This window comes from Streptomyces sp. GbtcB6, from assembly GCF_019091475.1.
GTDB classification, from domain to species: domain Bacteria; phylum Actinomycetota; class Actinomycetes; order Streptomycetales; family Streptomycetaceae; genus Streptomyces; species Streptomyces hyaluromycini.
The window spans coordinates 1-57,671 of record NZ_JAGXJL010000007.1; the positions used below are offsets into that span (position 1 = coordinate 1).

The 57,671-nt window shown below is 70.5% G+C and carries 47 protein-coding genes, 2 pseudogenes and 1 riboswitch (1 of these 50 running past the window's edge); of the genes and pseudogenes, 17 read left to right on the forward strand and 32 right to left on the reverse strand.

Annotation, left to right across the window (positions count from 1 at the left end; genetic code table 11):
* Nucleotides 1-187 precede the first annotated feature (187 nt).
* Entirely contained in the window at nt 188-721 is a 534-nt protein-coding gene (locus KVT45_RS13875) for a DUF3291 domain-containing protein (RefSeq protein ID WP_217547383.1), read from the reverse strand.
* A 31-nt stretch (nt 722-752) separates the two neighbouring features.
* Nucleotides 753-1,451 (reverse strand): metalloregulator ArsR/SmtB family transcription factor, encoded by a 699-nt coding sequence (locus KVT45_RS13880; protein WP_217547385.1) that lies wholly within the window; start codon nt 1,449-1,451, stop codon nt 753-755.
* A 513-nt stretch (nt 1,452-1,964) separates the two neighbouring features.
* On the opposite strand from KVT45_RS13880, the gene KVT45_RS13885 reads away from it, so the two are divergent.
* The gene (locus KVT45_RS13885; RefSeq protein WP_217547387.1) at nt 1,965-2,852 is read left to right on the forward strand and encodes a sugar phosphate isomerase/epimerase; all 888 of its coding nucleotides are present in this window, start codon (nt 1,965-1,967) and stop codon (nt 2,850-2,852) included.
* A gap of 110 nt (nt 2,853-2,962) precedes the next feature.
* Here the strand turns inward: KVT45_RS13885 and KVT45_RS56260 are convergent.
* Nucleotides 2,963-3,136, reverse strand: a pseudogene (locus tag KVT45_RS56260) (SDR family oxidoreductase); the annotation flags it as partial.
* Between KVT45_RS56260 and KVT45_RS56265 the strand changes: the two are divergent.
* From KVT45_RS56265 to KVT45_RS13915, 6 genes and pseudogenes are all read left to right on the forward strand, one after another.
* Nucleotides 3,136-3,364 (forward strand): annotated as a pseudogene (locus KVT45_RS56265) (hypothetical protein); the annotation flags it as partial. The pseudogenes KVT45_RS56260 and KVT45_RS56265 overlap by 1 nt on opposite strands.
* Nucleotides 3,365-3,472: 108 nt before the next feature.
* The gene (gene iolC, locus KVT45_RS13895; protein WP_217547388.1) at nt 3,473-4,438 is read left to right on the forward strand and encodes a 5-dehydro-2-deoxygluconokinase; all 966 of its coding nucleotides are present in this window, start codon (nt 3,473-3,475) and stop codon (nt 4,436-4,438) included.
* 4 nt (nt 4,439-4,442) lie between these two features.
* Entirely contained in the window at nt 4,443-5,315 is an 873-nt protein-coding gene (locus KVT45_RS13900; protein ID WP_217547390.1) for an aldolase, read from the forward strand.
* Nucleotides 5,312-6,181, forward strand: coding sequence for a 5-deoxy-glucuronate isomerase (gene iolB, locus KVT45_RS13905; RefSeq protein WP_217547392.1), 870 nt, complete (start codon nt 5,312-5,314; stop codon nt 6,179-6,181). The genes KVT45_RS13900 and iolB overlap by 4 nt, the downstream gene beginning before the upstream one ends.
* A complete protein-coding gene (gene iolD, locus KVT45_RS13910) occupies nt 6,178-8,055 on the forward strand; it encodes a 3D-(3,5/4)-trihydroxycyclohexane-1,2-dione acylhydrolase (decyclizing) (protein ID WP_217547394.1) in 1,878 nt (625 codons plus the stop codon). The genes iolB and iolD overlap by 4 nt, the downstream gene beginning before the upstream one ends.
* A gap of 13 nt (nt 8,056-8,068) precedes the next feature.
* Nucleotides 8,069-9,565: a CoA-acylating methylmalonate-semialdehyde dehydrogenase gene (locus KVT45_RS13915; RefSeq protein ID WP_217547395.1), complete on the forward strand. Its 1,497-nt coding sequence runs from the start codon at nt 8,069-8,071 to the stop codon at nt 9,563-9,565.
* A gap of 39 nt (nt 9,566-9,604) precedes the next feature.
* Here the strand turns inward: KVT45_RS13915 and KVT45_RS13920 are convergent, their stop codons facing one another.
* The 5 genes from KVT45_RS13920 to KVT45_RS13940 form a co-directional block, all read right to left on the reverse strand.
* The gene (locus KVT45_RS13920) at nt 9,605-10,168 is read right to left on the reverse strand and encodes a hypothetical protein (protein ID WP_217547397.1); all 564 of its coding nucleotides are present in this window, start codon (nt 10,166-10,168) and stop codon (nt 9,605-9,607) included.
* A gap of 33 nt (nt 10,169-10,201) precedes the next feature.
* Nucleotides 10,202-10,648 carry a hypothetical protein gene (locus KVT45_RS13925; protein ID WP_217547399.1) on the reverse strand — a complete coding sequence of 149 codons (447 nt, stop codon included), beginning with the start codon at nt 10,646-10,648 and terminating at the stop codon, nt 10,202-10,204.
* A gap of 576 nt (nt 10,649-11,224) precedes the next feature.
* Entirely contained in the window at nt 11,225-12,142 is a 918-nt protein-coding gene (locus KVT45_RS13930) for an endo-beta-N-acetylglucosaminidase H (protein WP_302832505.1), read from the reverse strand.
* Between the two features lie 428 nt (nt 12,143-12,570).
* On the reverse strand, nt 12,571-13,764 hold the full coding sequence (locus tag KVT45_RS13935) for a spermidine/putrescine ABC transporter substrate-binding protein (protein ID WP_217547402.1): 1,194 nt from the start codon (nt 13,762-13,764) through the stop codon (nt 12,571-12,573).
* A 278-nt stretch (nt 13,765-14,042) separates the two neighbouring features.
* Entirely contained in the window at nt 14,043-15,482 is a 1,440-nt protein-coding gene (locus tag KVT45_RS13940; RefSeq protein ID WP_217547404.1) for a gamma-aminobutyraldehyde dehydrogenase, read from the reverse strand.
* A 165-nt stretch (nt 15,483-15,647) separates the two neighbouring features.
* On the opposite strand from KVT45_RS13940, the gene KVT45_RS13945 reads away from it, so the two are divergent.
* The 5 genes from KVT45_RS13945 (at nt 15,648) to KVT45_RS13965 (ending at nt 20,475) form a co-directional block, all read left to right on the forward strand.
* A complete protein-coding gene (locus tag KVT45_RS13945; protein ID WP_089098474.1) occupies nt 15,648-16,166 on the forward strand; it encodes an Lrp/AsnC family transcriptional regulator in 519 nt (172 codons plus the stop codon).
* The gene (locus tag KVT45_RS13950; RefSeq protein ID WP_217547406.1) at nt 16,151-17,533 is read left to right on the forward strand and encodes an aspartate aminotransferase family protein; all 1,383 of its coding nucleotides are present in this window, start codon (nt 16,151-16,153) and stop codon (nt 17,531-17,533) included. Before KVT45_RS13945 ends, KVT45_RS13950 begins: the two co-directional genes overlap by 16 nt.
* Before the next feature lie 189 nt (nt 17,534-17,722).
* A complete protein-coding gene (locus KVT45_RS13955; protein ID WP_217547407.1) occupies nt 17,723-18,463 on the forward strand; it encodes an ABC transporter ATP-binding protein in 741 nt (246 codons plus the stop codon).
* Nucleotides 18,445-19,971 carry a hypothetical protein gene (locus KVT45_RS13960; protein WP_217547409.1) on the forward strand — a complete coding sequence of 509 codons (1,527 nt, stop codon included), beginning with the start codon at nt 18,445-18,447 and terminating at the stop codon, nt 19,969-19,971. The genes KVT45_RS13955 and KVT45_RS13960 overlap by 19 nt, the downstream gene beginning before the upstream one ends.
* Nucleotides 19,972-20,067: 96 nt before the next feature.
* Nucleotides 20,068-20,475, forward strand: coding sequence for a VOC family protein (locus KVT45_RS13965; RefSeq protein ID WP_217547411.1), 408 nt, complete (start codon nt 20,068-20,070; stop codon nt 20,473-20,475).
* Between the two features lie 73 nt (nt 20,476-20,548).
* Here KVT45_RS13965 and KVT45_RS13970 read toward each other — a convergent pair whose 3' ends face one another.
* Nucleotides 20,549-20,818, reverse strand: a complete 270-nt coding sequence (locus KVT45_RS13970) for a hypothetical protein (RefSeq protein WP_217547413.1) — start codon at nt 20,816-20,818, stop codon at nt 20,549-20,551.
* Nucleotides 20,818-27,396 carry an RHS repeat-associated core domain-containing protein gene (locus tag KVT45_RS58075; RefSeq protein WP_217547415.1) on the reverse strand — a complete coding sequence of 2,193 codons (6,579 nt, stop codon included), beginning with the start codon at nt 27,394-27,396 and terminating at the stop codon, nt 20,818-20,820. The genes KVT45_RS13970 and KVT45_RS58075 overlap by 1 nt, the downstream gene beginning before the upstream one ends.
* Before the next feature lie 337 nt (nt 27,397-27,733).
* Here KVT45_RS58075 and KVT45_RS13980 point away from each other — a divergent pair, with 337 nt between their 5' ends.
* The 3 genes from KVT45_RS13980 (at nt 27,734) to KVT45_RS13990 (ending at nt 34,858) form a co-directional block, all read left to right on the forward strand.
* A complete protein-coding gene (locus KVT45_RS13980) occupies nt 27,734-32,617 on the forward strand; it encodes a LamG-like jellyroll fold domain-containing protein (protein WP_308310726.1) in 4,884 nt (1,627 codons plus the stop codon).
* A gap of 215 nt (nt 32,618-32,832) precedes the next feature.
* Complete coding sequence (locus tag KVT45_RS13985) at nt 32,833-33,987, forward strand: LOG family protein (RefSeq protein ID WP_217547417.1); 1,155 nt, start codon at nt 32,833-32,835, stop codon at nt 33,985-33,987.
* A gap of 160 nt (nt 33,988-34,147) precedes the next feature.
* Nucleotides 34,148-34,858: an LAETG motif-containing sortase-dependent surface protein gene (locus KVT45_RS13990; protein WP_308310727.1), complete on the forward strand. Its 711-nt coding sequence runs from the start codon at nt 34,148-34,150 to the stop codon at nt 34,856-34,858.
* Between the two features lie 79 nt (nt 34,859-34,937).
* Here KVT45_RS13990 and KVT45_RS13995 read toward each other — a convergent pair whose 3' ends face one another.
* The 7 genes from KVT45_RS13995 to KVT45_RS14025 form a co-directional block, all read right to left on the reverse strand.
* Nucleotides 34,938-35,960 (reverse strand): ABC transporter ATP-binding protein, encoded by a 1,023-nt coding sequence (locus tag KVT45_RS13995; protein WP_217547420.1) that lies wholly within the window; start codon nt 35,958-35,960, stop codon nt 34,938-34,940.
* Nucleotides 35,960-37,558 carry an iron ABC transporter permease gene (locus KVT45_RS14000; protein ID WP_217547767.1) on the reverse strand — a complete coding sequence of 533 codons (1,599 nt, stop codon included), beginning with the start codon at nt 37,556-37,558 and terminating at the stop codon, nt 35,960-35,962. The genes KVT45_RS13995 and KVT45_RS14000 overlap by 1 nt, the downstream gene beginning before the upstream one ends.
* Nucleotides 37,559-37,602: 44 nt before the next feature.
* Entirely contained in the window at nt 37,603-38,679 is a 1,077-nt protein-coding gene (locus KVT45_RS14005; protein ID WP_217547421.1) for a thiamine ABC transporter substrate binding subunit, read from the reverse strand.
* 73 nt (nt 38,680-38,752) lie between these two features.
* A riboswitch (TPP riboswitch) is annotated at nt 38,753-38,860 on the reverse strand.
* A 43-nt stretch (nt 38,861-38,903) separates the two neighbouring features.
* Nucleotides 38,904-40,010, reverse strand: coding sequence for a 23S rRNA (adenine(2503)-C(2))-methyltransferase RlmN (gene rlmN / locus KVT45_RS14010; protein ID WP_217547423.1), 1,107 nt, complete (start codon nt 40,008-40,010; stop codon nt 38,904-38,906).
* Between the two features lie 68 nt (nt 40,011-40,078).
* The gene (locus tag KVT45_RS14015) at nt 40,079-40,867 is read right to left on the reverse strand and encodes a VOC family protein (protein ID WP_217547425.1); all 789 of its coding nucleotides are present in this window, start codon (nt 40,865-40,867) and stop codon (nt 40,079-40,081) included.
* A gap of 38 nt (nt 40,868-40,905) precedes the next feature.
* Complete coding sequence (locus tag KVT45_RS14020) at nt 40,906-42,150, reverse strand: cytochrome P450 (RefSeq protein WP_217547426.1); 1,245 nt, start codon at nt 42,148-42,150, stop codon at nt 40,906-40,908.
* 306 nt (nt 42,151-42,456) lie between these two features.
* Entirely contained in the window at nt 42,457-43,476 is a 1,020-nt protein-coding gene (locus KVT45_RS14025) for a phosphatidate cytidylyltransferase (protein ID WP_217547428.1), read from the reverse strand.
* Nucleotides 43,477-43,485: 9 nt separating this feature from the next.
* Between KVT45_RS14025 and KVT45_RS14030 the strand changes: the two genes are divergently transcribed.
* Complete coding sequence (locus tag KVT45_RS14030) at nt 43,486-43,752, forward strand: hypothetical protein (protein WP_217547430.1); 267 nt, start codon at nt 43,486-43,488, stop codon at nt 43,750-43,752.
* A 59-nt stretch (nt 43,753-43,811) separates the two neighbouring features.
* On the opposite strand, the gene frr is transcribed toward KVT45_RS14030, so the two are convergent.
* The 4 genes from frr to rpsB all read right to left on the reverse strand — a co-directional run bounded on the left by frr (nt 43,812) and on the right by rpsB (nt 47,448).
* A complete protein-coding gene (frr, locus tag KVT45_RS14035; protein ID WP_089098486.1) occupies nt 43,812-44,369 on the reverse strand; it encodes a ribosome recycling factor in 558 nt (185 codons plus the stop codon).
* A gap of 146 nt (nt 44,370-44,515) precedes the next feature.
* Nucleotides 44,516-45,274, reverse strand: coding sequence for a UMP kinase (pyrH, locus tag KVT45_RS14040; RefSeq protein ID WP_089098487.1), 759 nt, complete (start codon nt 45,272-45,274; stop codon nt 44,516-44,518).
* A gap of 214 nt (nt 45,275-45,488) precedes the next feature.
* Nucleotides 45,489-46,325: a translation elongation factor Ts gene (gene tsf / locus KVT45_RS14045; protein ID WP_217547432.1), complete on the reverse strand. Its 837-nt coding sequence runs from the start codon at nt 46,323-46,325 to the stop codon at nt 45,489-45,491.
* Between the two features lie 190 nt (nt 46,326-46,515).
* The gene (gene rpsB / locus KVT45_RS14050; protein ID WP_217547433.1) at nt 46,516-47,448 is read right to left on the reverse strand and encodes a 30S ribosomal protein S2; all 933 of its coding nucleotides are present in this window, start codon (nt 47,446-47,448) and stop codon (nt 46,516-46,518) included.
* 279 nt (nt 47,449-47,727) lie between these two features.
* Between rpsB and KVT45_RS14055 the strand changes: the two genes are divergently transcribed.
* On the forward strand, nt 47,728-48,294 hold the full coding sequence (locus tag KVT45_RS14055) for a murein hydrolase activator EnvC (protein ID WP_254646766.1): 567 nt from the start codon (nt 47,728-47,730) through the stop codon (nt 48,292-48,294).
* A 199-nt stretch (nt 48,295-48,493) separates the two neighbouring features.
* Here the strand turns inward: KVT45_RS14055 and KVT45_RS14060 are convergent, their stop codons facing one another.
* From KVT45_RS14060 to lepB (KVT45_RS14110), 11 genes are all read right to left on the reverse strand, one after another.
* Entirely contained in the window at nt 48,494-49,051 is a 558-nt protein-coding gene (locus KVT45_RS14060; RefSeq protein ID WP_217547771.1) for a TetR/AcrR family transcriptional regulator, read from the reverse strand.
* A gap of 127 nt (nt 49,052-49,178) precedes the next feature.
* Entirely contained in the window at nt 49,179-50,021 is an 843-nt protein-coding gene (whiG, locus tag KVT45_RS14065) for an RNA polymerase sigma factor WhiG (RefSeq protein ID WP_217547435.1), read from the reverse strand.
* Nucleotides 50,022-50,343: 322 nt separating this feature from the next.
* Nucleotides 50,344-51,489, reverse strand: coding sequence for a DNA-processing protein DprA (gene dprA, locus KVT45_RS14070; RefSeq protein ID WP_217547437.1), 1,146 nt, complete (start codon nt 51,487-51,489; stop codon nt 50,344-50,346).
* Nucleotides 51,486-53,096 (reverse strand): YifB family Mg chelatase-like AAA ATPase, encoded by a 1,611-nt coding sequence (locus tag KVT45_RS14075; protein WP_217547439.1) that lies wholly within the window; start codon nt 53,094-53,096, stop codon nt 51,486-51,488. Before KVT45_RS14075 ends, dprA begins: the two co-directional genes overlap by 4 nt.
* 1 nt (nt 53,097) lies before the next feature.
* A complete protein-coding gene (locus KVT45_RS14080; RefSeq protein ID WP_217547441.1) occupies nt 53,098-53,469 on the reverse strand; it encodes a YraN family protein in 372 nt (123 codons plus the stop codon).
* Between the two features lie 129 nt (nt 53,470-53,598).
* On the reverse strand, nt 53,599-53,907 hold the full coding sequence (locus KVT45_RS14085; RefSeq protein ID WP_008745401.1) for a DUF2469 domain-containing protein: 309 nt from the start codon (nt 53,905-53,907) through the stop codon (nt 53,599-53,601).
* A gap of 56 nt (nt 53,908-53,963) precedes the next feature.
* Nucleotides 53,964-54,470, reverse strand: a complete 507-nt coding sequence (locus KVT45_RS14090) for an NUDIX hydrolase (protein ID WP_217547442.1) — start codon at nt 54,468-54,470, stop codon at nt 53,964-53,966.
* Nucleotides 54,460-55,245 carry a signal peptidase I gene (gene lepB, locus KVT45_RS14095; RefSeq protein ID WP_217547444.1) on the reverse strand — a complete coding sequence of 262 codons (786 nt, stop codon included), beginning with the start codon at nt 55,243-55,245 and terminating at the stop codon, nt 54,460-54,462. The genes KVT45_RS14090 and lepB (KVT45_RS14095) overlap by 11 nt, the downstream gene beginning before the upstream one ends.
* Nucleotides 55,246-55,395: 150 nt before the next feature.
* On the reverse strand, nt 55,396-56,283 hold the full coding sequence (lepB, locus tag KVT45_RS14100; protein ID WP_308310728.1) for a signal peptidase I: 888 nt from the start codon (nt 56,281-56,283) through the stop codon (nt 55,396-55,398).
* Nucleotides 56,258-57,400 (reverse strand): signal peptidase I, encoded by a 1,143-nt coding sequence (lepB, locus tag KVT45_RS14105; protein ID WP_254646767.1) that lies wholly within the window; start codon nt 57,398-57,400, stop codon nt 56,258-56,260. Before lepB (KVT45_RS14105) ends, lepB (KVT45_RS14100) begins: the two co-directional genes overlap by 26 nt.
* A protein-coding gene (gene lepB, locus KVT45_RS14110) for a signal peptidase I (RefSeq protein WP_217547448.1) crosses the window boundary here: on the reverse strand, nt 57,393-57,671 show its 3' end. Its footprint extends 417 nt past the window's final position; only the last 279 of its 696 coding nucleotides appear in the window; its start codon lies beyond the right edge, outside the window — the gene reads right to left on this strand; it ends in the stop codon at nt 57,393-57,395. Before lepB (KVT45_RS14110) ends, lepB (KVT45_RS14105) begins: the two co-directional genes overlap by 8 nt.

A 57,671-nucleotide genomic window follows, 5' to 3' on the forward strand; every position in this document is an offset into this window, starting at 1 on the left:
ATCATCGCCGGGTTCTGCCTGCTGACGGTGGTGTGCCTGGCCCTGCTCGGCGAGACCAGCCGCACCGATCTCACCGGCACGGGCGCGGACGCCCCGGCACACCTGCCCGTCGACGGCCGGCCGGAGACCGCCCAGGCGTCATGACCCGTGGCGGGCGGCGTCCGGCCGCCCGCCCGGCGCGCGAACCTCACCCGCGCACGGCAGGAGCGGTACGGACGTCCGCGACGGGGTGCGCTCCGAGGGCGGCCCCGCCGGCGGATGCCTCGTCGGCGGAGTAGGAGGAGGCGAAGGTGAACGCGCGTGCCGAAGGTCCGTGCGCGCGCAGGTCCGCGAGCCGTTCCAGGGCCTCGCCGGTGGTCGGGAGATGACCGGCGGGGACCCACCAGAGCACCAGATGCGCCTCGATGTGCCGCTCGAACCATTCGCGCCGGCGTCGCATCACGTCCAGGTGCTCACTGCGGTAGGTGAATCCCCACAGCGCCTCCTGGGTCTCCCACACCGTCAGGTTGACGATGACGTCCTCGCCCGCCGGGCGCAGGGCGGTGGCGTCGTCCGTCCCCTCCTCCACGAGCCGCCACACGAAGCCGGGCGCTTCGTCGGCAGCGGCGTTGACCGTGTCGAGCATCTCGACGAACGGCGCCATGCGCGGGTCGTCGAGGGGGAAGCGGAGTGAGGCGACGTTCAGCTGGGCGAGGTGGGCGTCGTACCCGGATGCGGTCATGGCCTCATACCAGCACGCCCCCTCTTCTATGTCAATCACCGTTGTTTTTAGAAGACTCCAGCACCACGCAGCACTCACCCGGCCGGGCGTCCATACGGGCCCGGACGGGGCCGTCGGTGCCGAGCAGCCCCTCCAGCAGCGCGAGGTTCATGCCGCAGACGAGCGGCGGGAAGCGTTCGGCGACGGCATGGAAGGGGCAGTTGCGCATACGGACGACGGGCGCGGCGGCACCGCTCGCCCCCTCGGCGGCTTCGGCGTCCCCGGCGTCTTCCAGGTGCGGTTCGTAACCGCGGGCCGCGAGCATCTCCATGGCCTCGTCGAGACCGCCGCAGGGCGCAGCCGAGCCGCGCAGGGCCTCGCCCCGGCGGCGCGCGGCCGCACAGAGCCCGGCGTCCAGCCCGGCATGTTCGGCGGCTTCGGCGAGCAGTTCGGCGGCAGTGCGGTAGTCGCGGGCGGGCAGTGACACGATCCGCTCGTCCCGCGACCGCGTGTACACCTTGGCGGGCCGCCCCGCCCCCGGCCCCGAGCGCCCGGTCAGGCGGCGGCTGCCGGTGTCGAGCAGTCCGGCCTCGGCCAGCCTGTCCAGGTGGTGCGCGGCGAGCGTGCGCGCCACCCCGGTCGCCTCGGCGGCCTCGTTGCGGCCGACCTCGCGGCCCTGTGCCACCACGTACTCGTACAGCCGGCGGCGCACCGGATCCTGCAACGCCGCGATCGCGTCGATGTCGTTCACCCGACCATTCTAGGAACAACGCAGGTTGGAGTTAGAAGGCCCGGGCCGCCACCATGGCGGCCGTGGCGGCCGGCGCTGCCGGGACCCGTACGGCGCACGGGAAAATGATGGCCCGGATGACGGGAAATTGATGGTTTCGAGGGGTTCACCAAATCCCCTCGCGAACCTAGCGTTGCGAGCACGCGAACGGCCTGGCCGTTGGCCGTGCGAGACCGATCGACGCGTTCGCCACGGCCGCGTTCTGACGGTTTCCCGAACGGAGAGGGCGATGACGCCCGTGGAGTTGCTGATCGGCGGTCGGTGGCAGCCGGCCCGGGAGCCGGGCGGTCCCGCGAGGTCACGTCCCCGTTCGGCGGTCCCGCGGTTCGACGGCGGACACGGTGACGCTCGCCGGAGCCGTGATGTGGCGCCGTACCGCGGCCGGGGCGGTCCGTGCCACCCGGATGCCGTTCTCACCCGCCGCCTGACGGCCGCGGTCGCCCACCCCCACTGGAACCATCGAAAGGCCACGGCATGACCACCCCACAGCTGAACCGGATCGCCGGCGCGCCCATCTCCTGGGGCGTGTGCGAAGTGCCCGGCTGGGGCCACCAGCTGACGCCCGAGCGGGTACTGAAGGAGATGCGCGAGGTCGGCCTGGCCGCCACCGAGTTCGGCCCCGACGGCTTCCTGCCCGCCGCCCCGGACGCGATGGCCCGCGTCCTCGCCGACCACGACCTGCACGCCGTCGGCGGCTTCACCCCGCTGCTGCTGCACGTCCCCGGCCACGACCCGCTGCCCGAGGCGGAACAGCTCCTGGAGGGCTACGCCGCCTCGAACGCCGAGGTCCTCGTCCTCTCCGCCATCACCGGCCAGGACGGCTACGACTCCCGCCCCGAACTCGACGCCGACGGCTGGAAACTGCTCCTCTCCAACCTCGACCGGCTCACCGCACTGGCCGCCGAACGCGGAGTGCGCGCCGTCCTGCACCCGCACGTCGGCACGATGATCGAGAACGGCGACGAGGTCCGCCGCGTCCTGGAGCACTCGTCGATCTCCCTCTGCCTCGACACCGGCCACCTCCTCATCGGCGGCACCGACCCCGCCGAGCTGACCCGCCAGGCCCCCGAGCGGATCGCCCACACCCACATGAAGGACGTGGACGCCTCCCTCGCCGCCAAGGTCCAGTCCGGCCGCCTCACCTACACCGACGCCGTCCGCGCCGGCATGTACCGCCCGCTGGGCGCCGGCGACGTCGACGTCCAGGCGATCGTCACCCACCTCACCACCCGCGGCTACGACGGCTGGTACGTCCTGGAACAGGACACCATCCTCACCGAAGAACCCAAGGAGAAGGGCCCAGTCGAGGACGTCTGGGCCAGCGCCGAGCATCTGCGTTCGGCACTGCGGAACGCCGCGTAGCCGACTGCCGCGAACAGGCCGCCGTCCGGCCAGGGCCGGGGCGATCCGCCCCGGCCCTTTTCCTGCCCGCCTTGCGCCACAGGGCAGTTGGCGGCGGAAGGGGCGGCCCGGTCCAGGGCGCCGAAGACGGTCTGGACCCAGTCGATGACCGAGCCGGTCACCACCCCGTTGCGATCGGACAGCAGAAAGAGAACGAAGTCGGCGATCTCGTCGACCTGGCCGAGCCCGCCCATGGGGCGGGCCGCGGCAGCCTGCAGCAGCCGGCCGTCACCCGCGCCGTGAAAGACGGTGCGCGGTCTTCGCCGCCCACGGCCTCGCCCACGACAACACCCGCCTGCTGCGCGAACGCCGCCTGTCCGACCGTGATGCGTGCCCACCAGGCCCGGCCGGACGAAGGCCCGGCGCTCCCCTCGGCGACGGGGACCGGCGACCGTGCCGACCCTGCGACACGGCCGGAGTCCTCCCCGTTCATGCGGGAGCGGATCGGCGAGTACACGGCCGCCCGGACGTGACCCGCACGTCGGGAACGTCATAACGACATCCTATTGACATGACATTTGACGCGCGGCATCGTACTGGCTCGAAGGGCCGGGGTGTCCGGAGCGAAGGGAACCAGCGTGATGCCGTACGACGTGCTGACCATGGGCCGGGTCGGAGTGGACGTGTATCCGCTCCAGACGGGCGTGGGGCTGGCGGAGGTCACCTCGTTCGGCAAGTACCTGGGCGGCAGCCCGACCAACGTCGCGGTCGCGGCGGCCCGGTACGGCCGCAGCGCGGCGGTGATCACGAAGACCGGCCGGGACCCCTTCGGCGACTTCGTCCGCACGGCGCTGTCCGGCTACCACGTCGACCCCCGCTTCGTCGGTACGTCGGAGATCGCGCCGACACCGGTGACGTTCTGCGAGATCTTCCCCCCGGACGACTTCCCGCTGTACTTCTACCGCCTCCCCAAGGCCCCCGACCTGGACATCCGGCCCGAGGAGCTGGACCTGGGCGCGGTGCGCGAGGCGGCCGTGTTCTGGATGACCGGGACCGGGCTGAGCGAGGAGCCGAGCCGCTCGGCGACCCTGGCCGCCCTTCAGCACCGGGCCAAGGCCGGGACCACCGTCTTCGACCTGGACTGGCGGCCGATGTTCTGGAGCGACCCGGCCACGGCCCGGCCGTACTACACGGAGGCCCTGCGGCACACCACCGTCGCGGTCGGCAACCTCGACGAGTGCGAGGTCGCCACCGGCGAACGCGACCCGCACGCCGCGGCCGAGGCGCTGCTCGCGGCCGGGGTGGAACTGGCCGTCGTCAAGCAGGGCCCCAAGGGGGTCCTGGCCATGGACCGGGACGGCTCGGTCACCGAGATCCCGCCCGTGCCCGTGGACGTGGTCAACGGGCTCGGTGCCGGTGACGCCTTCGGCGGGGCCCTGTGCCACGGCCTGCTGTCCGGCTGGGACACCCCGCGCACGGTGGCCTTCGCCAACGCGGCCGGCGCCCTGGTGGCGGGCCGCCTGTCCTGCTCCGACGCCATGCCGACCCAGGCCGAGGTCGAGGCGAAGCTGCGCGGGACGACCGACGACTCCGAGCGAGAGGTGTGACGACGTGCTGTCCGACAACGTGAGCCGGATCGTGACCGCCCGGGTGCACGACCCCGGGGCCGTCGCCGCCGCGGCGGCACGCCGGGTGAAGGCGACCTCGCTGCTCGGCGAGCACGGCAAGGCGATGATCATCGCCGCCGACCACCCCGCCCGCGGTGCCAACGGCGTCGGCGCGGACCCCCATGCCATGGCGGACCGCTTCGAACTCCTCGACCGCCTCTGCACCGCCCTGGAACGCCCCGGCGTGACGGGTGTCCTCGCCACCGCCGACATCCTCGAGGACCTGCTCCTGCTCGGCGTCCTCGACGGCAAGAGCGTCTTCGGCTCCATGAACCGGGCCGGACTCGCCGGATCGGTCTTCGAGATCGACGACCGGTTCACCGGCTACGACGCCGAGACCATCGCCGCGATGGGCTTCGACGGCGGCAAGATGCTCACCCGTATCGCCCTCTCCGACCCCGCCACCCCGTCGGTTCTGCAGGACACCGCCCGCGCGGTCAACGAACTCAGCGACCGGCAGCTCATCGCCATGGTCGAGCCGTTCGTCTCCGAGTGGCGGGACGGCAGGATCCGCAACGACCTCGCCACCGACGCCGTGATCAAGTCGGTCACCATCGCGTCGGGTCTCGGCCGGCGCAGCGCCTACACCTGGCTGAAGCTGCCGGTGGTCCAGGACATGGAGCGCGTGCTCGCCTCCTCCACCCTGCCCGCGCTGCTGCTGGGCGGCGAGGTCACCGACCCGGCGGCCGCCTTCGCCTCCTGGGGCCGGGCCCTCAAGCAGCCCACCGCGCAGGGTCTGGTCGTCGGCCGCTCCCTGCTCTACCCGGCGGGCGGCGACGTCGCCGGCGCCGTCGACAAGGCGGTGAGCCTGCTGTGAGCGGCAAGTACCATCTCCCGGCCGGTACTTCGGCCGACGGCCCCTACGACCTCCTGGTCACGCCCGAGTCGGCGGGCTGGGGATACTCCGGCCTCAGGATCCTGACCCTGCGGCCGGGCGAGACGCACGCCCTGTCCACCGGGGACTCCGAGTTCCTGGTGCTGCCGCTGACGGGCTCGTGCACCGTCACCACGGACGGCAGTACCTTCGAACTCGCCGGCCGGACGGGCGTGTTCGCTTCGGCCACCGACTTCGCCTACCTTCCCCGCGAAGCGGAGGTTGTGATCGGCAGCGCGGACGGCGGGAGGTTCGCGCTGCCCTGCGCCCGTACCGAGCGAGGTGGCCTCCCCGCCCGGTACGGGCGCAGGGAGGACGTCCCGGTCGAGCTGCGGGGCGCCGGCGCCTGCTCCCGCCAGGTCAACAACTACTGCCTGCCGGGCACCTTCGACGCCGAGCAGCTGCTGGTGTGCGAGGTCCTCACCCCCGGCGGCAACTGGTCCTCCTACCCGCCGCACAAGCACGACGAGGCCCGGCCCGGCGAGGAGTCGGAGCTGGAGGAGATCTACTACTTCCAGGTCTCGGGCGGCGAGTCCGGCTTCGGCGTTCAGCGGGTGTACGGCACCGCGGACCGCCCGATCGACGTGCTCGCCGAGGTCCGCTCCGGCGACACCGTGCTGGTCCCGCACGGCTGGCACGGCCCCTCGATCGCCGCGCCCGGCCACGACCTCTACTACCTCAACGTCATGGCCGGTCCCGGTCAGGACCGCGCCTGGCTGATCTGCGACGACCCCGCCCACGGCTGGGTCCGCGCCACCTGGGACGCCCAGGACGTGGACGACCGGCTGCCCTTCGGAGAGAACCGATGAAGACCGTACGACTGACCACCGCGCAGGCCCTGGTCCGTTTCCTCGCCCACCAGTACAGCGAGCGCGACGGCCAGGAACAACGCCTGATCCCCGGTGTGTGGGGCATCTTCGGCCACGGCAACGTCGCCGGCATCGGACAGGCACTGCTCCAGGCCACCGTGACCCAGGAGGCCGACCTCCCCTACTACCTGGCCCGCAACGAACAGGGCATGGTCCACGCGTCGGTGGCCTACGCCAAGATGCGCGACCGGCTGGCCACCTTCGCCTGCACCGCCTCCACCGGCCCCGGCTCCACGAACATGATCACCGGCGCGGCCCTGGCCACCACCAACCGCCTGCCCGTCCTCCTGCTGCCCTCCGACATGTTCGCCACCCGCGCCGCCGACCCCGTCCTCCAGCAGCTGGAGGACACCCGCGGCGGCGACGTCACCGTCAACGACGCCTTCCGCGCCGTGTCGAAGTACTTCGACCGCGTCTCCCGCCCCGAACAGCTGATCCCGGCCGCCCTCGCGGCGATGCGGGTGCTGACCGACCCGGTCGAGACCGGCGCGGTGACGCTGGCCCTGCCGCAGGACGTGCAGGCCGAGGCGTACGACTGGCCGGTCGAGTTCTTCCGGCGGCGGGTGTGGCACGTGGGCCGCCCGGTGCCGGAACCCGCCGCCGTCGAGCGTGCCGCACGCCTGCTGCGGAGCGCGAAGAGGCCGCTGATCGTCGCCGGTGGCGGTGCCGTCTACTCCGGTGCCGAGACCGCGCTGCGCGCCTTCGCCGAGGCCACCGGCATCCCGGTCGCCGACACCCACGCCGGCAAGGGCGCGGTGGCGTGGGACCACCCGTACGCGGTGGGCGGGATCGGCTCGACGGGCTCGTACGCGGCCAACGAGCTGGCGAGGGACGCCGATGTGGTCCTCGGCATCGGCACCCGCTACTCCGACTTCACCACCGCCAGCCACACCGTCTTCGGCAACCCGGACGTCGCCTTCGTCAACCTCAACGTGGCCCGCCTCGACGCCGTCAAGCACTCGGCGGAGCCGCTGGTGGCCGACGCCCGGCTGGGCATCCAGGCCCTCGCCGGAGCCCTCGACGGCTGGGAGGTCTCCCCCGGATACCGCCGCCGCACCCGTGAACTCGTCGCCCGCACCCGGGAGATCGAGGACGAGGCCTTCCATCTCGGTCACGGCCCGCTGCCCGCCCAGACCGAGATCCTCGGCGCGCTCAACGAGGTCCTGGACGACCGTGCCGTGGTCATCAACGCGGCCGGCTCCATGCCGGGCGACCTCCAGCAGCTGTGGCGGGCCCGCGACCCGAAGGCCTACCACGTGGAGTACGCCTACTCCTGCATGGGCTACGAGGTGGCCGCGGGCGTCGGCGTCAAGATGGCCGACCCGTCGCGCGAGGTGGTCGTACTCGTCGGTGACGGCTCGTATCTGATGATGGCTCAGGAGATCGTCACCATGGTCTCCGAGGGCCTGAAGGTCGTCATCGTGCTCGTGCAGAACCACGGCTTCGCCTCGATCGGTTCGCTGTCGGAGGCGCTCGGCTCGCAGCGCTTCGGCACCAAGTACCGCTACCGGAACGGTGATTCGGGTCGGCTCGACGGCGATGTGCTCCCCGTCGACCTGGCGGCGAACGCGTCGAGTCTCGGCGCGGACGTCCTGCACGCCGCCTCCGTCGAGGAGTTCCGCTCCGCCATGGAGAAGGCGAAGGCCGCCACCCGCACCACCGTCGTCCATGTCGAGACCGACCTGTACGGCCCCAACCCGCCCGGCCACGGCTGGTGGGACGTCCCCGTCAGCCAGACCTCCGCCCTCGACTCCACCCGGGCCGCCCACGAGACGTACGCGGCCGGCAAGCGCGCCCAGCGTCACTACCTGTAAGGACACACATCCCGTGAACACCATCCCGCACTGGATCAACGGCTCACCGCTCCCGGGCAACAGCACCGCACCGGTGTTCAACCCGGCCACCGGCGCGGAGCAGGCCCGGGTCGTCCTCGGCGGCGCCGCAGAGGTGGACGCCGCCGTGCAGGCCGCGACCGCCGCCTTCGAGACCTGGTCCGAGTCCTCCCTCACCCAGCGCGTCCAGGTCATGTTCGCCTTCCGCCAGCTGCTCGTCGAGCACGAGGAGGAGCTCGGCCGGATCATCTCCGCCGAGCACGGCAAGACCGTCGACGACGCCCGCGGCGAGATCACCCGCGGCCGCGAGGTCGTCGAGTACGTCTGCGGCCTCGGCGACGTCCTGAAGGGTTCCTTCTCCGACCAGGTCTCCCGCGGCATCGACGTCCACAACTTCCGCCAGCCGCTGGGTGTCGTCGCCGGCATCACCCCCTTCAACTTCCCGGCGATGGTCCCCCTGTGGATGCACCCGGTCGCGATCGCCACCGGCAACACGTTCATCCTCAAGCCGTCCGAGCGCGACCCCTCCGCAGCCAACTTCGTCGCCGAGCTCTACAAGAAGGCCGGTCTGCCGGACGGCGTGTTCAACGTCGTGCACGGCGGCAAGGACGCCGTCGACGCCCTTCTCACCCACCCGGGCATCGAGGCCGTCTCCTTCGTCGGCTCCACGCCGATCGCCAAGTACGTGCACGAGCAGGCGACTTCGCACGGCAAGCGGGTCCAGGCCCTCGGCGGCGCCAAGAACCACGCCGTCGTCCTGCCCGACGCCGACCTGGAGTTCGCCGCCGACCACATCACCGCCGGCGCCTACGGCTCCGCGGGCGAACGCTGCATGGCCGTGTCGGTGGCCGTCGCCGTGGGTGACGCGGCGGACGCGCTGGTCGCGATCCTGGAGCGCAAGGCGAACGAGGTGCAGGTCGGCCCCGGCGACGCCCCCGGCACCGACATGGGCCCGCTCGTCACCAGGGCCGCGCAGGAGCGGGTCGAGAACGCCGTCGGCACGGCCGCCGACCAGGGCGCCACCGTCGTCGTCGACGGCCGCGGACTGAAGCTCGACGACCCCGCGTACGCGGACGGCTTCTTCACCGGCCCCTCCCTGCTGGACCACGTCACCACCGAGATGGCGGCCTACCAGGAGGAACTCTTCGGCCCGGTCCTCGCCGTCGTCCGCGTCGACACCCTCGACCAGGCCATCGACGTGATCAACGCCAACCCCTACGGCAACGGCACCGCCCTCTTCACCGGCTCCGGCGAAGCCGCCCGCCGCTTCCAGCGCCGGATCAAGGTCGGCATGATCGGCATCAACGTGCCGGTGCCGGTCCCCATGTCGTACTACTCCTTCGGCGGCTGGAAGGACTCCCTCATCGGCGACTCCCCCATCCACGGCCCCGAGGGCGTCCGCTTCTACACCCGCCCGAAGGTCGTCACCACCCGCTGGCCCCAGCCCGCCCAGCAGGTCACCGCCGGTTTCACCTTCCCCACCTCCAGCTGAAAGGTCTTCCGACGAGAGCGGCCACCGGCGCCCGAACGCTCAGGGCCGCTTCTCGACGTCCTTCACCGAACTCGGCCCCAACTGCTTGGCGCTGGCGTACTCCGGCATCGTCATGGGCTGGTCGAACAGGAAGAACGACTGGTTCGTGCCGACCGTGAACTCCATGTACGCGCCCGTCGTGGCGTCGAAACCGTAGTAGGCGTTGCAGGTGGAACCCGACGTGTACGTGCCGTCCATGCCGGGCTGCGCGAGGACCGCGACGCCTTCCGAGGAGGACTCCACCTTCTCCGTCGGAGTGAGCATCTTGCATCGCGGCACCGGCAGGCCCTTCATGATGAAGTACCCGTACTCGCCCTTGGCGTTCTGGATGTAGACGTACGAGAGTTTGCCCCGCTTCCCCCACGTCTTGATCCACTGGTTGATCGCCTCACGGGTCGGCGAGTAATCCATGCGGCCCGCCGGCTGCTCGGCCACGAGGTGGTCGTAGTTGTCCTGCTTGACCTTGTTCTCCTTGTCCTGGCTGGATTCGGTACAGGACGTCAGGGCCAGGCCCACGACGAGCGCCACGAAGGCGGCCAGGGCCATGCGTGCGAACTTCTTCATGCGGTGCTGCCCTCTTCCCGGGTGAGATGGGGATCAGTTGGTGCACGTCGTACGCTTGGCGCCGGCATCCAGCCGGTACGGCAGATCCTTGTCGCGGAAGGGCGCGCGGTGCTCCTGGGCGGCCTTCGAGTTGTAGTCGTTGACCGACTCGATCCGGGTGGCCTTCAGCGCGGTGATCGACTGGTCGATCTGCGCCGTGCGGGTCTCCGAAGCGGTCTTCCGCTCCTCCTGCAGCGCCTGGATCGTCCCTTCGGCGTTCTGCACGGCCTCGCACAGATCGAAGAACTCCTCGTAGGTGGTCTGCCGGAACTCGCCCGAGCCGACGGTGTTCTCACGCTGGTCGGCCGCACCGCGGAACGGGGCGGTGATCCACGCCGCGCCGCCGAAGGCGAACGCCCCGATCAGGTACAACACCGCCAGGCCGACGACCCCCACGACGGCCCAAGCCGCTAACCGTGCCCCCTCGCGTATCTCTCCCATGGCCTCCCCCTTCACAGGCGGCTCCGCGGTGTGGAACCACCTCCCGCGAAGGAGGACACGGGCACCCGGCGAAACGGTTCCGCCGGCGCGGTCCACGCGAGGCCGCCCACGCCCGCGGTGCGAACGCCGACGGCACCGGCGCCGGCGCCGGGAAGCCGCCGTACCCGAGCGCCCGGCCGTGCAGTTGGCCGCCTGCCCGGCCCCGGCTGGGGGCTGGTGACCGTCGGCACTTCGACATCCGCCGAACCCCGGCACCGGGTATCCGCGAGATCGATCAGATGCCGACGGTCCCTCCTCTGCGGCAACCAGAAATCCTGGTCACAGCACCACGCGGCGTGACGAGGATTGCCAGTTGACACCGGGCGACGTTCGCGACCTGCACTGATGCCAACCAACCTCCGCGGCCGGAACCACAGAATCAGGGGGATGGTTGGCACTTTGGTACAGCGCAGGTCACGGTACCTGTGGCGACCGCGCCTCCGACATCGTTGTCGAAAGCGCGGCCTGCCCGAGGCGCGGCCCTACCGGATGCAGCACGCCCCGAGGGGACACCGGACGCCGGGGAGTGTGGTCGGCCTACGGCGTGTAGTGGGCGTCACTGCCGTACAGCTCCCTGGTGAACGCGGAGACATCGGCGCTGCGATCGGCGCCGTCGAGGTTGTACGTCAGATAGACGCCGTACCCCTCGCTGACCGTGCGGCGGGCGAGGGCGGCGGCTGTGCTTTGCGAGGTTCCGCCGATCTGGACGGCCGCCGGCGACAGCTTCGACTTGGGCAGTGCGATGCCGGGGACCTGCCAGGTGCCGTAGTACGGGTTCCAGGCGTAGTCGAACTTGGACGAGACGTCGACGCCGCCGTAGGACAGGCGCGACGCGGCCGGACCGATGTTGTAGAGGCTGATGATCTTGTCCGGCATGTTGGCACGCAGTGCCGACACCAGGTACACGAACGAGCTGGCGTTGGGCTGGCCGGTGCCGTTGTTGCCGTAATCGGCGTACTCGTCGTCGAAGTCGATGCCGTCGAGGCCGTATTTGGCCACGGTGTCCGACAGTTGTTTCGCGAACGTCGAAGCCGCCTGCTGGGACGGGAAGTTGGCGAAGCCCGCGCCCTGGTGGTTGCCGAGCACCGAGAGGACGACCTTGATGCCCTTCTGCTGCAACGGCCGTATCTGCGTGGCGGCGTTGTCGAGGACGCGTTGCACGTTCTCGTTGAAGTACAGGGTCGCCGCCTTCGTGCCCGTGTTGTAGTTGATGTTCGCCGCGAAGATCACTGCGACGTCGAAGACGTTGCCGCCGCCGTTGGCGAGGGTGTACTTGCCGACGTTCAGCATGCTGTTGTTGTTCACCTCGACGTACGCCACCGAGGTTGGTCCCTGTTTCGCGGGAGCGGGGGCCGCTGCCGCGCCGGTCGTGGCGGTCGCGCCTAAGGCGAGGACTGTAATGGCCGAGAGCGCGAGCGCGGCCGTCCGTATTCTGCTCCGCACCGGAGTGAACATCGTTGATCGGTCTCCCATCGCATGGAGCGGCGCCCGACCTGTTCGCGAGCGCCGAGAAAGCCCCCCGGATCTTTCCGTTCCCGTGACCGATTCCCCAGAACCATGCGGCAACTCTTCACGACTCCCACGCGCGCACGTCGCACCGTAACCCTGGGCCCCGGCAAGGGAGTTACCAGAACGCCGCGCTGCCGCGCCAGCCCAGGCCGGCGACCCACAGAACCCATGGAGACCGGCATCGACGCGATCACCGCCGGCGCGGACGGACCAGGCATGCACGCCGCGGATCCGCAGCACTGGAGCAAGCGGCCAGCCGCTCCTCTCCAGCAGACCTCAGGTTCCGCTCCTCGCGGATCGAACGTCTGACCGGTGTCAACCATCCCTCTTTTGCGCCAACCAAGAATCCTCGTCACACGCGGGAGGAAGGAGTCCTACAGCCCCACGATCTGGTTCCACCGCTTGGCGAACTCGACCCGTTCCGTCGACGTGATGTCGCGGGCGATGGCGAGGCGCTTGCGCATGGCCGTGTTCGGGAAGATCAGGGGGTTGTCGGCGAGGGCCGCGGTGTCCTTGTCCTTGGAGTCGGCGAGGACCTGCTGGGCGGCCGGGACGGGGCAGACGTAGTTGACCCAGGCGGCCAGTTCGGCGGCGACCTCCGGCTCGTAGTAGTAGTCGACGAGGCGTTCCGCGTTGGTCTTGTGGGCGGCGCGGTCCGGGATCATCAGGGAGTCCGACCAGAGTTCCGCGCCCTCCTCGGGGACGAGGAAGCGGATGTCGGGGTTGTCGGCCTGGAGTTGGATGACATCGCCGGAGTAGGCCTGGCAGGCCAGGACATCGCCGCTGACCAGGTCCTTGGTGTAGTCGTTGCCGGTGAAGCGGCGGATCTGGCCCCGGTCGACCTGCTTCTGCACCTCGTCGCAGACGTTGTGGAAGTCGCCGGCCGTCCACTTGGTGATGTCCACGCCGTTGCCCTGCATGAGCAGTGCGAACGCCTCGTCGAGGCCGGAGAGCAGGGTCACCCGGCCCTTGAGGTCGCTCGCCCACAGGTCCTTGACGTGCCGGATCTCGCGTCCGAGCTTCCTGCGGTTGTACGCGATGCCGGTGATGCCCGACTGCCACGGCACGGTGTAGAGACGGCCCGGGTCGAAGGCGGGCGAGCGGAGCAGCGGGTCCAGGTACTTCGCCACGTTCGGCTGGTGGGCGCGGTCCATCTTCTGGACCCAGCCCAGGCGGACGAACCGCGCGCACATCCAGTCGCTGATGACGATCAGGTCCCGGCCGGTGGACTGGTGGTTCATCAGCGCGGGGCTGATCTTGCCGAAGAACTCGTCGTTGTCGTTGATCTCCTCGATGTAGTCGACGGAGATCCCGGTGCGCTTCTCGAAGGCGTCGAGGGTGGGCCGCTTGTTCGGGTTGTCGTCGTCCACGTCGATGTAGAGCGGCCAGTTCGCGAAGACCAGCCTGTGGTCCGTGGCGGACACGTCGGTCACGGCGCGGTCGCCGGCCTTGACGTAGGCGGCGGGCACCCCGCAGCCCGCCAGCGTGCCGAGCGCGGCGGTGCCGCCGAGCGCGCGCAACAGGGAGCGACGGGAGAGCGCGGGCGTCTGAGAAGAGGTCTGGGGCACACCTGAAGGATGTCGCGCCCGCCTGTCGCCGGGCAATCGACGCTGCGTCGAGCCGCCTGACGCGGACCGGACACCTTGTCGATGACCTAGGTCAACACGGCGTTACACACCCGGTCACCGACACACGAAAGCGCTGCCCGGGGACTTCCCAACCCCGGGCAGCGCCACATACCTAAGGGGCGCGGGGAACTGCGCGACCAGCCCCCACGCACCCGCACCCGCACCCGCACCCGCACCCGCACCCGCACCCGCACCCGCACCCGCACCCGCAATACGACCTACGCGTCCAGCGACGTCATCACGTGCTTGATCCGCGTGTAGTCGTCGAATCCGTACGCCGACAGGTCCTTGCCGTACCCCGACTTCTTGAACCCGCCGTGCGGCATCTCCGCGACCAGCGGGATGTGCGTGTTGATCCACACGCAGCCGAAGTCCAGCTTCTTGGACATCCGCATCGCGCGCCCGTGGTCCTTGGTCCACACCGAGGACGCGAGGGCGTACTCGACGCCGTTGGCCCACTCCACGGCCTGGTCCTCGTCCGTGAAGGACTGGACGGTGATGACCGGTCCGAAGACCTCGTTCTGGATGATCTCGTCGTCCTGCTTGAGCCCGGAGACGACGGTCGGCGCGTAGAAGTACCCCTTGTCACCGACCCGCTGTCCGCCGGTCTCGACCTTGGCGTGGGCGGGAAGCCGCTCGATGAAGCCGGAGACCTGCTTCAGCTGGTTCGGGTTGTTCAACGGCCCGTACAGCACGTCCTCGTCGTCCGGCTGGCCCGTCTTCGTCTCGGCCGCGGCCTTCGCGAGCGCCGCGACGAACTCGTCGTGGATCGACTCCTGCACCAGCACCCGGGTCGCCGCCGTACAGTCCTGGCCGGCGTTGAAGAAGCCCGCGACGGAGATGTCCTCGACGGCCTTGGCGATGTCCGTGTCCTCGAAGACGACGACCGGCGCCTTGCCGCCCAGCTCCAGGTGGACCCGCTTGACGTCCTTGGCCGCGGACTCGGCGACCGACATGCCGGCCCGCACGGAACCGGTGATGGAGGCCATCGCCGGGGTCGGGTGCTCGACCATCAGCCGGCCGGTGTCACGGTCGCCGGTGACGACGTTGAAGACACCCTTCGGCAGGATCCCGCCGATGATGTCCGCGATCAGGACGGTCGACGCCGGCGTGGTGTCCGACGGCTTCAGCACGACCGTGTTGCCCGCGGCGATCGCCGGGGCGAACTTCCACACGGCCATCATCATCGGGTAGTTCCACGGCGCGACCTGCGCGCAGACGCCGACCGGCTCGCGGCGGATGATGGAGGTCATCCCCTCCATGTACTCGCCCGCCGACCGGCCCTCCAGCATCCGGGCCGCACCGGCGAAGAACCGGATCTGGTCGACCATCGGCGGGATCTCCTCGGAGCGGGTCAGCCCGGTCGGCTTGCCCGTGTTCTCCACCTCCGCCGCGATGAGTTCCTCGGCCCGCTCCTCGAACGCGTCCGCGATCTTCAGCAGGGCCTTCTGCCGCTCGGCGGGCGTGCTGTCACGCCAGCCCGGGAAGGCCGCGGCCGCGGCCGCCATCGCGGCGTCGACGTCGGCCGCCCCGGACAGCGGGGCCGTCGCGTACGCCTCGCCGGTCGCGGGGTTGACCACCTCGGTGGTCCGTCCGTCGGCGGCGTCCCGGAACTCACCGTCGATGTAGTTGCGCAGACGACGCAGCTCGGTGCTCACTGCCGGCCCTCCAAGTTCGGGTGTCCATTGACTGAGACACCCACAGTAATCCGAGATCCCACGTTTTCAACACCCCCACGGCCGTCACGTCTGCGAAATCCGCAATCCACGACACCTAAAACAACGAATTTCATCGATGCGGCCTTGCGGAACCGTCGAGACGTCGTGCACAGTGAGGTCGTGGCCAGTCGAAGCGCAGACCAGAGGGACTCGTCCCGCGAGTCCAGGAACGGCACCCCCCAGTTGGACGCCGTTTCCCTCGCCATCATCCAGCAGCTCCAGGAGGACGGCCGCCGTCCGTACGCCGCGATCGGCAAGGCCGTGGGCCTGTCGGAGGCGGCCGTGCGCCAGCGCGTCCAGAAGCTGCTGGACCAGGGCGTGATGCAGATCGTCGCCGTCACGGACCCGCTCACCGTGGGCTTCCGCCGGCAGGCGATGGTCGGCGTCAACGTCGAGGGCGATGTCGAGTCGATAGCCGACGCGCTGACGGCCATGTCGGAAGTCGAGTACGTGGTGATGACCGCGGGCTCGTTCGACATCCTCGCCGAGATCGTCTGCGAGGACGACGACCACCTGCTGGACGTCATCAACAAACGCATCCGGGCGCTGCCCGGCGTGCGCTCCACCGAGAGCTTCGTCTACCTGAAGCTGAAGAAGCAGACCTACATGTGGGGAACCCGATAACCGTGACCCAGAAGGACCTCAGCCGCACCGCGTACGACCACCTGTGGATGCACTTCACCCGCATGTCCTCGTACGAGAACTCGCCCGTCCCGACCATCGTCCGGGGCGAGGGCACCTACATCTACGACGACAAGGGCAAGCGCTACCTCGACGGTCTCGCGGGGCTGTTCGTGGTCCAGGCCGGTCACGGCCGCGTGGAGCTCGCCGAGGCGGCGTTCAAGCAGGCCCAGGAGCTGGCGTTCTTCCCGGTGTGGTCGTACGCCCACCCGAAGGCCGTCGAACTGGCCGAGCGCCTCGCCGACCACGCCCCGGGCGACCTGAACAAGGTCTTCTTCACCACCGGCGGCGGCGAGGCGGTCGAGACCGCCTGGAAGCTCGCCAAGCAGTACTTCAAGCTCCAGGGCAAGCCGACCAAGTACAAGGTCATCTCCCGCGCGGTCGCCTACCACGGCACCCCGCAGGGCGCCCTGTCGATCACCGGCCTGCCGGCGCTCAAGGCCCCCTTCGAGCCGCTGGTCCCCGGCGCGCACAAGGTGCCGAACACCAACATCTACCGCGCCCCGCTCTTCGGCGACGACCCGGAGGCCTTCGGCCGCTGGGCCGCCGACCAGATCGAGCAGCAGATCCTCTTCGAGGGCCCCGACACCGTCGCCGCGGTCTTCCTGGAGCCCGTCCAGAACGCCGGCGGCTGCTTCCCGCCGCCGCCCGGCTACTTCCAGCGGGTCCGCGAGATCTGCGACCAGTACGACGTGCTGCTCGTGTCGGACGAGGTCATCTGCGCCTTCGGCCGCCTGGGCACGATGTTCGCCTGTGACAAGTTCGGCTACGTCCCGGACATGATCACCTGCGCCAAGGGCATGACCTCGGGTTACTCCCCGATCGGCGCGTGCATCATCTCCGACCGCCTGGCCGAGCCGTTCTACAAGGGCGACAACACCTTCCTGCACGGCTACACCTTCGGCGGCCACCCGGTCTCCGCGGCGGTCGGCCTCGCCAACCTCGATCTGTTCGAGCGCGAGAACCTCAACCAGCACGTCCTGGACAACGAGGGCGCCTTCCTCTCCACCCTCCAGAAGCTGCACGACCTGCCGATCGTCGGCGACGTCCGCGGCAACGGCTTCTTCTACGGCATCGAGCTCGTCAAGGACAAGGCCACGAAGGAGTCCTTCAACGACGAGGAGACGGAGCGCGTCCTGTACGGCTACCTCTCCAAGGCCCTGTTCGAGAACGGCCTGTACTGCCGTGCCGACGACCGCGGCGACCCGGTCGTCCAGCTCGCCCCGCCGCTGATCTCCAACCAGGAGACCTTCGACGAGATCGAGCAGATCCTGCGCGCCACCCTCTCGGAGGCGTGGACGAAACTCTGATCATCAGATCAGCGGTCTGATCCGGCCCCGGCGCCGTCCGTTCGAGTGAGAACGGCGGCCCGGGGCCGTGTGCTGTCCGGGCTCCGCCCCCGACCTGCCTAGCGTGCACGTGACCGATCGGCCCAGCCTTTCGTTCCCCCGGACGTGGGAAGGCACGGCAAAACGGATCAGAACCGAGGTGTTACGCCCATGGAGGCCCCGCCGGACAACGACGTGCTGTGGGCACGCGCCCTGCACTTCCGCCACCAGGACGGCTCACCCGGTATCACCGGCATCTCGCTCGGCGTGCGGGAGGGCGAGATCCTCGCCGTCAGCGGCCCGCGCGGGAGCGGCAAGACGACGCTGCTGCGATGCCTGGCCGGCCTGGTCCCGGCGCAGGGCGGCGAGGTCTGGTTCAACAGCACGGCCGTACACCGGATGGGCCCGTTCGCCCGCGAACGGCTGCGCCGCGACCGCTTCGGCTGGATCGACCCGGCCCCGACGCTCGTCCCCGAGCTGAACGTCTGGGAGAACACCGCTCTGCCCCTGATGCTGCGCGGCACCAGCAGGCGCCGGGCCAAGGTGGCCGCGCTGGAGTGGCTGGAGCGCCTCGACGTCGGCGACAAGGCGCGCAAGTACCCGGCCGAACTCCAGCAGGCCGAACGCCAGCGGGTCTCCATCGCCCGTGCGCTCGCCCCGGCGCCCACGGTCCTCTTCGCGGACGAGCCGACGGCACCGCTGCACCGCGCCGACCGCGCCCACGTGCTGCGCACGCTCACCACGGCGGCCCGCTCGCACGGCATCACCGTGGTCCTCGCCACGCACGACGCGGAGACGGCGGCCCTCGCCGACCGCAAGGTCGCGCTCCTCGACGGCCGCCGGGTGCACACCGTCCACCTCCCGCCGGTCCCCGAAGCGGAAGGCCGGGCCGAGTGCTCGCTCTCCGTCTGACCCGCGCCGCCCGCCCGGCCGTCCACCTGCGCCGCCTCCTGGTGGCCACGGCGGCGGCGGGCACGGGCTTCCTCCTCCTCTCCGCCCTCGGCTACGCACTGACCCACCCGACCCATTCCACGGCGGCGCTCCTGCGCCTCTCCTGGTGCGCGATCCCGCTCGCCACCACGGTGTACCTCGCGGTCGCGGTGGCCCGCACCGACCCCGGCGCCAAGCCGCGCACCGGTCTCTCGGCCTTCGGCCTGGGCCCGGCCCGCCTGATGGCGATCGCCGCCCTCAACACGGCCCTCGCCTGCACCCTGGGCTCCCTGCTGGCCCTCCTGGTCTTCCTCCACCTGCGTGGCGACCTCACGGGCATGCCCTTCGACGGCGCGGCGAAGGACTTCCTGGCGGCGAACAGGTCACTGCCCGTCCCGGCGGCCCTGACCCTCCTGGCGGTCCCCCCGCTACTGGCGTCCACGACGGTCGCGGTGACCCTCCGCCCCCGCGACCTGCCCCACCACGGCGCCTCGCGCATGTACGGCCGCTTCGGCGCCTACGACAGAACGGCGAAGCGCGAGACCTTCGGCACCTACGGCCGCTTCGGCGCCCGCATCTTCCGCGCCCCCAAACCCACCACCCAGCCACCGCTTCAGCCCACGGACGGCACCCACCCGCTCCAGTCCACGGACGGCACCGAACCGCTCCAGCCCGCGAACGCCACCCAACCGCTTCAGCCCGCGAACGGCACCCACCCGCTTCAGCCCGCGGGCAGTCGTGCCGCTGGGGCGGCACGGGTGGGCGCGGACGGCACCGTGCGAGCGCCGGTGAGCGACACCCACCCCCCGGCCCCCGCCGACCGCACCACCGAGGACACCCCGAACCAGGTCCCCGACCTCCCCGCCGCCTCCCCCGCCGCCTCCCCCGTCGGCCTCCCCTGGGGCATCGCCGTCCTCGCCGCAGGCCTCGCCGTGGAGTCCTACGCCGGCGTCACCGAGACCACCCCCCGCACCGCCCTCCCCGGCGGCCTGGCCGTAGGCCCCGTCGGCGTCCTCGCCGGCTGGTCCCTCACCGCCCTCGGCCTGATCCTCGCCGCCCCCGGCCTCACCCACCTGTGCGGCCGCCTCCTCCAGGCCGTCCGCCCCGGCGCCCGCCGCCTCCTCGCGGGCCGTGTCCTGATGGCGGAGGCCACCCGCCTGGGCCGCCCCCTCGGCGTCGTCTGCGCGGTGGCGTCGGCGGCCTTCGCGGCCACCACCCTCCCCGGCCACGACGGCGGCACGCCCGCCTTCGGCCCCCTCACCACCCTCGGCGGCCTGCTGGTGGCCGGCTGCACGGTCGCCACCCTCCTGACCGCCGCCGTGGAGGCCCGTCAGTCCCGCGCCGACACCACCGCGGCCCTGCTCCGCCTGGGCGCCCCGGCGACCGTGCTGCGCAACGCGGCGGCCCTGCGCACCGGCGCCCTGCTGACCTTCTTCGGCCCCCTCACCCTGCTGATCGCCGAACTCGCCGCACTCCCGCTCGCACGCTGAGAGGCCGTACGAAGAAAATCCGGACCCGGCGATGACTTTCGCCGGGTCCCCCGGTCTATCCCCGCGAACGGCACGACACCCGAGGGAGAGACCCCCATGTACCAGCAGATGATCTTCGTGAACCTGGCCACCGACGACGTCGCCGCGTCCCGGAAGTTCTTCACGGAGCTGGGCTACTCGATCAACCCGCAGTTCAGCACCGACGACTGCTCCTGTGTCGTGATCAGCGACACCATCATCGCGATGCTGCTCAGCAAGCAGCGCTACGCCGACTTCACGAAGAAGGAGATCGCCGACTCCACGAAGACCAGCGAGGTGCTGATCTGTCTGAGCGCGGAGAGCCGCGAGAAGGTCGACGAACTGGTGGAGAAGGCGGTCGCGGCCGGCGGCACGGCGAACGACGACGTCCAGGACCAGGGCTTCATGTACGGCCGTTCCTTCGAGGACCTCGACGGCCACAGCTGGGAGGTCGTGTGGATGGACCCGGCGGCGGTGCAGGGCTGAGCCCGCGAAGCGGAATCCCCGTGCCTGGCATGGGCCGAGCGGACGAGCCCGGCCCATGCGGCTCACGGCGCCTTCACGACAGGTCGGTCGGCGCCGGATTCCACTTGTACCGCGCGTCGTCCTCGTCCTTGAGAAGAACTCCGGCTTCTGACATCCGGTCAAGAATGTCCACGAGCATATCGCCCAGCGGATATCCGGCCATCCAGAACATCCGCTTCACCTTGGAGAACTTCTGGTCGCGCGGAAAGACGCCCAGGAACACCCCGAGCCGGAACGCCGCGTCGTCGTAGTCCCGCCAGTCGGCCAGGATCTCCTTGAGCTCCATGCCGTCTTCCACTTTCATCAGGGCTCCTCACCCTCGGCTTCCGCAAGGAACGCCTGGACGTCCTCCATGGACTCGGCCTGTGTGTTGATCCAGTCGTTCTGGGACGACTGGATCCGCGCGTTGTACTCGTCGGGTGAGACGCCGTTCTCGTCCGGCCCGAGCATGATATGGAACTCGTCGTCGGGATCTGGCCGCGCCTTGAGACCACGCGCGGCGAGTGCGTCGTCCTTGATGGCCCACAGCGGATCCTTGGACTGCCCGCCCGGGAGCCAGTTCGGCCGTGCCACCTTGAACATCTTCGGCAGATTGGTGCCGGTCGAGAGGCCCGGGGGTGTCGCGCCCTGCTCGTCGACGACGATGTTCCCGTCTTCGTCGAGGTTTTCCTCGTAATCCCTCTCCCGGCCACCGAGAGTACGGGCGGAGTTGCCCAGCATCGGCTTTCCGTCCGCCCCGGCACGCATCGTGCGGAAGTAGATGGCACCGGCCGCCGTCACCTTCCACCAGTGGCACTCGCCGAAGAACATGCACATGGTGCCGCGTTCATTCGCCTTGGCCTGCTTGTCGAGTGCCGCGTGCAGCCCGCTCACCTCATCGGCGAACGACTTGGAGCACAGGCCCGGTTTCCCCTTGCACACGTCGTCCCAGGTGCCGACCTCGGTGCCGTACGTGAGCAGCTTTTCGGGCATTTTGTACGTCGCCGCACGGGGGTCGAACATCTTGTCGTAGTGCGTCTTCAGTTCCTTCGCGAACGCCGCGGCCAGCTGCTTGATGTTCGGGGTGTTCGCGCTGAAGCCGAAGTGGGGCGAGATGAAGACGGGATGCGGGTGGTAGTTCGAGCAGTTGTGCGCGTTGCACAGGCTGCCGAAGCCCTGCTCGTCGGCGAGGCTCTGGGAGATCGGCGGGGCGTCCGGCGTGACCGGCACATTCATCGTGGGGTCGGCCCACCAGTTGTCCTCGCCGGTCGGGTCGGACAGGGTCACGGGGTCGTTGCCCGCGTAGTCGTAGCCGGGCAGCTCGTTCGTGTCCATGGACTCGAACACCGGGTCGTCCGACAGGAACCGGCCGGTGTACGGGTCGTACTCCCGGGCCCCGAGGTTGACCAGCGAGGTCGCCGGGTCCGGGGTGCCGCCCACGAAGCCCGTGCCGTTCGGGAACGTGCTCGCGGAGCCGCTGCGAGTCTGGCCGAAGGGCAGGTACTGGCGGCGGGTGACGGACTGGGTCTGGTAGTCGACGGCGAGGGTGTCGGTCCCCTGCCGGTTCGGGATGAGGTACTGGATGTCGCCCGAGCTGGAGCGCTGCGCGATGGTGTGGCCGGCGACCGAGTAGTAGCGGGTGCCCGAGAGGGTGTGCGTCGTCGTGTCCTCGACGATCTGGGCGTTCGCGATGAACAGCGTGGCCTTGCCGGGGTCGGTGCGCAGGAGGAGACCGCCGGCCGCGTCGTACAGATAGCTGGTCGTGCCGCTGCTGGTGGTGTCGGTGGCGAGCTTGCCCTGGTCGTTGAAGGTGAGGTCCTGCTTCCCGGCCGCACCGCCGCTGATGCTCTGGGTGTCGCCCGCCGTGTCGTACGTGTAGGAGGCGGTGTTCGCGGCGGCGCCGGGGCCGGTGGCGGTGGTGCTGGTGAGGGTGTGCGGCTGGTCGGTCGACGAGCCGGCGGGCGGGTAGTTGTAGGTGGTCGTGGTGTCGTCGGCGGTGGTGCCGGTGGTGGCGTGGTCGGTCTGCGTCTTGCGCAGGCCGTCGGCGGTGTAGGTCCAGCTCTGCCAGTACGGGTTCGGGCCGCCGACGGTGCTGCTCGCGCCACCGGTGGGGACGGCGGCGCAGTCGTCGGTGGCGCTCCAGGCGCTGCTCAGCCGGTCGGCGTAGTCGTAGGCGTAGCACTGGGTGTCGGTGACGGCTCCGCCGTCCTGTGCGTCGCTGACCGCGGTGAGCAGGCCCGTGCCCTTGGAGATCCGCGCATCGCCCCAGGTGTAGCGCGTGTGGTCCACCACGGTGCTGCTGGTGGAATCCGTGGTCTGGGCGTCCGTCAGCGCGCCCGTCTGCTCGTCGTAGCCGAGGGACAGCGCGACCCAGTTGGTGGAGGGGCCGAAGGTGTACTGCAGCAGCTGGCCCGACTCGGAGTAGCCGACGGCGCTGACGTAGGTCCAGGCGTTCGTGCCGCTGCTGCTGAGGCTGGTCGGCTCCCCCACCGTGTCATAGCCGGTGGTGAGCGTCTCGGCCGGCAGACCGCCCTCGGCCGGGTCGGCCTCGGTGGCCAGTGACCCGGTCGGCTTGTAGGTGTAGCCGGTGGTGTAGCCGGCGGCGGGGGCCAGCGCCGCCTCGTCGGCCGGCAGGTTCGCCAGGGTGGTCTTCTCCGCCGCGACCTTGCCCAGCGAGTTGTACGCCAGGGCCGTCGTGGTGACCGAGGGGCTGCCGGTGCCCATCTGGTAGGAGGTGCTGGCGGTGGGCATGCCCTTCTTGAGGGTGTCGTACGTCCACGCGCCGATCTGGTTCGCGGTCGACTGGGCGACGCCTCCGGTGGTGTCGTACGCGCCGGTCTTGCGTCCGTCGGCGTCGTAGCTGTACGAGACCTGCTTGCCGCGCGAGTCGGTGGTGTTGAGCACCAGCCCGCCGTCGTCGAAGGCCGTGCTGCCCGTGCCGCTGTCAGGGTCGGAGGCGGAGGTCTGCCGGCCGAGCAGGTCGTACTTCCAGGACCAGGTGTTGCCGGCGGCGTCGGTCTCCGAGGCCCGGTTCCCGTCCGGGTAGTAGGCGTACTTCGTGTCCGAGTAGTCCGAGGCGGTGTCGTTCACCGGATCGGCGGCCGCACCGGTGTGGTACTCGTACAGGTGCGTGACACGGCCGCGGGCGTCGGTCAGCAGGCTCTGGGCCGTGGCACCGGACGGCGGGATCGTGGTGGTGAAGTTGCCGCCGTAGAGGGTGGTGGTGTGCCAGGTCTCGGAGCCGAGTTTGTAGGCGGTGGCGACCGTCCTGCGGCCCGCTCCGTCGTAGGTGTAGCCGGTCTCCGAGGCGATCTTGCCGTCCTGCGCCTGGACCAGGGTGCTGTCCGGGGCACCGCTCGCGTTGTACGGGCTGGACGTCTTGGCCACCTGGCCGATGGTGTTGTAGACGGTGTCACTGACCTCCCGGCTGCCGTCGGGCGTGGGGGTCTGGGTCTCCCGCACCCGCAGCAGCGCGTCGTAGAGCATGGTCGCGCTGCGGTAGGTGCCGTCGTCGTTGAGCGACTGGGTGGTGATCGTCGACGGGTCTGTGTTGCTCAGCGTGTAGACGTACTTGGTGACCGGCGAGGTGATGCCGGGGTTGAAGACCTGGGTGAGGCGGCCCAGCGCGTCGTAGGTGCCGGAGGCCTTGTAGCCGGCCGGGTCGGTCACCGACAGCGGGAGGTTGCGCACCTGGTCGTAGGTCTTGACGGTGGCGTAGCCGAGTGGGTCGGTCTCGGTGATGGAGGTCGGTTCGGCACCGGTCGTCGGGGCGTACGTGGTGCGGACCGTGCGCTTGTCGGCGTCGGTCGAGGTGACGGGGCGCCCGTACTGGTCGACGGTGCTGCTGGCCATCGTCGTGTAGACGGGGGTGGAGCCGGTGTAGGAGGTGGCCTTCTGCGTCGAGGTCGGGTCGCCGACGCTCGGGGCCGCGCCCAGGGTGGCGGAGAGGTCGTAGAAGGTCAGGGTGTCGGAGACCGCGTCCTTCGGCAGGGTCGGCGTGGTGTCGCAGTCGACGGACACCGTGCGGACCTCGTCGGCGGTGTCCAGGATCCACTTCGCCGTGTTGTCCGCGTAACCGGTCGTCGTGCACAGGTCGTCGGCCGTGGTGGAGACGTCGCCGCGGTCGTCGGTCTTGGTGACGCGGCCGTACGCGTCATGGGTGAAGGCGGTCTCGGTCACCTGGGTGCCGCCGGCGGCCAGCGGGGTGTAGACCTTGCTGTCCGCGGCGCCGGTGAGGAACGCCTGCTGGTCGGGCAGCCCGGAGACCACGTGGGTGGCGGTGGCGGCCGACGTCCACGGGGTGGTGACGGCGTCGCTGACCACCTTGCCGCTGCCGCTGCCGTTGTACGTGATCGACTCGTACGTCTGGCCGGCGAACTGGTTGGAGTCCTTGACCGGGGCATCGCCGCGGGAGTCCGTGATGCTCACCGAGCGGGTCGCGCCGCCGGGCAGGGTGTCGCCGTCCATGCCGCGGAAGAACGTGGTGTCGGTCTGCGTGACGGGATCGGGGGCGGTGCCCGTGGTGGCCGTCATGCCCTGGTAGCCGCGCCACTGGTTCCAGGTGCGCTGCGTGGACTTCGTCAGCGGGTTGGTGTCGTAGTGCCAGGCACCGCCGCCGATGGGGGCGTAGTGGGTGGTGATGGTGTCGTTGACGCCGCCACCGGTGGGGTCCTGCTGGGTGACGCCGGTGACGATGAACTTGTTGAACCAGTCCATGATCGGGCTGGTCTGCCCGGTGGGCGTCCAGTACTCCGGGTAGCACCGCTTGGTGTTGGTGCTCGGGTCGGACGGGGTGCCGGAGGCGCAGTCGGGCGCGGAGTAGTTGACGTTGATGATCGCACCGGTCTCGGTGGTGATCGTGTTGAGCCGGTGGCGGGTGATGGGCGGGTATCCGTTGGTGACGTTCACCCGGTTCGACAGCGGTGTGCCGGTGAAGGTGACGGGCTTCATGGCGATCGGCGCGGTGGAGCCGCCGCCGGTGGTGTCCTGGCCGGTGTGCACCAGGGTGGACAGCCACAGCGCCGGAGAGGTCGAGTCACCCGTCGCCGGGAACGAGTACGTGAAGTCCCACTTGTCGACGTTGGTCTCGGTGGTGCCGGACAGCGCCTGTGTCTGCACCGTGCTCAGCTCGTACTCGGACCAGAAGGTGGGCGAGTTGACGCTGCAGGTGGCGCCGCTGGCGCAGTTCAGGTCGTACGGGACGTCCGGCCAGTCCGCGGCCGTCGACGAGGAGAGCGTGGAGGTCGCACAGCCGGTCGCGGACGTCTTGCAGCGGCCGTTGTAGGTGAAGTTGACCTGTGCGGCGGGGCTGGTCGTGTAGACGGAGTTGTCGCGCTGGCCGTACTGGATGCGGGTGAGGCGGGAGTCCCTGCTGTACGGGGTGTTCGCGGTGGTGCCGAGATCGCGCGCGTAGTAGGCCGTGTCGACCGTGTAGAAGGAGGACATCACGTCGCCGTGCGTGTCCTTCACGTAGTCCAGGTTCCAGCGGTAGGCCTGCTGGCACCAGGAGCTGGAGAACGTGGCGTTGTAGCAGGGCTGGCCCGACGCGGTGGCGTAGACGGGCTCGGTCAGGACGGAGTTCGTCTTGGTGTCGCCGGTGGCCCAGCCGGGCAGCTCGTCGAGGCCGAAGGTGTACTGGGTGCCGTCGTCGGTGGTGACCCGGAAGTACTCACCGTTCTGCGCGCCGTTGTTCGCGCCGGTGAGGTACTCGACCTTCTCGTTGGAGTCGCCGGCCGGGTGGTACGTGCCCGTCTTGTCGTCCTTGATGAGCGTGGACGTCTGGCCGTTGAGCGAGAGCGTCAGCTGGTTGTCGTCCGACCAGCAGTAGTCCCGGGTCTTGGTGCTGCCCGCGGGGTTCTCGTTGCAGGACTTGTACGAGCGCTCGACGAAACTGGCCGGGAGGCCGAAGCCGTCACCGACGACGGAGGCCTGGTTGTTGGTGGAGGAGATGAGACCGTCGACCGCCTGGGAGTTGTAGCTGAGGCCGAGCTTCGGCGCCATGCCGCCGGGCACTCCGGGGGCGGACAGCGGGTACGACCACTCGAAGCCGTCCGAGCTGCCGCCGGCCTGCCACGAACCGGACGGGCTCAGCGAGGTGGCCGAGAAGTCGCCGCCTCCGCCGCTGCTGTCCGAGGTCACCGCCAGCACCGCACCCTGGGTCTGCTGTGCGGCCGACTCGGCGCCGGCCGCGGCGAGTTGCCGTCCTCCGGTCGGCCGCGCACCCGGCAGCGTCACGTCGGCGTGCAGGGAGTGGGCGCTCGTGTCGTCGCGGGAGACCAGCGGAGTCTGGGTGCGGCAGGAGCGGACCTCGGGGGTGGTCAGTGCGCAGGCGGGCAGCCGCACCAGGTGCAGGCGGGAGGCGAAGTCACCGCCGAACGCTCCCGCGTACGCCGAGTAGTCCAGGCTCACCGCGACCTTGCCGCCCGTCGAGCCGGTCACGGCGCCGGCGGTGGGGGCGGTGCTTCTGAGGTTCAGCAGCACGCCGTGCACGCCCACTGCGGTGGCGGATCGGTGGGAGAGCAGCCGGACCTGAACCCGGGCGGGGGCACCGCTGTGGCCGGCTCGCCCGATCCGTACCGGCAGTGAGCCCGCGCCGGCTGTCCTGCCGCCCGTCCGCGGAACGGCGAGGGTGGCGGTGCCGGTGGGCCAGCCGACCTTCGGGGTCCGGTAGGCCGGCATGTGCCGGGGTGCGTGGTAGTGCGAGCGCACCGGGTGTACGGCAACGGGCTTGGCGTGCGGCGGGGTTGGGGCGTGCCGGGGGGTGGCTGCCGCCGCCAGCGGGCCGGTGCCCGGCAGCGAGAGTGCCAGTACGGCGGCCACGAGTGCCACGACCCGGCCGCGTCCGAACTGCCCGCCGCGTCCTGGTCTCTTGGCCCGTATCGCCCACGCTCTGGTGCCTGCCACGGTCCCGCCCCCCGCACAATTCCTGTGCTGCCACTGTGTGTTCGAAACGAGCGGGAACGTATCCCGGTGGGGATACCGACGTGATCACCAGAACCTGTTCATGGTCATTCCTTTGAGAAATCTATGAGATCGAATATGGGCAGCATTGCCGTCAAGTTCGCTCAATCCAGGTCTCTTCTCCTCTGGTCGGAAGGGGGTGGCACTTCCTACGTTCGTCTGCTGTCCCTCGGGATCAGCAACCAAAGGATTCTTCATGCCCCTTCACCGCATGCGCGGCGGCCGCCATAGACCGTCCCGCGCACGACGGGCCGCACTGACCGGACTTGTGGCGTTGGCCGTGGCGGTCGGCGTCGTGCCCGCACAGGCGGTCTCCGCCAGTCAGAGCGAGCACGGCGCTCCCCCGGGCAAGCCCGGAGCCGTGCGGGCCAGCCATCCGGTGAAGGACCCCCACCTCCCCACGCTGCCGGACGGGTTCGGTCCCACCCCGGCGCAGCGCCGGGCCATGGAGCAGGCCGCCGCCGGCGCGCGGCGTTCGGGGGACAAGGTCACGGTCGATGCGCTGACGACTCCCGTCCAGCGGGTGCGAGCGCTGCCCACAGGCGGCTTCGAGCTGGACAGCAACCCCAAGCCGGTGCGCACCAGGCAGCACGGCCGCTGGGTGCCGATCGACCTGCGGCTGCGCACCTCCGCCGACGGACGCCTGGCGCCGGCCGCGACCGCGTACGGCAGTGTCTCGTTCTCCGCGGGCGGCAACGCGCCGCTGGTCAGCACCCGTTACGGGGACGCGACCGTCTCCGTCGCCTGGCCCGGGCGGCTGCCCGCCCCGGTCGTGAAGGGCGCGACGGCCACGTACCGCTCGGTCCTTCCCGGCGTGGACCTGGTGGTGGCGGCGACAGAGGCCGGAGGGTTCACCGACACCCTGGTTGTCAAGAACAGGTCGGCGGCCGCCGATCCCGCGCTGAAGGCGCTGAAGTTGGGCACCACGGTCGGGGGAGGCCGGCTGCGCGGTGCCCCGGACGGCGGGCTGAGCCTGCTGGACACCCACGGCCGTGATGTGATGGACGCCCCGGCCGCGCAGATGTGGGACTCCGACACCACCCTGCGGCCCGCGGGGAGCGCTGCTCGCAAGACCGCGGGCGCCAAGGTCGCGGCGGACGCCTCGGACGCCGCCCACCCGGGGCTGGCCGCCCGCCGGGCGCCGGTCGCCCTGCACGCATCCGCCGAGGCGCTCACCCTGAGACCGGACGCGCGGCTGCTGACGGGCGGTAAGACCGTGTTCCCGGTGTACGTGGACCCGACGTTCAACTGGCACCCGTACGACCCGGCCGCCCCGCACTTCGACGAGATCAAGCAGGGCTGCCCCAACACCTCGTTCTACGACAAGACCGACGCGCTGTCCGACTCCGGCCGGCTGGGCGTGGGCTACAACGGCTGGTCGGAGGGCGACTGCGCCGCCGGCAGCGAGCACGCGCTGTACCAGTGGAAGCTGTCCTCCACCCTGTACGGGGCGCACATCAACACCGCGACCGTGAACGCCACCGAGGTCTACTCCGCCTCCTGCTCCAGCAGCTACACCGTCGACCTGCACTGGTCCGGTGGCTTCGGCAAGGGGACCGACTGGTCGAACCGGCCCGGCTTCAACAGCTACTCCACCTCGGCCTCGTACGCGCGCGCCTGGAACCCCACCTTCTGCCCGTCCAACGGCGACGTCACCCACGGGCTGAACGTGCTCACCCCGATCAGGTCCGACGCGGCCGGGCACTCCTCCACCTTCGCCGTCACGCTGAAGGAGGACTCCGCCGAGAGCTCCCACAGCGCGTCGGGCTTCTCGCGCTTCACCGACAACCCCAGCCTGGAGATCTTCTACAACACCATCCCGAACGTGCCGGCCGTCAGCACCATGTCCGCGGTGTCCGGCGCGCACTCGGCGGGCTGCGACACCGCCTCCCCGTACCCGTACATGGGCAAGACCGTCGCCTCCACCCCGCCGGTGCTCAAGGCCAAGGTCAGCGACGGTGACGGCGACAAGCTGCGGGCCACCTTCCAGTACTGGGTCGACGGCTCCACCACCAAGGCCACCGGGCTCAGCGGCGACAACCTCGCCAGCGGCAGCTACGCCGCCTTCTCGCTGCCCTCCAGCTTCACCAGCGCCCTGACGAACGGAAAGATCGTCGACTGGCAGGCGAAGGTCACCGACGGCGAGGACACCTCCGCCTACTCCTCGATCTGCCACTTCGTCGCCCAGCCCACCGCTCCCGACGAGCCGACCGTCGCCTCGGAGAACAGCCTCTACCCCGACACCGACAACGGGGGTGCGGCGGGCGCGGTGGCGGGCACCGCGGGCATCTTCGACGTGGCCACCAGCGGCGGCGCCAGCGCGACGAAGTTCGTCTACTCCCTCGACGTCGGCCTCGACCCCACCGTCACCCCGGCGGCCTCCCAGACCGTCCCCGCCACCAGCAACGCGGCGAAGGTGACCGTCACTCCGTACGCGCCCGGCCCGCACACCCTGTACGTCTACGCCGTCGACGCGGCCGGTGACTTCTCCGCCACCCACCCGTACCGCTTCCTGGCCATGGGCCACACGGCCACCACCTGCACGAGCCTGACCGCCTGCTACAACAACACCGGCATCAGCGCCGACGCCACCCCGTCGCAGGCCGACATGGACGGAACCGGCGGCAGCTACTCCGCCACCGACCTGAACAACGTCGGCTGGACCTCCGGCGGCAAGGTCACCGTCGACGGCGCCACGTTCACGCTGCCCGCCTTCGGGTCCGGGCAGAAGGACAACGTGCTGGCCGCCAACCAGACCGTCACCTACAGCGGCTCCGGCAACGCGCTGGAGTTCCTGGCCTCGTCCTCGTACTCCAACGCCACCGACCCCGGCGCCATCGACGGCCAGGCGACAGCGCCGTACGTGCCCGCCGGAAGTTCCGTGACCGGCAGTTACTGCTTCACCGGGACCACGCCTGACGGGCCGTGTGCCGCCACCGGCACCATCAACTACACCGACGGCACCTCCGCCTCGTACGCCCTGACCGTGCCCGGCTGGACCGTCGCCGACGACTCGATCGCCGCGGTGGTCCTTCCGCACCGCAACAACCCCAGCGGACAGACCGCGAGCAAGCGGCGGCTGTACGCGTTCTCCGTCCCCCTCGACCCGGCCAGGACCATCGCGTCGGTCACCCTGCCCGACGTCGGCAACCGCATCGGCAACCACACGCCCTCGCTGCACATCTTCTCCCTCGCGACGCGCAACACCACCGCTCGTACGGCGGAGTCCAACGGCACCAGCGTGGCCGCACCGAGCGGCCAGACCTGGACCGGCGCCTGGGCCAGCCCCACCGAGGGCGAGGACGGCACCATGGGGCCGTTCAGCAACCAGACTTTCCGGATCGCGCTGCGCCCCTCCGTCTCGGGCAACACCGTGCGGATCAAGCTCGACAACGCGCTGGGGTCCTCGAAGCTGGCCATCGGGCACGCCACCATCGCCACGTCGTCCGACACCACGCCCAATCCCGCCGAGCCCTCGTCGGTGCCCAGCTCCACCCCGACCTCCCTCACCTTCTCCGGCAGCCAGAGCGTCACCGTGCCGGCGGGCGGCATGATCTACAGCGATCCGCTGCCCTTCACCGTGGCCCGGAACAGGTTCCTGCTCGTCTCGTACTACCTGACGAGTTCGGTCACCGCGATCGTCGAACACAGCCAGGCCTACTCAGGACTCGAGTACCTCGCCGACCCCGGCACCGGCGACAACACCACCAACATGACAGGGACCCCGTTCACCAGCTCCAAGTGGGAAGGCACCGCGGTCACGCACCTGCTCACCGGTGTCGACGTCACGACCGCCGGTGCCCCTACCCGCGGCATCGTCGGAACCGGCGGAGTCGACACACCGCGCGCCAACGCCTTCCCCAGCGGCACGCAGATCGACGACGTCCTGCAGCGCGCCGACGCCTCCAGCAGCCAGGCCTTCGGCGAAGTCACCGAAGGCATCTCCGCGAACCAGATCATGACCGACTACGCCGACGGCCCCGCTCCCGTCACCGGTCCCTCGCTGCTGTCCCGTATCGACCGCGACGTGCTCGACCAGCCGGGCATGAACAGCGTCCTCATCTACGAAGGACTCGAAGACGTACTGGAGGGCGGCCGCACCGACGTCGACCTGGAGACCAACGGCTACACCGCCCTTGTCCAGCAGCTCACCGCCTGGGGCATCGGCACGACCGTGAGCACGCTCACCCCCTGCGACGGCTATGCGGGCGGCGGCACCTCGACGTCGTCCCCCGTCAACGACCCCTGCACCACGACCGTCGACCAGTACCGCTCAGCGGTGAACGACTGGCTGCGCAGCTACAACCTCGGTGGATGGTGGGACACCCCGCCCGTCTTCGTCACCGACATCGACTCGGTCCTGGCCGCGATCGACACCACGAACGGCGAGGAGAAGCTGGGGCCCGGTGCGGACAGCTGGGACCACGTCAACCCGAAGCCGGCGGGCATCGGTGCCATCGTCGGCGCCTACGACTCGCCGCACAACACCTGGAACCTGGACGACGGCGACGGCTACACCTTCGCCAACGACACCGCGCCCACCGACACCGGCTACGCGATGCCCGATACCACCGTGGGCAACAATCCGCTCACCCTGAGCGGCGGCACCACCTGGACCAACGACACGACCCGCGGCGAGGTGCTGAGCCTCGACGGGACCAGCGGCTACGCCGCCTCCGGCAGCAGCGCGCTGAACACGACCGGCAGCTACTCCGTCTCCGCGTGGGTCGACATGTCCTCCCTGCCCGGCCACAACGCCACCATCGCCGCCCAGGACGGCAGCCAGACCAGCCCCTTCATGCTCCAGTACAACGACACCTACAACGGCACCCCGGGCTGGTCGTTCAGCCTCAGCAAGAGCGACACCGCGGGCACCGGCTTCTGGAACGCCTACGCAGCCGGCGCCACCGCGGGTACCTGGACACAACTCCTCGGGACCTACGACGCCACCACCCAGACAGCCAAGCTGTACGTCAACGGCGCCCTCGCCGCCACCGCTACCGGTGCCACCTCCTGGAGTTCCTCCGGTGCCTTCACCGTCGGCCGAAGCCAGTACAACGGCGCAACCACCGACTTCGTACCGGGCGCCGTCAGCCACGTCCAAGCCTGGAACTACGCCCTCACCCCTGAGGAGGCCGACGCGCTGAACCGAAATCTGCTGTGACACCGATGCAGCACCGTTGATCTCCCCGGCGCGGCCGGGAGACAGCCGTCTCCCGGCCGCGCCGTGCGGACCACGTGCCCCAGAGCGCCGCGGCCCGCCTGCGGCTGCACCCGCTCACTACTCGTCCTGGGCGGGGCAGGTCCTGCTCCGTCCGAGCACGGAGAGCCACGACAACTCGCCGACGGCGGTCCAGGGCCGACGCCTAGCATGGGCGGGTGCATCCGACACCCGCCCAGCCGCAGCCCGCGCAGCCGTCGAAACCGCAGCCCCACCGGGCCGCCCGCGACCGTGAGATCGAGTCCCTCGCCGAGTTCGACGAGGTGGTCGCCGCGCACGGCACGCTCGACCGGTACCGGCTCCAGGCCGTCGATCTGACGGACCGTACGGACGTCCTGCTGACCACCGACACCACCGGCGCCGTCTTCCTCGGCTGCCCGATGTCCCCCGAGGCCGCCGCCCGGGTCGGCGCCTCCGGCGCCCTGGTGTTCCCGCCGGTCCCGGACCTCCCCTTCGACCCCTACCGCGCCTTCGTCTACACGCCCGGCGAGCTGTTCGACTCGCTCGACGCGGGCTACGAGGCGACCCCGGACGCCCGCTCGTACGCGTGGTTCGAGCAGACCAAGGCGGACGGCGACATATTCGGCTCGATGCTGCGCTCGATCCACGACGACGCGGTCTCCGACGCACTGGACGAACTCCTCGTCGGCGCCCGGGTGGTGGGCGTGATGGGCGGGCACGCGATGGCGCGCGGCACCGCGGAGTACGCCGGTGCCGCCCGGCTCGGCCGGGAGCTGGCGCGGGCCGGCTTCACGGTGGCCACCGGCGGCGGCCCGGGCGCGATGGAGGCGGCGAACCTCGGCGCGTACGCGGCACCCTTCGACGACGGGATGCTCGACGAGGCTCTGGAACTCCTCGCCAAGGCACCGTCGTTCCGGCCGTCGATCACCGACTGGGCGCGCGCCGCCTTCGAGGTCCGCGAGCGCTGGCCGGACGGCGGCCCGTCGGTCGGCATCCCCACCTGGTTCTACGGCCACGAGCCGCCGAACGCCTTCGCCGCGCACATCGCCAAGTACTTCGCCAACGCCACCCGCGAGGACGGCCTGCTGGCGCGCTCCAACGCCGGTGTGGTGTTCCTGCCGGGCGCCGCCGGGACCGTACAGGAGATCTTCGACAACGCGACGCCCAACTACTACGAGTCACGGGGCGAGCCGACCCCGATGGTGCTCGTGAACGAGGCGCACTGGAGCGAGAAGCTGCCGGCCTGGCAGCTGCTGACCTCGCTCGCGGGGGAGCGCGCGATGGCGTCCCGTATCGCCCTGGTTGACCGGATCGAGCAAGCTTCACAGGCACTGAAACGCCTCGGTGATTAATAAGCAGGCAAAGTCAACGCACGTGGACCGCATATGCATTGACACTACTTATGGAGCGCTTATAGACCTGTGAGCCTCCCGGGGATGCTGATGCCTCACCTCACCGTTGCGTCAACTCCCCCCACTACCCCCCGCAGTTATGCACTCAGTAAGGACAAACGTGTCCATATCCCGCCGCAGTGCACGTAGTTCCGTGCGCATCCTGGGTGTTGCCTCCGCGTCGGCCGCGCTGGTCCTGGGCTTCTCCAGCAGCGCCCTCGCGTGCAACATCAAAGAGTTCTCCGCCGAAGCCACCTGCGACGGCTCCAACGGTGTCATCACGGTCACCGACCAGGACGCCACAGGTACTCCGGCCACCATCACCGTCTTCCTCGAGAGCAACGGTGGCGACGCGAAGCAGGTCGGCGACGCGCAGACCGTCAAGGGCTCCAAGGAAGGTACGAAGGTCACCTTCTCCGAGGACTGGGCGCCCAACGCGACGTACCGCGTCCGTGTCAAGGTCGACAGCGGTAAGACCCAGATCGACACGGACATCACGCCCAACCTGACGACCCCGTCGACGGCGTGCAAGTCCGACGACAGCGCCAGCCCCTCCCCGTCGGAGTCGGCCACCCCGTCGCCGTCGGAGTCCGAGTCCACCCCGGCCGAGTCGGACTCCCCGACCCCGTCGGCCACGGACAGCAGCAGCACCGCCCCGGCGTCCACGTCGAGCAACGCCCCGTCCCCGGCCGTCGGTGAGTCGAACCTCGCCGAGACCGGTGCCAACTCCAACACCGGCCTGATCGCCGGTCTCGCGGCCGCGCTCGTGGCGGTCGGCGGTGGCGCGGTCTGGTTCGGCATGCGCCGCCGTGGCGCGCACAGCGGTAACTGACGCACCTCTCGCTCGTACACCGTCGAGGCCCGTCCCCGTATCCCCGGGGGACGGGCCTCGGCCGTATCCGCGCACGCGGTCAGTCCAGTACGACGGTCTCCGCCGCGTCGAACTCGACGCCCACCGCGTCCCCTGCCTCCGGCGCCTCCCGTAGCGCGCAGGCCGCCGCCAGACGGGGGCCGCCGTCCTGGGGCTGGAGGTGGACGGTGACATGGGTGCCCTGGAAGGTACGGGCGGCCACCGCGCAGGGCAGCCCCGCGTCGACGGCGACCAGCCGTACGCCGGCCGGCCGTACGAGCAGGGTCCGCGTCCCCTGCCCGGAGCACTCGGGCACCGGCACCTTCCCCCACGGCGTCACCGCGACCGTTCCCTCCACGGTCGCCGGGACCACGTTGTCGAAACCGAGGAAGCGGGCCACGAACTCGTCCGCGGGCCGCTGCCAGACGTCGAGGGGCGTGCCGGACTGGGCGATCCGCCCGTCCCGCATCACCACCACCCGGTCGGCCAGCGCGAACGCCTCGCCCTGGTCGTGCGTCACGGCGAGCACGGTGGTGCCCAACCGCCCGAACAGCTCCCGGAGTTCGACCACGAGCCGCTCCCGCAGCGAGCGGTCGAGCTGCCCGAGGGGTTCGTCGAGCATCAGCAGCCGCGGCCGGGGCGCCAGCGCCCGCGCGAGCGCCACCCGCTGCTGCTCCCCGCCGGAGAGCCCGGCGACAGCCCGACGGGCCGCACCCGGAAGCCCCACCAGTTCCAGCAACTCGCCCACCCGCTCGGCCTGCTGCGCCTTCCCGGTGCCGTGCATCCGGAGCCCGAAGGCCACGTTCCCGCCCACGTCCCGCTGCGGGAACAGCTGGTGGTCCTGGAACATCAGCCCGACCCCCCGCCGGTGCACGGGCACCCGCACCTGGTCGTGTCCGTCGAGCAGCACCCGCCCGGAGTCGAGTGGTTGCAGCCCCGCCACCACCCGCAGCAGCGTGGACTTGCCGCTTCCGCTCGGCCCGAGCACGCACACCACCTCCTGCTCGGCGACATCGAGATCGACGGCGTCCAGCACGGCCCGCCCGCCGAACCGCACGGTGGCCGCGTCGAGCGTCAGCAGCATCAGAACTCCCCCGTCCGGTCGGTCCGCAGCCGCTCGAGGACCAGCAGCGCCACCGCGCACACCACCATCAGAATCGTGGAAAGGGCCATCGCCTGGCCGTAGTTGAGATCACCGGGGCGGGAAAGCAGCCGGGCCACGGCGACCGGCAGCGTGGGGTTGTCCGGCCGCGCGATGAACACCGTCGCCCCGAACTCCCCCAGCGACACCGCGAACGCGAACCCCGCCGCGATCAGCAGCGCCCGCCGCACCATCGGCAGATCGACCTCCCGCCACACCCGCCACGGCGCGGCCCCGAGCACGGCCGCCGCCTCCCGCAGCCGCTCGTCCACGGCCCTCAGCACGGGCAGCATGGTCCGTACGACGAACGGGACACCGACCAGCGCCTGGGCGAGCGGGACGAGGATCCAGGACTGACGGAGATCCAGCGGCGGCTTGTCGAGCGCGATCAGGAACCCGAAGCCGACGGTCACCGCGGACACCCCGAGCGGCAGCATCAGCAGCGCGTCGAAGCCCCGCACCAGCCGCCCCGCGTCCCGCCGGGCCAGTGCGGCGGCGGCGAGTCCGCCGATCACCACCGCGATGGCGGTGGCCGCGACCGCGTACTCCAGGGAATTGACCACCGACTCGATCGGCGCGACCAGGAAGGTCCCGCCGTCGGCGTCGCCCAGCGCCCGGTAGTACCCGAACCCCCCGTCCAGCGACCGCCGTACCAGCACGGCCAGCGGCAGGACCAGGAGCACGGCGACGGTGGCGAGGACCCCGCCGAGCAGCGCCCACTGTCCGGCCCCGCGCGGCCGGCGTGCCGTCACCGACGGGTCCACCAGCCGCAGCGCGCTCTCCCGCCGCCGTACCGTCCACGCGTGCACGGCGAGGATCGCGCCGACCGCGGCGAACTGCACGATCGTCAGGACGGCGGCCGTGGAGAGGTCGAAGATCTCGGAGGTCTGCCGGTAGATCTCCACTTCGAGGGTGGAGAACGTCGGCCCGCCGAGGATCTGCACCACACCGAAGGAGGTGAAGGTGAACAGGAACACCATCAGCGCGGCGGCGGCCACGGCGGGCGCGAGCGCGGGCAGGGTGACCTTCCGCCAGGCGGCCGGTGGGGAGGCACCGAGCATCCGGGCGGCCTCCTCCTGCCGGGGGTCCAGCTGGGCCCACAGCCCGCCCACGGTCCGTACGACGACCGCGTAGTTGAAGAAGACGTGCGCCAGCAGGATGGCCCAGACGGTGGTGTCCAGCCGTACGCCCCACAGCTCGTCCAGCAGCCCGCCCCGGCCGACCAGCGCCAGGAAGGCCGTACCGACCACGACCGTCGGCAGGACGAAGGGAACCGTCACCACGGCCCGCAGCACCTGCTTGCCCGGGAAGTCGAGGCGGGCGAAGACATAGGCGGCGGGCAGCGCGGCCAGCAGGGTGAGCGCGGTGGAGGCGAGCGCCTGCCAGGTGGTGAACCAGAGCACGTGCCGGATGTCGGACTGGCCGAGGACGTCGGCGATCCGCCCGAACCGCCAGACCCCGTCGACCTTCAGGCCGCGCGCGACGATCGCCGCGACCGGCCATGCGAAGAACACACCGAAGAACGCGACGGGCAGGGCCATCAGACCGAGCCGCGCCACGCTCCCCGAACGGCCCTTGTGCGGGGCTACTTCAGTACGAGTGACGTCCACGTCTTGACCCACTGGTCACGGTTGGCGGCGATCTTGTCGGGCGCCATGGTCTCGGGATCCTGGGCGGCGGGCCCGTACTTCGTGAACTCGGCAGGCACGCTCGCCCCCTTCACCACCGGGTACACGAACATGTTCAGCGGCATGTCCTCCTGGAACTCCTTGGAGACCAGGAAGTCGATGAGCGCCTTGCCCCCCTTGGTGTTCCCGGCGTTGCTCAGCAGCCCGGCGAACTCGATCTGCCGGAAGCAGGTGCCGGTCGCGACACCGGTGGGCGCGGTGCTGGGCTTCGGGTCGGCGTAGATGACCTCGGCGGGCGGGGAGGAGGCGTAGGACACGACGAGCGGCCGGTCGCCGCCGGCCTTCTTGCCGCCGGCCGAGCCGGAGAACTCCTCGTTGTAGGCCTGCTCCCAGCCGTCGACGACCTTGACGCCGTTGGCCTTGAGCTGCTTCCAGTAGTCCTGCCAGCCGCTGTCCCCGTACTGCGCGGCCGAACCGAGCAGGAAGCCGAGCCCCGGCGAGGACGTGGAGGCGTTCTCGGTGACGAGGAGGTTCTTGTACTGGGGCTTGACGAGATCGGCGTACGACGCCGGCGGGGTCAGCTTGTGCTTGCTGAAGTACGCCTTGTCGTAGTTGACGCAGATGTCGCCGTAGTCGATGGGCGTGACCCGCTTCTTGCCGGCGTCGAGTTGGTACTCCGTGCCGACCTGGTCGAGCCCCTTGGCGTCGTACGACTGGAAGAGACCGTTGTCGAGGGCCCTGGACAGCAGGGTGTTGTCGACGCCGAAGAAGACGTCGCCCTGCGGGTTGTCCTTGGTCAGGATCGCCTTGTTGACGGCCTGCCCGGCGTCGCCGTCCTTGAGGACCTTGACCTTGTAGCCGGACTGCTTCTCGAAGTCCTGGAGCACGCTCTTGGAGACGGCCCACGAGTCGTGGCTGACGAGGGTGACGGTCTTGGGGTCGGCCCCGCTGTCCGACGACGAGCACGCGGACAGCGTCACGAGCCCGAGCCCGACCGCCGCGGCCGCGAAGATTCTGGTGTGCCTGGTGTGCACTGGTGTTTTTCCTCCTGGAGTTGACCAGGAAGAGACGCGGCCCTGCCCGCGATGTGCGGGCAGGGCGCAACAGCTTGAGTGATGACCGAACTTCCTACCCAGAATGACCTGGGCGAGGTTCAGAGGGTCTGCGGCCCGGTTGCCGCACTCTCAGCGCTGTGGCGCTCCCCTGTCGGAATATGAAGATGTGGTGGCCAGATCCTACCGCTCGGTGCCTACGGCGGTTACCTCTCGGTGGCCGCGAGCTGACCACAGGCCCCGTCGATCTCCTGCCCCCGGGTGTCCCGGACGGTGACGGGCACACCATGCGCCTCGATCGCCTCGACGAACGCCTTCTCGTCCTCCGGCCGTGACGCGGTCCACTTCGAACCCGGCGTCGGGTTCAGCGGGATGAGGTTGACGTGCACGGGCTTGCCCCGCAGCAGCCGGCCCAGCCGGTCCCCTCGCCACGCCTGGTCGTTGATGTCGCGGATGAGCGCGTACTCGATCGACAGCCGCCGCCCGCTCTTCTCGACGTACTCGAACCCGGCGTCGAGGACCTCGCGCACCTTCCACCGGGTGTTGACCGGGACGAGGGTGTCGCGCAGTTCGTCGTCGGGGGCGTGCAGCGAGATCGCCAGCCGGCACTTGAAGCCCTCGTCGGCGAACCGGTGGATGGCCGGGACCAGCCCGACGGTCGAGACGGTGATCCCGCGCTGCGAGAGCCCGAGCCCGTCCGGGGCGGGGTCGGTCAGCGCCCGGATGGCTCCGACCACCCGCTTGTAGTTGGCGAGCGGCTCCCCCATCCCCATGAAGACGATGTTGGACAGCCGCGCGGGCCCGCCGGGCACCTCGCCGTCCCGCAGCGCCCGCATCCCGTCGACGATCTGGTGCACGATCTCGGCGGTGGACAGATTCCGGTCAAGCCCCGCCTGCCCGGTCGCACAGAACGGGCAGTTCATCCCGCAGCCCGCCTGTGAGCTGATGCACATGGTCACCCGGTCCGGGTAGCGCATCAGCACCGACTCGACGAGTGTCCCGTCGAACAGCTTCCACAGCGTCTTGCGGGTCGTCCCCTCGTCGGTCGACAGATGCCGTACGACGGTCATCAGCTCGGGGAACAACGCCTCCCGCAGCTTGTCCCGCGAGCCGGCCGGGATGTCCGTCCACTGCTCGGGGTCGTGCGCGTACCGCGCGAAGTAGTGCTGCGAGAGCTGCTTGGCACGAAACGGCTTCTCCCCGACCTCGGCCACCGCGTCCTTGCGCTCGGCGGGCGAGAGATCAGCGAGATGCCGCGGCGGCTTCTTGGCTCCGCGCGGCGCGACGAAAGTGAGTTCTCCGGGCTTAGGCATAACTCAACCAGTGTCGCAGATCGACTGCGGTGGCCCGCGCCCCTGGGTTTCGGCGGGGGACCGGGGGCTCAGCGCACGGCGGTGGTGATGATGGCGAAGGGGGCGCCGAAGGGGTCGAGGAACATGGCGAAGCGGCCGATGCCCGGTGCCTCGGCGACCGGGATGAGGACGGTGGCTCCGGCCTCGGTGGCCCTGGCGAACGTGGCGTCGCAGTCGCTCACCTCGAAGTACGGGTGCCATTCCGGGGTGGATCCGGCGTCGAGGTTGGCCTGGGGCAGTTGCATCAGCCCGCCGTGGGCCGCCGCCGGGCCGGCGCCGGCCGGGGTGAGGATCGTGTAGGTCAGTTCCGGGCCCATCGGCACGTCCCGCGTCTGCCAGGAGAAGACCGACTCGTAGAACGCCTTCGCCGCGGTCGCGTCGGTGGTGTACAGCTCCGTCCTGGACAGGCTGCCCGGGACCGCGACCAGGTCCAGGCCCTGGGTCTCGCCCGGTTGCCAGACCGCGAAGTCCGCGCCGGTGGGGTCGATGAAGGCGGCCGCCCGCCCGAAGGCGAAGACGTCCGCCGGAGCGATCCGGACGCTGCCGCCCGCCTGTTCCACGGCCTTGGCGGTGGCGTCGGCGTCCGGGGTGTGGAAGTACACCCTCCAGGACGAGGCCGCGCCCTCCTCGGTGAGCGGGCCGATCCCGGCGACCGTCCTGCCGTCCTGCTGGAAGAAGCCGTAGCCGCCCGCCTCCGGTCCGGCCGACCGGTGCTCCCAGCCGAAGACGGCGGAGTAGAAGGCGGCGCCCGCGCCGGTGTCCGGGGTCCCCACGTCGAGCCAGTTCGGGGCGCCGGGAACGTATGTGGTCGTCAGCATGGTGGGGTCTCTCCTCGGTCCGCCTCGGCCCTCTGCGGTCACCAGGTCACGGGCAGCGTACGCGGTCCGCGGATCAGGCCCTGGCGCTGGAACTCGACCTCCTCGGGGGGTACGGCCAGGCGGATGCCGGGGAAGCGGGAGAGTACCGAGCCGATCATGGTCTCGGCCTCCATGCGGGCCATGATCGCGGCCATGCAGTGGTGGGGTCCGTGGCCGAAGGCCAGGTGGGGGCCGTTGGTGCGGTCGAAGTCCAGGTCGTCGGGGTCGTCGAAGACGGCGGGGTCGCGGTTGGCGGCGACGTAGGCGTTGTAGACGACCTCGCCGGCCCGGATCAGCCGGCCGCCGACCTCGACGTCCTCGACGGCGACGCGCGGGATGCCGACGCCGTTGCGGTGCGGGACGTAGCGGAACAGCTCGTCCACCGCCTTGGGCAGCAGCTCCGGCTCGCGGCGCAGCCGGTCCAGGTGCTTGGGGTGGGTGAGCAGCGCGTACATCATCGAGCCGCTGTTGTTGCGGACCGCGTGACCTCCGCTGACCTGGATGGCGGTGGCCAGGGAGATCGCCTCGTCGCCGGTGATCTCGCCGTCCGCGGTGGCCTGGGCCAGCACTCCGGCGAGATCCTCGCGGGGCTCCTCCCGGCGGCTCTGCAGCAGCTCGGCGATCCGGGCCCGGGTGGCCCGGGCGGCCTCCCGGGCGCGCTCCTGGGCGTCGGGGCCCGCGGAGAGCAGCGCCTCGCCGGTGGCCGCCCAGCGGTGCCAGTCCTTCTCGTCGACGCCGAGGAAGTCACGGATCACGGCGATCGGGAAGGGGCCGTGCAGATACTCCATGAGGTCGGCCGGCGGGCCCGCGGCCTCCATCGTGTCGAGGAGTTCGCCGGCCCGGCGCTCCGCCATCGGCCGCAGCCGCTGCATGGCCCGCCCGGTGAAGGCCCGGGCGACGACCCGGCGCAGCCGGTTGTGCCGGGGCGGATCGATGTACTGGAGGCCCGCCGTCTGGGAGGCCACCGGCGCCGGGCGCATGCTCGTGATGTCGCGGCCGACGACCGCCTCCCGGGAGAAACGCGGGTCGGAGGTGACGAAGCGGACGTCCTCGTACCGGGTGACCAGCCAGGCGTCCCCCTCGCCGTGCGCGAGTCTGATCCGGGTGACCGGCTCGTCGCGCAGCAGCTCGTCCAGGAACGGGTCCGGGTCGAGCGCGGACAGATCGTCGACGGGCCAGAACCGCACCGGCGGCGGAGGCGAGGTCGGGGACGGGGTGGAGGCCGGGGCCGGGTCGAGGGGCATGGGCACACTCCCTGCACGTCGGATGACACAGCGTCCTCACAGGGAGTGTGCCTCTGGCCGGCATGACCATGCGATTTCTGCTGCGTCATCCGGGGCCGACATGCCGCCGAGCCCCCGCCCTGCGAAGGACGGGGGCTCCCCTACGACAGCTGTACGTCAGCCACTGCCGACGTCTCTGTAGCTCAGCCACTCCCGACGAACAACACCATCAGCAACCACACCACCGGAGCCGTCGGCAGCAGCGAGTCCAGGCGGTCCATGCTGTATCGACTTGCCGCTACCGCGGCGTGGCGCCATGGCCTGCCGTCACCCACTCCCGACGAACAACACCATCAGCAACCACACCACCGGAGCCGTCGGCAGCAGCGAGTCCAGGCGGTCCATGATGCCGCCGTGGCCCGGGAGTAGCGTGCCCATGTCCTTGATGCCCAGGTCCCGCTTGATCATGGACTCGCCGAGGTCGCCGAGCGTGGCGCTGGCCGCGACCGCGAGGCCCAGCAGCAGGCCCTGCCACCAGGTGCCGTCGTCGATCAGGAACTGCATGCACAGCGCGCCCGCGACCATCGCGAACAGCACCGCGCCGACCAGGCCCTCGCGGGTCTTGCCGGGGCTGATGCGCGGAGCGAGCTTGTGGGTGCCGAAGCGCCAGCCGACCGCGTAGGCGCCGGTGTCGCTGACCACCGTGAGGAGCAGGAAGGTCAGCACCCGGAAGGGGCCGTCCTCGGCGGTGAGCATCATCGCGACGAACGTCGCCAGGAAGGGGACGTAGAACGCCGCGAAGAGACCCGCCGTGACGTCCTTGAGATAGCCCTCCGGCGGTTCCGTCATCCGCCAGACCAGGATCGCGAGACCGGTGAGCGCCAGGGCGACCCAGGCGCCCTCGGCACCCCGGGCGTAGCCGGCCACCACCATCGCGGCGCCGCCGAGCGCCAGCGGGACCAGGGGCGCCTTGATGCCCTTGCGCTCCTGGAGTCGGCTGGTCAGTTCCCACAGGCCCACCACGACCGCGACCGCCACGACGCCGACGAAGACCGCCTTGACGACGAACAGGGACGCCACGATCACGACGCCCAGTCCGACGCCGACGCCTATGGCCGCACCCAGGTCGCGTCCCGCGCTCTTCTTCTGCGGCGCGGGCGTCGGCTGTGGGACGTCGGGCATGGGCTCCGGATTCTGCGGCGCCGCCGCGTGAGGCAGGGGCTGCGCCGACGGGGTGTCGTTGCGGAACGTCTCGTCTCGGAACAAGGGGCCGCTCAGCCGAGCGGCCCCCCGGTCGTCGTCCTGGTCTGAGCCGTACGCGGGTACGTCGTCGGGCACGATGGGCATGGGGCGAGTGTGCTGCGCGTTCTGCGCATCGTACGCGGGACCCGCCGGGACGGCTCCGTGGACATGCCCCTGGTCATAGCCGTGGGTACGACCGAGGTCGTACCCCTGACCGGGACCGTGGCCGTACCCCTGGGCAGGGCCGGGGCCATACCCCTGGCCATACCCCTGGCCGTACCCCTGCCCTGCGTCCGGCACCTGGCCGGAGTCCGGCCCGTGGCCGTGGTCGTAGCCCTGGCCGGTGCCCTGATCGGTCGGTCCCCAGTACCCGGCCGGTGATCCGGCCTGCCCGGCAGGTGAGCCCGTCTGCGGCGGGGCTCCCCAGGATGAGTCGTTCATCAGACTTCGAGAAGCTCCGCTTCCTTGTGCTTGAGGAGCTCGTCCACCTGCGCGACGTACTTCGCGGTGGTGTCGTCGAGCTCCTTCTCGGCGCGACGGCCCTCGTCCTCGCCGACCTCGCCGTCCTTGATCAGCTTGTCGATGGCGTCCTTGGCCTTGCGGCGCACGGAACGGATGGAGACCTTGGAGTCCTCCGCCTTGCCCTTGGCGACCTTGATGTAGTCGCGGCGGCGCTCCTCGGTGAGCTCCGGGAACACCACACGGATGATGTTGCCGTCGTTGCTCGGGTTGACGCCCAGGTCCGAGTCACGGATGGCCTGCTCGATGTTGCGCAGGGCCGTCTTGTCGAACGGGGTCACGACCGCCATGCGCGGTTCCGGCACGGAGAACGAGGCCAGCTGGTTGATCGGCGTCGGCGCGCCGTAGTAGTCGGCCACGATCTTGTTGAACATCGCCGGGTGCGCACGGCCGGTGCGGATCGCGGCGAAGTCCTCCTTGGCGACCACGACGGCCTTCTCCATCTTCTCCTCGGCTTCGAGGAGGGTCTCTTCGATCACCACTTGCTCCTGCGTGTCTTGAGTAAGGCCCGGCTGCGGTTCCGTTGCGGGGCGGCGGCCGGCTGCGTCGCGTCTTCATTCCCTGACGGTTCCCGACCGGCAGGACATTGTCCATCCCCCGGTCAGGGTGCGTCAGGCGTTGCCGGTCAGTCCCGGCTGCCCTGGTCACCCACCAGCGTGCCGATCTTCTCACCCTTGACGGCGCGCGCGATATTGCCCTCCGTCACCAGCTCGAACACCAGGATCGGCAGCTTGTTGTCACGGCAGAGCGTGATCGCGGTGGCGTCGGCGACCTTGAGCTCGCGGGTGATGACCTCGCCGTAGCCGAGGGAGTCGAACTTGACGGCGTCGGGGTTGGTCTTGGGGTCGGAGTCGTAGACCCCGTCCACGCCGTTCTTGCCCATGAGCAGCGCCTCGGCGTCGATCTCCAGGGCGCGCTGGGCGGCGGTGGTGTCGGTGGAGAAGTACGGCATGCCCATACCGGCACCGAAGATGACCACACGGCCCTTCTCCAGGTGGCGCACGGCGCGCAGCGGGATGTACGGCTCGGCGACCTGTCCCATGGTGATCGCGGTCTGCACCCGGCTGTCGATGCCCTCCTTCTCCAGGAAGTCCTGGAGGGCGAGGCAGTTCATGACGGTGCCGAGCATGCCCATGTAGTCGGAGCGGGCCCGGTCCATGCCGCGCTGCTGGAGTTCGGCGCCGCGGAAGAAGTTGCCGCCGCCGATGACGACGGCGACCTGCGCGCCGTCGCGGACGACGGCCGCGATCTCACGGGCGATCTTGTGCACCACGTCCGGGTCCACGCCCAGGCCCCCGCCACCGGAGAAGGCCTCTCCGGACAGCTTCAGCAGAAACCGGCCGCGTACTTTGCCGTCGTCGCTCTTCTGGGCCTTGGTGGTCATGGAGATCCCGCCTCTTTCACGTGTTGCACATACGCATACGAAGAAGGCCATTGCCGGTGGGGTCGCTTTTCGCTGCCCATGCGCGGCAATGGCCTCCTCGTCAGATCTGCCGCCGTCCGTCACGTCCCTGGGTGTGGCGGTGTGTACGGACGACTGCTGTCGACCGACCCTATCGGGATTTCCCCGTGGGTCGCGTGTCGATCGCGGTACGGACTCAGATGCCGACCTTGATGCGCGCGAAGCGCTTCAGGGTGACACCGGCCTCGTCCAGAATCTTCTGGACCGACTTCTTGTTGTCGAGCGCGTACGGCTGGCCGAGCAGCGTGGCGTCCTTGAAGAAGCCGTTCAGACGACCCTCGACGATCTTGGCGATCGCGGCCTCGGGCTTGCCCTCGGCGCGGGTGGTCTCCTCGGCGATGTGGCGCTCGGACTCGACGACCTCGGCCGGCACGTCCTCCTTGGCCAGGTACTTCGGCGCGAAGGCGGCGATGTGCTGGGCCACGCCCTTGGCGATCTCGGCGTTCGGCTTGTCCAGCTCGACGAGGACACCGATCTGCGGGGGCAGGTCGGGCATCGTGCGGTGCATGTAGGCGGTCACGTAGCCGTCGGCGTACTGCGCGAAGCGGTCGAGGACGATCTTCTCGCCGAGGTTGGCGTTGGCCTCGTCCACGAACGCCTGGACCGTCTTGCCGGGCTCGATCTCGGAGGCGAGCAGCGCCTCCAGGTCGGCCGGAGCGGTCTTGGCGACGTGCTCGGCGATGGTGTTGGCGACGGCCTGGAACTTGTCACCCTTGGCGACGAAGTCCGTCTCGCACTTCAGCTCGACGAGGACGCCGGAGGAGTTGTCGTCGGCGATGATCGAGACCACGGCGCCGTTCTCGGCGGAGCGGCCCTCGCGCTTGGCGACGCCCTTCTGGCCCTTGATGCGGAGCGCCTCGACAGCCTTGTCGACGTCGCCCTCGGCCTCGTCCAGGGCCTTCTTGCAGTCCATCATGCCGGCGCCGGTGAGCTCGCGGAGCTTCTTGACGTCAGCGGCGGTGTAGTTCGCCATGAGTCTGTAAGTCTTTCTCGAAGTCTGGAAGATCGAAGATCTGCGCGTCTGCGATCCACATGAATTCCATGGATTCCATGTGCGGATTCCACCTGCAGGGGTGGATCGCGGACCGTTGGCTGACCTACGGATGAACGGTGGGGGCGGAGTTCATGCCGCCGCCCCCACCGTCAACGCTTCAGCAGAGGGGTCAGGCCTGCTCGGCGTCCGCGGCCGGAGCCTCGACAGCAGCCTCGGCGGCAGCCGGAGCCTCGACAGCGGCCTCAGCGGCAGCCGGAGCCTCGGCCTGCTCGGCGTCGGCGACCTTCTCGGTCTCGGCGGAGGTCTGGACCTCGGCGTCGTCCGCCTTCTTCTCGCCCTCGAGCAGGTCGCGCTCCCACTCGGCGAGCGGCTCGCCCGCGGCCTTCTCGCCCTTGTCGCCGGTGGCGACACGGGACCGGGAGATGAGGCCCTCGGCGACCGCGTCGGCGATCACGCGGGTGAGCAGGGTGACGGAGCGGATCGCGTCGTCGTTGCCCGGGATCTTGTAGTCGACCTCGTCGGGGTCGCAGTTGGTGTCGAGGATCGCGACGACCGGGATGTTGAGCTTCCGGGCCTCACCGACCGCGATGTGCTCCTTCTTGGTGTCCACGATCCAGACGGCGCTGGGCACCTTCTGCATCTCGCGGATACCACCGAGGGTCTTCTCCAGCTTGGCCTTCTCGCGCGAGAGCACGAGAAGTTCCTTCTTGGTCAGACCCGACGCGGCGACGTCCTCGAAGTCGATCTGCTCGAGCTCCTTGAGGCGCTGCAGACGCTTGTAGACGGTCGAGAAGTTGGTGAGCATGCCGCCCAGCCAGCGCTGGTTGACGAAGGGCATGCCGACGCGGGTGGCCTGCTCGGCGATGGCCTCCTGCGCCTGCTTCTTCGTGCCGACGAACATGACCGTGCCGCCGTGGGCGACGGTCTCCTTGACGAACTCGTAGGCGCGGTCGATGTACGACAGCGACTGGAGCAGGTCGATGATGTAGATGCCGTTGCGCTCGGTGAAGATGAAGCGCTTCATCTTCGGGTTCCAGCGACGGGTCTGGTGACCGAAGTGGACGCCGCTTTCCAGCAGCTCCCGCATCGTGACGACGGCCATGGCCGTACTCCTTGGTGTTCTCGGTTGTGCCGCGGATGCCGGACGGCTCCCGCGCCTGACGCCCGTGTGCGCTGTGCCGCGAAGGACCGAGAAGCGCTGACACCTGCTTTTGATGGCCAGATGTCGGGGCGTGCGAAGTCGACCCGGTGACCCGGATCGCCAACAGAAGTGTACGGGACCGGCGGGGTACCGGGTGACGCCACTGTCCACAACTCGGGAGTAATCCACAGGTACCGGCCATGATCGGCGGGGCTGCGGGACGGTTTGACCATGTTGGTCATGCGACGCGCGATGCGATGGATGGGGGCGGCGACGGCGTTGTCGCTGGCTTTGGGAGCGACTGCGGCCCGGGCCTGGGTGGGGACAGACGGTCCGCCGCCCCCTGCCGCACCCGTGCCGGCGATCGGCCGCGCCTGGCCGGTGGGGGTACGGCCACCGGTCCTGCGCGGCTGGGAACCACCGGCGACGGTGTACGGCCCCGGGCACCGGGGCGTCGACGTGGGGGCGTCCGCCGGAGAGCCGGTACGGGCGGTGGCGGCGGGACGGGTCTCCTATGCGGGGCGGGTCGCGGGGAGGGGTGTGGTGTCGGTGGCGCTGGCGGGGACGGACCTGCGCACGACGTACGAGCCGGTGACGGCGACGGTGCAGAAGGGGGAGGTGGTGGCGGCGGGCGAGGTGGTGGGCACGGTGGAACCGGGGGGCGCGCACTGCGGTGCCCGTTCGTGTGTGCACTGGGGACTGCTCAGGGGGGACGTGTACGTGGACCCGTTGCTGCTGTTGCCGCCGTGGCTGCGGGACCGGGGGCCGTCGAGACTGCTGCCGGTGTGGGGAGTTCCGCTGCCATAGGGGCGGTCGGGGCCGGTCGCGCGACTGCGGGTGCGTGGGGGTTGCTCGCGCAGTTCCCCGCGCCCCTGAAGGGGCGCTGTCCAGCCGCCCCTTTTCAGCTACTCAACTGCGGGCAGGCGTGCCGCAGGGCGGCACGGGTGGGCGCAGCGGCACCCGGCCGGCGCCGGTAAGCGACCCCACCCCCCGGCCCCAACCCGCGTCAGCCCCGCACACCCCGCAGCGCCATCGCCACGGCCGCCTCAGTGATCACCACCGGGTCCTCCGCCGCCCCCAGCTCGATCCGCCGGACCGCGGCATCCACAACCCCCTGCACCAGCATCGCCGCGAGCCGGGGCTGCCCATGCCCCAGCTCTCCCAGCGCCTCCACGATCATCGCGACCAGCCCGCCGTGCGCGGCCCTGATCTTCTCCCGCGCCCCCGTGTCCAGCTCGCTCGCCGAGATCGCGACCACCGCGCGGTGCCGCCGGTCCCCGACCAGGGCCAGCTGCTGCCGCACATACGCCTCGACCTTGCCGTCGGCGGAGCCCGCCCGCTCCATCGCCGCCTCGACCTCCGCCGCCCACACGGGGAAGTCGACCTCGCAGAGCTCCTCGACCACGGCGGCGCGGGACCGGAAGTACTCGTACACGGACGACCGGGCCAGCCCCGTGCGCTCGGCGAGCGCGGGGAAGGTCAGCGCCTCCGTCCCGCCCTCGGACAGGAGGGACCGCGCCGCGTCCAGCAGGGCGGCTCGCTGCATCGACCGGTGCTCGGCCACGGAGGCCGCTCGAATCCTTGGCACGTCAACCACTTTACGGATGCGCCGGGCCGGACGGGAGGCAGTACGACCGGGACGCGGCCCGCCCGGCCGCCGACGACGGCCGAAAACCCCCGCCGGCCCGCGCTCAACGGCCGAAACTCGCCAGCTTCGCCCGCAGCTGCAGCACCGACTTGGTGTGGATCTGGCTCACCCGGCTCTCGGTGACCCCGAGCACGTTCCCGATCTCGGCGAGGGTGAGCCCCTCGTAGTAGTAGAGGGTCACCACCGTCTTCTCCCGCTCCGGCAGCGTGTTGATCGCCCGCGCCAGGAACCGCCGCAGCTCCCGGTCCTCGGCCACCTCCACGGGGTTGTCCGCGGCGGTGTCCTCCAGCGTGTCCATCACGCTCAGCCCGTCGCCGCCCTCGCCCCCGACGTGCAGCAACTCCTCCAGCGCCACCACGTTGGCCAGCGACAGCTGGCTGAAGACGGCGTGGAGTTCGTCCACCTCGATGCCCAGTTCGGCGGCCACCTCGCCCTCCGAGGGCGTGCGCCGCAGCCGCGCCTCCAGCGTGGCGTAGGCCCGCTCCACGTTCCGCGCCTTCTGCCGGACCGAGCGCGGGATCCAGTCCAGCGCCCGCAGCTCGTCGATCATCGCGCCCCGGATCCGGGTGATCGCGTACGTCTCGAACTTGATCTCGCGGTCGACGTCGAACTTCTCGATCGCGTCGATGAGCCCGAACACTCCGGAGGAGACGAAGTCGGCCTGTTCCACGTTGGGCGGCAGACCCACGCTCACCCGCCCGGCCACGTACTTGACCAGCGGCGAGTAGTGCAGGATCAGCTGTTCCCGCAGCCGGTCGTCCCCCGTCGCCTTGTACGACCGCCACAGCTCGTCGAGCGTCGAGGGAGCGGGCGGCCGCACTCTGCCACCGTCGCGGGCGGCTGGGGGGATCGCCGCCCGGTCGGACCCGGAGGTGTGCTGGGGCATTCGTCGCCTTGTGCCGTTCTGCCGTGAAGTGCCAGGAAGTGCTGTGACGTGCCGTGAACTGCGGTGAGCGGGGAGTGAAAGCGATGGTTGGGCGAGGTGTCGTTCTCATGTCGGTTGGCACGTTCTGCGCCAGGCCTTTCGTGAGCGTAGCGTGACTGGGGAGTCGCGGTGCGCGAACAGTCAGGCTCCACCCCTGCGCGAACCCCCTGTACGGCGCGCCCCACCGCGCTCGGCGCGTCGCTCTGCGTGATCGGCCGGAAGTGTCAACTCCGGGAATTCCCAAGGGCGTCGGGGGTTCCCCCGGACGGCCGAACACGCTCGGTCAGCACCGGCTCCGACCGGCCCGGACCGAGATCATCGCCTGGCGTGTCAACTTCCAGCCGTCGCCGTGTCGTTCGACGTAACCAAGTGCTCGGAGTTCGTACAGTCTCGCGACGGCCTCGTCCTCGGACGTCTGCGCGCCGCGTGCCACCTCTTCGGGTGAGGCCGGCCGGTTCCCGGGCAGGGCGGCCAGGACCTGCCGGGCAGCGGGTTCCAGCAGGTCACGCGGGAGGACGGGGCCGCGTCTGGCCGGGGCCAGCTCGCCCATGTCGCCCACGAGTTCGACGACCTCCGCGGCGTCGGTGACCAGCACGGCCTCCGCGCGGAGCAGCTCGTGCACCCCGGCCGAGAGGCCGCTGGTGGCCGGTCCTGGCACGCCCATGGTGAACCGGCCGAGGCGCTGCGCCGCCCGCGCGGTGACCAGCGAGCCGCTGCGATGGGCGGCCTCCACGACGACGGTGCCCCTGGTGAGCGCCGCGATGACCCGGTTGCGGAGCACGAACCTGCTCGGTGTGGGGTGCTCGCCGGGCGGCAACTCCCCCACCACCAGTCCCTGTTCGGCGATCCTGTTGATCAACTCGGTGTGGCCCCGGGGGTAGGGCCGGTCGACCCCGCAGGCCAGCACGGCGACGGTGGCCCCGCCGGCGCCGAGGGCTCCGCGGTGGGCGGCGCCGTCGACGCCGTAGGCGCCGCCGGACACCACCACCCAGCCGCGCTCGGCGAGCCCCGCGGCGAGGACGGCCGCCATGTGGGCGCCGTACTCGGTGCAGGCCCGGGCCCCGACGACGGCGACGGCCCGGAGCGCCCACATGCGCAGACTGGGCAGGCCGCGCACCCACAGGCCGAGCGGACGGGCGTCGCCGAGGTCGTCGAGCTGGCTGGGCCACTCGGCGTCGCCGGGGCACACGAACCGCGCACCCGCCTCCCGCGCGACCGCGAGGTCCGCCCGGGGGTCGGCCTGCGCCGCCCGGGCCAGCAGCCCCGCCCACCGCTTGCCGCCGATGCCCGGCAGGGCCTGTCCCCCGTCGCGCAGCCGGCCCGCCACCTCGTGCACGCCCCGCTCCCGCACCCATCGCCCGGCGGCCTCGTCGCCGGGCTCGACGACCCGGGCCAGGAAGACCCGGGCGAGCTGCTCGGCGTCGCTCATGTGGCGATCCCTTCCAGGACCGCGCCGCGCCGGACGCCGGTGCGCAGCTCCAGGGCCAGGTTGACGTCGTTGGCCGAGGGCCGGTCGCGGCCCGCCAGGTCGGCCAGGGTCCAGGCGACCCGGAGCACCCGGTCCAGGCCGCGAGCGGTGAGCAGGCCCCGGTCGAGGTCCAGCTCGGCCTTGGCGAGCGCGCCCGGCCGGACGTGCCAGCGGGTGCGGAGCTCGTGGCCGGGGACCTCGCTGTTGGTGCGCCAGGGCAGCCCGTCGTAGCGGTGGGCGGCCCGCTCCCGGGCCGTGCGCACCCGGTCGGCCACGGCGGCGGAGGGCTCGGCACCGGTGTGGAGCCGCAGCAGCTCCTCCCTGGACACCGGTTCGACGGCCACCCTGAGGTCCACGCGGTCCATCAGGGGGCCGGAGAGCCGGGCCCGGTACCGCTTGATCGAGGAGGGCCGGCACTCGCAGACGTCGCCGGGGGTGCCGTGCCGGCCGCAGGGACAGGGGTTCGCGGCCAGGACCATGAGGAACCTCGCCGGCATCCGCAGTATCCCGGCGGCCCGGGCGATGACGACGTGGCCCGACTCCAGGGGCTGGCGCAGGGCGTCCAGGACGCTGCTGTGGAACTCGGCGGCCTCGTCCAGGAAGAGCACGCCATGGTGGGCCAGGGACACCGCTCCGGGGCGCGGCAGGCTGGTTCCGCCGCCGACCAGGGAGGCCATGGTGGCCGAGTGGTGCGGGGAGCAGTAGGGCGGTTTGTCGACCAGGGGGTGGCCGGGTGGCAGCATCCCGGCGACCGAGTGGACGGCGGTGACCTCAAGGGACTCCTGCCGGCCCAGCTCGGGCAGCAGCCCCGGCAGCCGCTCGGCCAGCATGGTCTTGCCGGCGCCGGGCGGGCCCTTGAAGAAGACGTGATGGCGTCCGGCCGCGGCCACCTCCAGAGCGGCCCGGGCCACGTGCTGCCCGGCGACGTCCGCGAGGTCGGGTGCGTGGTCGCCGGTGACCATACCGGTGCCCAGTCCCATGCCGGGGAGGGCGAGCCCGGCCAGGAACGGGTCCGGGCGGATCTCGCCGGGGACGGGCTCCTCGTCGGGCACCGGTTCGTCGGTGAGGACCGCGATCAGCTGGCGCAGACTGCGGACGCCCAGCACGGACACCCCCGGCACCAGGGAGGCCTCCGGCACCGCGCTCTCCGGCACCACCACCTGCTCGTACCCGGCGTCGGCGGCGGCAAGCACGGCGGGCAGGATGCCCCGGACCGGCCGGACCCGGCCGTCCAGGCCCAGCTCGCCGATCATCACGATCTCGGCGAGCACCCGGGGATCGATCCGCTCGGCCGCCCCGAGCACGGCCGCGGCGACCGCGAGGTCGAAGCCGCTGCCGCTCTTCGGCACGGACGCCGGGCTCAGCCCGACGGTGAGCTTCTTCGAGGGCCAGGAAGCACCGGAGTTCACCACCGCCGCCCGGACCCGGTCCCGGCTCTCCGTCAGGCTCTTGTCCGGCAGCCCCACCAGCGCGAAGGCCGCCACCCCGGGCTCCAGGTCGGCCTGGACCTCGACCACCACGCCCTCGACGCCCACCAGCGCCACCGAGCAGGTTCGCGCGAACCCCATCTCACGCCACCCCCCGGACGTGCTCGACCACGGGTGCCCCGCGCTGCGGCAGGAGCACGCCGACCACGTCGATGCGGACGCCGCCCGGGGGTGCCCCTCCGTGTGCGTGGATCCAGTGTTCGGCGAGGCCGCGCAAGCGCTGTGCCTTCTCCGGGGAGACCGCGGCCATGGGGTGCTCGAAGACACCCGCCCGCCGGGTCTTCACCTCGCAGACGACCAGGACGTCCCCGTCCCGCGCCACGATGTCGATCTCGCCCGTCCTGCCGCAGCGCCAGTTGCGCTCCAGGACCGTCAGACCGGCCTCGGCCAGCCGCCGCGCGGCCAGCGTCTCGCCGTACTTGCCGAGTGCACTGCGTGCCCGATTCGTGTTCATGTCGGCACCACCTCCGGCGCCAACCGTCACGCATTCCCCGCCAAGTAGTTGATCTTGGTGAGTTACTCAGCGGTTGTGGACAACCCCGTCACCCACACGAGCGACCACACCGGGACCACGCCCCAGGGCTCAGCCGCCCGGAAGTTCCAGGTCGGTCTTGTTCAACTCCTCGATGTTCACGTCCTTGAACGTGAGGACACGGACCTGCTTCACGAAACGGGCCGGCCGGTACATGTCCCAGACCCAGGCATCCGCCATCGACACCTCGAAGAACACCTCACCCTGGACCGAGTGCACCTGCATCTCGTAGTCGTTGGTGAGGTAGAAGCGCCGCTCGGTCTCGATCACGTATTTGAACAGACCGACGACATCGCGGTACTCCCGGTAGAGCTTCAGCTCCATCTCGGTCTCGTACTTTTCGAGGTCCTCGGCGCTCATGGCATGTTCCCCTTCAGCCGTGCGATCCCACCATTGTGCGCCAGTCCCGCGCGCCCCTAGACGATTTCCGTGTCAAGGGTGACGGGCCCGGCGGGGGGACCTTCGTCGAGCAGCCTACGGAACAGCTCGGCGAGTCTGGTCGGATACACCGTCTCATGTGACCGGGTCAGTTCCCGGCACGTCCACCAACGTGCTCCGGCCACACTGCGCCGCTCCAGGTCGGTCAGGCCCGTGACATCGATGGCCGTCTGCGTCGTACGGGCCAGGTAGTACCACTCGTCCTGGTCCCAGCGGCGGCCCGCGAACGGGAAGGAGCACGTCCGCCGCCACAGCACCGGGCCGAGTTCGACGTCCGTGATGCCGGTCTCCTCGGCGAGTTCCCGCAGAGCGGCCTGCTCACGGGTCTCGTCGCCCTCCAGGCCGCCGCCGGGTGTGAACCACCAGTCGTCGGCCGGGTCCTCCGGCTCGTGGCCGTGCAGAAGCAGGATGCGGTCCTCGGGGTCGAGCAGGACCACCCGGGCCACCTTGCGCAGGCCGCCCTCCGACAGCACCTCAGCGGGCACCGGCGGGCTCCGTACGGGCACGGGTGCGGGAGCGGCCCAGCAGGTTCGCCACCGGGCCGTAGGCGCCGCCTGCGAGGACCAGCACGGCACCGGCCACGATCATGAACTCGACGATGCGCAGCGGACCCGGCTGCGAGAGGGTCCCCAGGGTCTCGAAGCCGGTCGGGCGCTTGAGCAGACCCTTCATCGGCCAGATCACGGCGTCCACCCGGGCGCTCACGGCGCTGCGCGCCACCGTGCCCTGCGCCGCGTCCGTGAGGTGGGCGGTGGAGTCCAGGGAGCCCTGGCGCTCGTCGCCGAGGAGGAAGAGCCGGCCCTTCGGGACGGTGACGGTCGGGAAGTCCTGGAGCTCGGCCAGGCTGCCCGCCGGCAGATACGGCTCGTCGATCTGCTTGCCGTTGACCGTCAGCTTGCCGTTGGTGCAGCAGGCGACCGTGTCGCCGCCGACCGCGACCACGCGCTTGACGACGTCCGCGTTGGTGACCCAGCTCTTGTCGCGGAAGACGACGACGTCGCCCCGGCGCACCTCACTGCCGTCGATGCGCTGGCCGAGGACCCGGTCCCCGGCGTCGATCGTCGGCGTCATCGAAGTGGTGGGCACGGTGTACGGCCGGTAGACCACCGCTGCCCAGCCGAACCCTCCGAGGAACAGCACGATGCCCAGCGCGACGACGATCCCGGACAACCGCTGTCCGAGCCCGCTGCCGGCCTGTGCCGCACTCGTGCTGGTGCCTCCGCCGCTGCGCGGGGCCGTACGTATCGTGCTGTCGCCCATGAGGCCGCACCCTACCCGGCGGTACCGGGCAGGGGCAGCCCTTCTTCGGCGGGCCTGGTCACAAGCTCCCCAAGGGCTTCACATGGGGAGGTCAGCAGACGTACCCGGAACGCACTCACACGGGATGCGGCCATGTCCCGCGGCATGCGGTCAGCGCTTGCCGGCGGCCACGCGCTTGTCGAACTTCTGCTCGATCCGGTCGCCCCGCCGACGGCGCCACACCACGACCGGCAGGACGGCGGCGACGGCCACGCCCTGCGGTGCCACCGAGAGGGAGGCCGCGGCGGACGACTGCGTGTTGATGCCGCTCTGGTCGAAGGTGTCCGGGATCGGCAGCGTGCCCCAGCGGTTGATCGGCCAGGCCTTGACGATGGCGCGGCCGACGACGTCCTTCACCGGGACCATGCCGTGGTGCTTGTCGGACTGGTTGTAGCGCGAGTCGCGGGAGTTCTGGCGGTGGTCGCCCATCACCCAGATGTAGCCCTTGGGCACGTGCACCGTGAACTGGCCGCCCTGGTCGTCGACGCTGCACGGGGTGTTGCCCGGGTACACATAAGGCTCGTTCAGCGGATGGCCGTTGACCATGAGCGGGCCGCTGCCCTTGCAGGAGACGGTGTCGCCGCCGACACCGACGACCCGCTTGATCAGGTCCCTCTCCTCGGCGGACGGCATCAGGCCGATCCAGCTGAGGAAGGTCTGGATCGCGTTCGGCTGGGCGGTGGGCTCGCCCTCCAGCCAGTCGTCCGGGTCGTGGAAGACGACGACCTCGCCGCGCTCCGGCTTGGAGCCGAACCACGGGGTGAGCTTGTCGACCAGGACGCGGTCACCCTGCTGGAGGGTGTTCTGCATCGAGTCCGACGGGATCGAGAACGCCTGCACCAGGAACGTCTTGATCAGCAGCGCCAGCACCAGCGCGATGACGACCAGGATCGGCAGCTCCTTCCAGAAGGAGCGTGGCTTCTTCGGTGCGGGCGCCGCCGATTCGCCCGGATCCCCGTCCGTACCCCCGCCGTCACCGCCGGAGTGCGGACCGTCCACCGGGGCGCCGTCTCCGCCGGGCCCGGTACCGTTCCCGGAGGTCGAGGCTCCGTCTGCGGGGGGGACATTCTCCACAGGGCGCCCGCTGTGCTCCTCGCCGTCGTGTCCCGACCGCGCGCCAACCGCCACATCCCCCACGCCAACTCCTTACTCCGTGCCGCCGCCCGCGCCATCCCCGGCGCAGGCCCACCACTCCCATAACGAGCGGGAGTTCCGCAGGGCTCGGGAGTTGGATGTATCCGTTCGGATCGTCGGAGGCAACCCTATGCGACAGCCGGGGGGCCGCGGTCGACCCCGACCCGGAGTCAGAAACGCTTGCGAAGGTTTTAGGTTCATCGAGCTTGGTCCAGTGGCCGACGGGCCAGCCGATCATCATGGCCCGGCCCACCACCGAGGTCACGGCGACCGTGCCGCCGTAGTCGGTGTCCTGGTGCGCGCGGGAGTCGGCCGAGTTGCCGCGGTGGTCGCCCATCACCCACAGCCGCCCCTCCGGCACGGTGATGTCGAACTCCTGGGCCGAGGGGACGTTCCCGGGATACAGGTAGTCGCCCTCGGTCAGCGGTACGCCGTTGACGGTCACGCGGCCCTGTGCGTCACAGCACTTGACGTGGTCGCCGCCGACGCCGATGACCCGTTTGATGAGGTCCTTCTCGTCGGCGGACGGCAACAGGCCGATGAAGGTGAGCCCTTCCTTGACCTGCTTGACCACGACCGGGTCGTTCGCCTTGGTGGTCTGCTCGCCCGCCAGCCAGCCGCCCGGGTCGTGGAAGACGACGACGTCCCCGCGGTGCGGTTTCCACCCGAACCACGGGGTGAACTTGTCCACCAGGACGCGGTCGCCGATCCGGATCGTCTGCTCCATGGAGCCCGACGGGATCACGAAGGCCTGGACGAGGAACGTCTTCAGCACGAGCGCTATCAGGACGGCCACGCCCACCAGCAGCGGTATCTCCCGCATCGCGCCGCGCCGCCGCTTGCGCTTGACCTTGCGCTGCAGCTTGCGCCGCTCCGCGCGGGAACGGCCGCCGGAGGAGCCGGAGGCGCGCCGGGCCCCGGTGGGCAGCAGGTTGGCGGCCGCGTCGACGGGGACGCCGCGCGGTTTGCCCCGGTTACCCATGGGACGCTCCGGCCGCCGGCACGCGCGCGTAGGCGACAGGACGGGTGAGGCGGGTCCAGTGGGCGTACGGCCAGACGATCCAGTCGGCCCGGCCGATGACCCTGCTGACGGGGATCATGCCGCCGCCGGGCGAGCCGAGGTGGTCGCGGGAGTCGCTGGAGTCGCCGCGGTGGTCGCCGAGAACGAAGAGCGTGCCGTCGGGAACGTCGACGTTGAAGGGCACGGTGGAGGGGGTGTCCCCGGGATAGAGGAACGCGGTCTCGTCGACCGA

Excerpts from the sequence above, each read along its gene's own strand:
- KVT45_RS14015 (WP_217547425.1), bottom strand. The coding sequence starts at position 40,867 with ATGCTGACGACCACATACGTTCCCGGCGCCCCGAACTGGCTCGACGTG.
- KVT45_RS13930 (WP_302832505.1), bottom strand. The coding sequence starts at position 12,142 with ATGTTCACTCCGGTGCGGAGCAGAATACGGACGGCCGCGCTCGCGCTC.
- KVT45_RS14025 (WP_217547428.1), bottom strand. The coding sequence starts at position 43,476 with ATGCCCATCGTGCCCGACGACGTACCCGCGTACGGCTCAGACCAGGAC.
- whiG (WP_217547435.1), bottom strand. The coding sequence starts at position 50,021 with ATGCCCCAGCACACCTCCGGGTCCGACCGGGCGGCGATCCCCCCAGCC.
- dprA (WP_217547437.1), bottom strand. The coding sequence starts at position 51,489 with ATGAGCGACGCCGAGCAGCTCGCCCGGGTCTTCCTGGCCCGGGTCGTC.
- iolC (WP_217547388.1), top strand. The coding sequence starts at position 3,473 with ATGCCGTACGACGTGCTGACCATGGGCCGGGTCGGAGTGGACGTGTAT.
- iolD (WP_217547394.1), top strand. The coding sequence starts at position 6,178 with ATGAAGACCGTACGACTGACCACCGCGCAGGCCCTGGTCCGTTTCCTC.
- KVT45_RS13970 (WP_217547413.1), bottom strand. The coding sequence starts at position 20,818 with ATGAAAGTGGAAGACGGCATGGAGCTCAAGGAGATCCTGGCCGACTGG.
- rlmN (WP_217547423.1), bottom strand. The coding sequence starts at position 40,010 with ATGCCTAAGCCCGGAGAACTCACTTTCGTCGCGCCGCGCGGAGCCAAG.
- KVT45_RS13920 (WP_217547397.1), bottom strand. The coding sequence starts at position 10,168 with ATGAAGAAGTTCGCACGCATGGCCCTGGCCGCCTTCGTGGCGCTCGTC.
- KVT45_RS13885 (WP_217547387.1), top strand. The coding sequence starts at position 1,965 with ATGACCACCCCACAGCTGAACCGGATCGCCGGCGCGCCCATCTCCTGG.
- lepB (WP_254646767.1), bottom strand. The coding sequence starts at position 57,400 with ATGGGTAACCGGGGCAAACCGCGCGGCGTCCCCGTCGACGCGGCCGCC.
- lepB (WP_217547444.1), bottom strand. The coding sequence starts at position 55,245 with ATGGGCGACAGCACGATACGTACGGCCCCGCGCAGCGGCGGAGGCACC.
- tsf (WP_217547432.1), bottom strand. The coding sequence starts at position 46,325 with ATGGCGAACTACACCGCCGCTGACGTCAAGAAGCTCCGCGAGCTCACC.
- KVT45_RS13955 (WP_217547407.1), top strand. The coding sequence starts at position 17,723 with ATGGAGGCCCCGCCGGACAACGACGTGCTGTGGGCACGCGCCCTGCAC.
- pyrH (WP_089098487.1), bottom strand. The coding sequence starts at position 45,274 with ATGACCACCAAGGCCCAGAAGAGCGACGACGGCAAAGTACGCGGCCGG.
- KVT45_RS13925 (WP_217547399.1), bottom strand. The coding sequence starts at position 10,648 with ATGGGAGAGATACGCGAGGGGGCACGGTTAGCGGCTTGGGCCGTCGTG.
- KVT45_RS14055 (WP_254646766.1), top strand. The coding sequence starts at position 47,728 with ATGCGACGCGCGATGCGATGGATGGGGGCGGCGACGGCGTTGTCGCTG.
- KVT45_RS13875 (WP_217547383.1), bottom strand. The coding sequence starts at position 721 with ATGACCGCATCCGGGTACGACGCCCACCTCGCCCAGCTGAACGTCGCC.
- rpsB (WP_217547433.1), bottom strand. The coding sequence starts at position 47,448 with ATGGCCGTCGTCACGATGCGGGAGCTGCTGGAAAGCGGCGTCCACTTC.
- KVT45_RS14085 (WP_008745401.1), bottom strand. The coding sequence starts at position 53,907 with ATGAGCGCCGAGGACCTCGAAAAGTACGAGACCGAGATGGAGCTGAAG.
- KVT45_RS13995 (WP_217547420.1), bottom strand. The coding sequence starts at position 35,960 with ATGCTGCTGACGCTCGACGCGGCCACCGTGCGGTTCGGCGGGCGGGCC.
- KVT45_RS14080 (WP_217547441.1), bottom strand. The coding sequence starts at position 53,469 with ATGAACACGAATCGGGCACGCAGTGCACTCGGCAAGTACGGCGAGACG.
- KVT45_RS13965 (WP_217547411.1), top strand. The coding sequence starts at position 20,068 with ATGTACCAGCAGATGATCTTCGTGAACCTGGCCACCGACGACGTCGCC.
- KVT45_RS14000 (WP_217547767.1), bottom strand. The coding sequence starts at position 37,558 with ATGGCCCTGCCCGTCGCGTTCTTCGGTGTGTTCTTCGCATGGCCGGTC.
- KVT45_RS14075 (WP_217547439.1), bottom strand. The coding sequence starts at position 53,096 with ATGGGGTTCGCGCGAACCTGCTCGGTGGCGCTGGTGGGCGTCGAGGGC.
- KVT45_RS14020 (WP_217547426.1), bottom strand. The coding sequence starts at position 42,150 with ATGCCCCTCGACCCGGCCCCGGCCTCCACCCCGTCCCCGACCTCGCCT.